Source organism: Ruegeria sp. HKCCA4008 (assembly GCF_013033125.1).
Taxonomy (GTDB): Bacteria; Pseudomonadota; Alphaproteobacteria; order Rhodobacterales; family Rhodobacteraceae; genus Ruegeria.
In genome coordinates, this window is record NZ_WQDM01000003.1 from 336253 (window position 1) to 391179 (window position 54927).

The following is a 54927-nucleotide window of genomic DNA, read 5'->3' on the forward strand; positions in this document are numbered from 1 at the left end:
ACCGAACCCGGCTTGCACAGAACCTGGCCACGCTCAACGCCGTCACGGTCAACACCACGCAGCAGCGCGCCGATGTTGTCGCCCGCTTCACCGCGGTCCAGCAGCTTGCGGAACATTTCAACGCCGGTGCAGGTGGTCTTGGTAGTGTCGCGGATGCCGACGATTTCAATCTCGTCACCAACGTTGATCACGCCACGCTCGACACGACCGGTCACAACGGTACCACGGCCCGAGATCGAGAACACGTCTTCGATCGGCATCAGGAACGGCTGGTCAACGGCACGCTCGGGGGTGTCGATATACTCATCAACAGCCGCCATCAACTCGCGGATCTTGTTCTCGCCGATTTCCGGGTTGTTGCCTTCCATCGCCGCCAGAGCCGAACCTGCGATGATCGGGATATCGTCGCCGGGGTAGTCGTAGCTGGACAGCAGTTCGCGAACTTCCATCTCAACCAGTTCCAGCAGCTCTTCGTCGTCAACCTGGTCAACTTTGTTCAGGAACACGACCATCTTCGGGATGCCAACCTGGCGGCCCAGCAGGATGTGCTCGCGCGTCTGCGGCATCGGGCCGTCAGCGGCGTTCACAACCAGGATCGCGCCGTCCATCTGCGCCGCACCGGTGATCATGTTCTTGACGTAGTCGGCGTGGCCGGGGCAGTCAACGTGCGCATAGTGGCGGTTGTCGGTCTCGTATTCCACGTGGGCGGTCGAGATGGTGATGCCGCGCGCTTTTTCTTCCGGCGCACCGTCAATCTGGTCATACGCTTTGAAGTCACCGAAATACTTGGTGATTGCTGCGGTCAGCGTGGTCTTGCCGTGGTCAACGTGGCCAATCGTGCCGATGTTGACGTGCGGTTTTGTACGCTCAAACTTTTCCTTTGCCATTCCTCAGGCGCCCTTTTGCGATTTGGGGGACCCTTGGTCCCGTGGTTACATCTGCGCGCGCGAGATATTTGGTTCAAAGGGGAAAATCAAGCACATCCTGAGGGAAATGCGCCGATCACGTTGGATTTTGCGTGACCTCGACGGATTCCAGAGGCTGGATCAGGTCCGGCCGCCGGTCGAACCAGCCATTTTCCTTGTGCTCTTCAGCCAGCCATTCCTCGACACGGTCGGCTATTTTGAGGGCCAGACCGCTCATCTGTTCTTCTTTTGTGCGCTCATGCCCCGATCCTTTGAGGGCACTTCCGCCGGTGGTGTCTTCCAGCACCTGGAATTGCTTACCCTTGGCCAGAAACTCTTTTTTCTTCACGTCATAGACGTTGACCAACACAATCGCAGTGCTTTTGGGGTTGTAGATCACAGGGATCCCCGGCGGGGCCAGCATGTAACCCTCAAGGCTGATGCCAAGGTCATATTCCTGTTTGCCTTCGTAACGCCCCAGACGAATATCAACCGCGTTCTGGATCGCCTTCGTCCATTCGTCAGGTGTGGCGTCCCGCGATACAGGTCCCTGAACGGCCTTGTCCGCAAAGGCATAATTCACACGAAGCTTGAATTCTCCTAGGGATTCAGGCGGCTCATACACCTGTGTCTGTGTGCAAGCGGCCATCAGGGCCAGTCCGGTGATCAGCGTCAGAATGCGCAACATGTCTCGTCTCGATAGGCCTGTTTTTTGTTGATCTAGCGCACCGATACGGGTTGTGCAAAGCCGTATCGGCGGAAATTCACCCGCGCAGCAGCGCGATCACGAAAACTTATAGTCGCGCGGGAAGCCATAGGGCGGTTTTTTCCCGACACTGGCCCGTTTTGCCAGCCATTGCGTCATATCCGCCTCATGTCGGGTCTTGTCGCCGCCCATGGACCATTTCAGGCCCTCTTCCCAGTTGAAGGTCGTTACATCCGACAATCCGCCATCCAGCTCGAGCGTTCCCTGCCGGCCGCGTGCCATATTGTACTTTTGCAAACGCACGCCTTTTCCGCGCGTCATCTCGGGCAGTTCCTGGGTTGGGAAAACCAGGAACTTGCCGTTTTGCGACACCACGGCGACGTGGTCTCCGTCAACCGGCTTGCAGATCATCGCGGTCTCGTCACCCTTGACGTTCAGCACCTGTTTGCCGTTGCGCGTCTGCGCCAGCACGTCATCCTCGGGCACGATGAACCCGTTGCCCGCGTCCGAGGCCACCAGCAGCTTGCGCCCTGGCTTGTGGATCAGAATATCGACGATCTGCGCCTCGTTGGGCAGATCCACCATCAGGCGCAAGGGCTCGCCCATGCCGCGCCCGCCGGGCAGGTTCGCTGCGCTGACGGTATAGAATCGGCCATTCGAGGCAAAGACCAGCAGACGATCCGTTGTTTCCGCGTGAAAGATGAAACGCGGGCCGTCGCCGTCCTTGAACTTCAACTCGCGCTTCAGGTCGATATGGCCGGTCATGGCGCGAATCCAGCCCATCTGCGAGCAGACGACCGTGATCGGTTCCTTGTCGATCATCGCCTCAAGCGGCACTTCCTCGACCTGCCCCGCCTCGGCAAACCGGGTGCGGCGTGCGCCGCCTTCGTAGTCTTTGCCAAAGGTCTTCTTCGTCTCTTTCAACTGCTCGGCAATCTTGGCCCATTGTAGGGCGGGATCGGCCAGCAGATCTTCGAGATTGGCGCGCTCTTCCATCAGCGCGTCACGCTCGCGAACCAGCTCCATCTCTTCCAGACGGCGCAAGGAGCGCAGGCGCATGTTGAGGATGGCGTCGACCTGAACTTCGGACAGTTCGCCCTCGCCCGGTTTGGGCGAGACATAGTCGGCCTCACTGGTCGCCCGGACATGATCGATGCCCCAGTCCTCGCGCATCAGCGCGGCCTTGGGGTCGTCGTCATAGCGGATGATGTCGATCACACGGTCGAGGTTCAGGAAGGCGACGATAAAGCCTTCGAGCACTTCCAACCGGTGGTCGATCTTGGCCATGCGGTGACGCGAGCGGCGCAGCAGCACCTCTTGCCGGTGGTCAAGGAAGGCGCGCAGCACTTCCTTCATTGAACAGACCTTGGGTGTCACCCCGTCGATCAGCACGTTCATGTTCAGGCTGAACCGCACCTCGAGGTCCGAGTTGCGGTATAACATGCCCATCAGCACCTCGGGGTCCACGTTTTTCGAACGCGGTTCGAGGATCAGACGGATATCGTCGGCGGATTCGTCGCGCACATCTGCGAGGATCGGGACTTTCTTGGCCTGGATCAGTTCCGCGATCTTTTCGATCAGTTTGGATTTCTGAACCTGATAGGGAATCTCGGTGACCACGATCTGCCACTGGCCGCGCCCCAGATCCTCGACCTCGAACTTGCAGCGCAGCCGGAATGAGCCGCGCCCGGTGCGATAAGCCTGGGCGATGTTCTCGGGTGGTTCGACGATCACGCCACCGGTCGGAAAATCCGGGCCGGGGACATAGTTCAGCAACGTATCATCCCGCGCGTCCGGCGTTTTGATCAGATGCAGGCAGGCGTCGCAAAGCTCCGAGATGTTGTGCGGCGGGATGTTGGTGGCCATGCCGACTGCGATACCGCTGGCGCCGTTGGCCAAAAGATTCGGAAACTGCGCAGGCAGCACCACAGGTTCAGTCAGCGTGCCATCATAGTTGTCGCGGAAATCCACAGCGTCTTCGTTCAGACCTTCCAGCAGCGCCTCGGCCACGATGGTCATCCGCGCCTCGGTATATCGCGAGGCCGCCGGGTTGTCGCCGTCGATATTCCCGAAATTCCCTTGCCCGTCGACCAGCGGGTAACGCACGTTGAAGTCCTGCGCCAGGCGCGCCATTGCGTCGTAAATCGCGGCGTCGCCATGCGGGTGGTAATTGCCCATCACGTCGCCGGAAATCTTGGCGGACTTGCGAAAGCCTCCGGTTGCACTGAGTCGCAGCTCTCTCATCGCATAGAGGATTCGCCTGTGCACCGGCTTCAATCCGTCCCGCGCGTCCGGCAGGGCGCGATGCATGATTGTGGACAGCGCATAGGTCAGGTAACGCTCGCCTATCGCGCGGCGCAGCGGTTCTGCAACCTCACCCCCGTGGTCGGGGGCCTCCATGTTGGGGTCGTCGATCGTATCGTTCATATATGATGTGATACGACGCAAGAACGCCTTGGTAAAGCAAGCAACGCGTATTTTACTGGGGACAAGTCGGGCTTTTTGCAACAGGGGGAGGCAAGTCGGTGTTTTCCCCGAATTTTCGACTCTGCCCTTCTATTATGCTACCATTCCAACAATTGAATGATTGCTGCCTATTTTGTTGTTACGATTGAATTGGGGGATGCGCCATGACGCGCCTTGTACTTGTTACTTTCGCCGCACTCGGCTGGACTTTTTACGTGATGAGCGGAGGTCCTGACTTTGAGCCGCGCGGGGTCCGCACAGCGGAGCCCGAGCGTGTTGCCATTGCCCCGAGGCCTTCGAAACCAGCTATCGAATCCGCGCCCGCCGAAACTTTGGTCGCGCGTGCTGTGGTAAAGCCCTCGGCGCCGGTCGCACCGGTCACTGAACCCGTGGCCGAGCTGGACGAGGCAGAAACCAAAGCATTGTTGTCGCAAGTCGCAGCTGGTCTGAAGGCAAACCCATCACTGTTCGCTGATGAAAACGTCACTCTGACCCTTGCGTCGCTGGAACAGGGTCTGGCTTCCCTCGAACAAGTCACCACCGACGCCGAGCTGCCAACGGTTGAACTGCCCGCCCCTGTCGAGGCCGCCAAGGATATCCGTGAAATTTCCGGAACCCGCGTGAACCTGCGTGATGGGCCGGGGACGATCTATCCGATCATCGGCAAAGCCAGGATCGGCCAGCAGGTTGAGGTATTCGGGGATTCAGGTACCGGCTGGTTGCGCCTGCGCGTGTTGCCGGGGCAACAGGTTGGGTGGATTTCGGCATCACTCGTCCGGAAAACAACGAACTGACATCGAAGTGTCATTGCCCTGCCGCAAACCCCGCCATAGCTATGGGCGGGGATCAGGCTCGGAAGGCATATGCAGAAATCGATTCTTATCACGGGATGCTCGTCAGGCATCGGTCTGGACGCGGCACACGGTATGCGTGCAAAAGGCTGGCGCGTTTTTGCATCCTGCCGCCAGCAACGCGACTGTGATCGCCTACGCGCACAAGGCTTTGAAAGCCCCAGAATCGACTACACTGATGCAGACAGCATTACATCAGGTTTGTCCCACGTTCTCGAGGCTACAGGCGGCTCGCTGGATGCCCTTTTCAACAATGGCGCACATGGCTTGCCCGGCGCGGTCGAGGATGTTCCGACGGATGGCCTGCGCCATATATTTGAGACCAATGTCTTTGGCTGGCACGAGCTGACCCGACAGGTCATTCCCGTCATGCGGGAACAGGGTCATGGCCGGATTGTGCAGTGTTCCTCGGTTCTGGGGCTTGTCGCCTTCCCGTGGCGCGGCGCATATGTCGCCACAAAATACGCGATCGAAGGGCTTACCGACACGCTGCGGCTGGAACTTCGGGATACCGACATTCACGTCGTCTTGATCGAGCCCGGCCCCATCACCTCAAAACTCCGGGAAAAGGCGATCCCATTGTTCGAGAAATACATCGACTGGGAAAACTCGGCCATTCGGGAGAAGTACGAAGGCTCGTTACTGAAGCGCCTTTATGAAAGCAGTGGGCCAGACCGATTTGAATTGCCCGCCTCTGCCGTCACGGACAAGCTAGCCCATGCGGTCGAGGCCCGACGCCCCAAACCACGTTACTATGTGACCACTCCGACATATATCGCCGGGATACTGCGCCGCATTCTGCCTACAAACGCCTCTGATCGAATCCTTTCGGATATCTGAGACGATATTTCCCGTTCGCTTTTCGACGCCCTGACGCTAGATGGGTGGTAATCGAAAAAAACCGGACGGTGACTTCAAATGGACCTTGTGATGGTCATTCTGCTTCTGGCTATGGCGGCAGTTGTCGTAGTGCTGGCCTTAGGCATCGCGAATTTCGGCAAAGGCGGCATGGAAGCGGCCAAGAAAAGCAACAAGATGATGCGCCTGCGCATTCTCTTTCAGTTCATCGCCGTGTTGCTGATCGTGCTTTTCGTATATCTGCGCGGACAGGGAGTTCAATAAATGGTCGTACTCAACAAAATCTATACACGCACTGGCGATGACGGGAAAACCGCTCTGGGCAACGGAGAGCGCGTGGCAAAATATTCGGGCCGCGTCGCAGCCTATGGCACCGTGGACGAACTGAACGCTTTTGTCGGCGTGGCACGGACCGAGGCCGAAGGTGATGTCGAAACCGCGCTGTCGCGCATTCAAAATGACCTGTTCGATCTGGGTGCCGACTTCTGTCGCCCCGACATGGAAAAAGACGCCGAGGCCGATTATCCCCCCCTGCGTATCGTGCCTGCCCAGATCGACCGGCTGGAAGCCGAGATCGACGCAATGAACGTGACGCTGGAACCTCTGCGCAGCTTCATCCTGCCCGGTGGCTCGCGTCTGGCAGCACATCTGCACGTTTGCCGGACCGTTTCGCGTCGGGCGGAACGGCTTGCGGTCGAGCTGACGAATATGGAGCCCGTCAACGACGTGGCGGTCAAATACCTCAACCGTCTCAGCGATTGGTTCTTTGTTGCAGCACGCTGCGCAAACGCAAACGGCAAAGACGACGTGTTGTGGGTTCCGGGCGCGAACCGCTGATCGCGAAATACAGAGTCGCGGGTAATATTCTTTCGCCTCTTGGCAAAAAAATTGCAAAACGCGACGTCCCGACGCCATGACGTGACGATTTTGCTCTGTTGTGCCACTGCGGCAGGCGCTATCTAGTCGGTCGAGAGCATTGGTGGAGTCGCCTGCGCGGCTTACCGTTTTTTGAGGAGAAAGCGCTACAATGAAGGTACTGGTGCCTGTCAAACGCGTGATTGACTACAATGTGAAGGTCCGCGTGAAAGCGGACGGTAGCGGTGTTGATCTCGCCAATGTCAAAATGTCGATGAACCCGTTCGACGAAATTGCAGTAGAGGAAGCGATCCGCCTGAAAGAAGCCGGCAAGGCCGACGAAGTCGTTGCTGTTTCGATCGGCGTAAAGCAGGCGCAGGAAACCTTGCGCACCGCGCTGGCCATGGGTGCCGACCGCGCAATCCTGGTTGTGGCGGCTGACGATGTACACACCGATATCGAGCCTCTGGCCGTTGCCAAGATCCTGGCCAAAGTGGTCGAGGAAGAGCAGCCAGGCATTGTTCTGGCAGGCAAGCAGGCGATCGACAACGACATGAACGCCACCGGCCAGATGCTGTCGGCCCTGCTGGGTTGGTCCCAGGGCACCTTTGCGTCCGAGCTGGACATCGAAGGTGACACCGCCAAGGTCACCCGCGAGGTCGATGGCGGGTTGCAGACCATCAGCGTCAAGATGCCGGCCATCATTACCGTGGACCTGCGCCTGAACGAGCCGCGCTATGCCTCGCTGCCCAACATCATGAAGGCGAAGAAGAAGCCGCTGGATGAAAAAACCGCCGCCGATTACGGCGTCGACGTCACCCCGCGTCTGGAAATCGTCAAGACCGAAGAGCCGCCGGCACGCGCGGCGGGTATCATCGTGGGCTCGGTTGACGAGCTGGTCGAGAAACTCAAAGAAGCGGGGGCTGTGTAATGGCTGTACTTCTGCTTGCCGAAGTGAACAACGGCGAACTGGCGATGGATGCGACCGCAAAGGCCGTGACCGCCGCGAAAGTGCTGGGTGACGTAACCGTTCTGGCCGCAGGCGGGTCTGCCGCTGCTGCCGGTGAGGCCGCAGCCAAGATCGACGGTGTCTCCAAGGTGCTGGTCGCCGAAGACCCGTCGCTGGGCCACCGCCTGGCGGAATCGACCGCAGCCCTGATCGTGGGCCTGGCCGATGGCTACGAGCACATCGTGGCGCCTGCCACCACCGACGCCAAGAACGTGATGCCCCGCGTTGCAGCCCTGCTGGACGTGATGGTGATCTCGGATGCCTCCGGCGTGGTTGACGGCTCGACCTTCGAGCGCCCGATCTACGCGGGCAACGCGATCCAGACCGTCAAGTCCAACGACGCCAAGAAAGTCGTCACCATCCGGACCGCCAGCTTTGACGCGGCGGGCGAAGGCGGCTCGGCCGCGGTCGAGACCGTGTCGGTCGGCGAAAACCCCGGCCTGTCGGAATGGGTCGAGGACAAGGTGGCGGAAAGCGACCGTCCAGAGCTGACCTCGGCTGGCGTCGTTGTTTCGGGCGGCCGTGGTGTCGGCTCGGAAGAAGACTTCAAACTGATCGAAACGCTGGCCGACAAGCTGGGTGCCGCGGTTGGTGCGTCGCGTGCGGCCGTTGACTCGGGCTATGCACCGAACGACTGGCAGGTGGGTCAGACCGGCAAGGTTGTTGCCCCGGATCTGTATGTCGCCGTCGGTATTTCGGGCGCGATCCAGCACCTGGCCGGCATGAAGGACTCGAAGGTCATCGTGGCGATCAACAAGGACGAAGAGGCGCCGATCTTCCAGGTCGCCGATTTCGGCCTGGTCGCGGACCTGTTTCAGGCCGTGCCGGAACTGACCGAAAAGCTCGGCTGAACCGGATATCCGGAGTGATCCGCAAAGGCCCGCCAACAGGCGGGCCTTTTTCAGTTCAGGTTCCGCAAGGCGATCAGCAGGTGTTCTGCAATTTCTCGGTGCGCGGACGGGCCGATCATATGTTCCGCAATTGGCTGCTGAAGCGTCCCGAACATTACGTCTTCGAGAGCATCCGATCGAGCGGATACAGCGACCGAAACCTCGACGACATCAGCGCAGAGCGGGCGGAGCTGTTCGATCATGGCGGCGTCAGGCACGACATGGTCGACATGCGATCCGGTTTGCCGCTGCACATGCAGCCAAAGCAGAACCACGCCGGGTTCGATCCGTTCTATCAAGTCCCCGGTGGCGCGTATCCAGACCTCTCGCAATTCCTGCGCTACGACTTCGAATCGAGCGTCTTCTGTTGCGCTCAGCTGCTCCAACAAATGGCGCACAAAATGGATTTCCGTGAAGTCAACATCCGGGTACAGCCCCAGCAAGTCTGCGGTGGGTTCGAGAAACCGATCGTTGCGACGCGGGTGTACGCGGTAAAACCGGTTCGATTGGCGCAGAAGATCGGGCACTTGCAACACGCATAGGTCTGACTGATTGGCCAGATTCAGCACCCCGGGATCAGTGGACAACGCTTCGATTCCGCAAAACAGGCTGCCGAAGTTGGCGCATGGCTTTCTCAATCGCTTCTCGAGCACGGCAGGAAACGGGCAATCGACGAATCTGCCGAAAGTTTCCTCTCCTCCCAGACAGGCCACATAGGGCTGATCCAACGTGCCGGGTGGACCCCGGAACCAAAGTTTCGAATTGGCATATTGGCAGGCGGACTCCCTACCGCTGTTTGTCTGATGAAAGCTCATATCAAGCCCCCGTTTTCTCACCCGGCGCCATCTTGTGGTCATAGATATTGAGATTTTCCTAATGCGCGCATTTGAAGCGAAATTGACCGCCTTGATCCTCTTGCCGCCTGCCCCGGTCTGCCGATACTGTCGCGGTATCCTACAGGGCAAAGGCAGCTGAACATGGAAGTTAAATCGGTCGGGGTGATTGGTGCGGGGCAAATGGGCAACGGCATTGCCCATGTTATGGCGTTGGCGGGATACGACGTCTTGCTGAACGATGTCAGCCAGGATGCTCTGGAAAACGCCATTGCCACGATCGAAGGTAACCTGGCGCGGCAGGCGTCGCGTGGCAAAATCACCGACGAGGCGATGAAGGCCGCGCTGAAACGGATTACGACCACTCTTGATCTGCCGAAACTGGGTCAAACCGATCTGGTTATCGAGGCAGCAACCGAGCGGGAAACGATTAAGCAGGCGATTTTCGAGGACCTCCAACCGCACCTGCTGCCGCATACGATTCTGACGTCAAATACATCCTCGATTTCCATCACCCGTCTGGCAAGCCGCACGGATCGGCCCGAACGATTCATGGGTTTTCATTTCATGAACCCTGTCCCTGTTATGCAATTGGTGGAATTGATCCGCGGCATCGCCACGGACGAAGAAACCTTCAACGCCTGCAAAGCGGTGGTGGATCGGTTGGGCAAAACGGCGGCCAGCGCCGAGGACTTCCCGGCCTTTATCGTGAACCGGATCCTGATGCCCATGATCAACGAGGCGGTCTACACACTCTATGAAGGTGTGGGGAACGTTCAATCCATCGACCAGTCCATGAAACTTGGGGCGAATCATCCCATGGGCCCGTTGGAATTGGCGGATTTCATCGGGTTGGATACCTGTCTGGCGATCATGAACGTGCTGCATGACGGGTTGGCTGATACCAAATATCGTCCCTGCCCTCTCCTGACGAAATATGTCGAGGCCGGGTGGCTGGGGCGCAAGACCGAGCGCGGTTTTTATGATTACCGAGGCGAAGTTCCGGTACCTACACGCTGAAGGGGGCCAGCCCCCCTCGCCCGGACTTTGTCCGGGCTCACCCCCGGGATATTTTTGGCCAGATGAAGACGCGGATCAGGTCTGTTCCGACTTGCCCAAAGACATGGTGTGGTTTCTAAGCCAGGCCATGAAACCGCGCGGGTCGCGCTCCAGCAGCTCCATATCGTGGTCCGAAATCGGTTCGCCGATCACCGGCGACTGGGGTTTGTTGCAGGATCGGACGATCTCATGCAGCAACAGTCCCTGCCGTAGAATTGCAGAGACACGGTTGGCGATCTGATACCAGCGTGAATTGCAGCCCGGAAAGAAGATCGGGATCACACGCGCGCCGGAACGGCGGATCATCTTGGCAGTGAACACGTTCCATTCCCGCTCGATCGCAGGCCCGAACCAATCATCCGAGGACATCACAACACCGGATGGGAACAGCGCCACAACGCCGCCGTTTTTGAGATGCTCCATAGCTTTGCCGCGCATTTCCAGCATCTTGGCCTGCGCCTCGGGGTCGTGGGGAAACGGAACCGGAATCATGAATGACGTGGCCGCTTCGTCCAGACCCGTCAGAACTGAACGGGTCAGGATGCGGTAATCGCTGCGTACCCGGCCGATCAGTTCCGCCAGAATCATGCCATCGACCATACCGTGCGGGTGGTTGGCGACGACGACAACCGGGCCGGTCTTGGGAATGCGGTCAATCTGTTCCTGCGGTGTGGTCAGGTCGATTCCCATAGTCTTGAGGGCACCGCCCCAGAACCGCTGGCCGCGATAGTATTCGTTCTTTTTTTCGAACTTGTTGACCATGCGCAAAATGGTCAGCTTGCCTGTGCACCACTCGATGGCCCGAATGGCGGTCGCTGTCCAGGCATCGTCGAATGAATTCGCATAGGTCAGCGTTCTACGGTCGTAGATCTCACCCTGATCTGTGGTCCCATCCACCACCGGGTTTGTCTTGGTCTCGTGCGTCGTTTCCGCCAATTCCTGGTCTTCCCGTTCTTCCTGTCCCGGCGGGGTGGCTTAGAACCCCTCTCCGAACTTGTCGTTCACAAGCGTTTCCAGAGCTTCTGCCAATGCCTCAGCATCCGGCCCGGACGTCTCGACGTCAATAGTTGTTCCGCGCGATGCTGCCAACATCAAAAGGCCCATGATGCTGTCGCCTGATGCAGAAAGTCCGTCTTTTGACACCTCAGCATGTGCATCAAACCCCTCTACAACCTCAACCAGCTTTGCCGAGGCGCGTGCATGCAGGCCCTTTTCATTGATAATTTTCAGGCTTCGGCTCGTCATATTCAATAATCCGTTTTTAATCCAATGTCACATTCTGCGCATTGATGTACTTCCGTCCAGCCTCCATTGCCTGACGGACGGCATCACCAATGGGCAAGTGGCGACTTTTGGCCAATTTGATCAGCATCGGCAGGTTTGCCCCATACAGAATACGCCGGTCCTGAGGCGCGCAGGCACGCAGGCTGAGATTCGAGGGGCTTCCGCCAAAGAGGTCGGTGACAACAACGACACCATCGCCAGTGTCCACTTCGTCAGCGGCACGGCAGATTTCGGCCTGTTTTTCGTCCCGGTCATGGTCAGCCTCGATCGCGACCGCCACGAGGCTGGCCTGTGGTCCGACCACGTGTTGTGTGGCGGCCAGGTATTCCTGAGCCAACCCACCATGTGCAACGATCACAATTCCGATCAATCCGACCTCACATTCAACGACCGACGTTCCATCTCGCGATGCCTAATTGCCACCTGCTGCCCATCTTCCGCAAGGGCCTTTGCAACGGCCTCTGCCAGGGCAACTGATCTGTGCTGGCCCCCTGTGCACCCAAACGCCACGGAAAGATGCGCTTTGCCCTCGGCCCGAAAGGCCGGCAGCAACAGGGTCAGCAAGTCCAGCACACGTTCAAAAAACGGTAAGTAGTTAGCGTCTGATTGCACATAGTGCGCAACGTCAGGGTTTCGACCATCCGCTGCGCGAAATTCCGGGCGCCAGTATGGATTCGCTAGAAATCTGCAATCGAACACCATGTCCAATCCACGCGGAAGGCCACGTTTGTAAGAAAAGGATTCGATGGAAACCGCCAGATGCCGCCCGCCTTGCGGGGCGAACCAGTGCTCGACCTCTTCCCGCAGCTGATGCACGTTCAGAAGGCTGGTGTCGATCAGCGTATCCGCAATCTCTCGTATCGGCGCCAGCAGCTCTTTTTCGCGCTGAACGCCGGTTTCCGGGCTGGCATTCTTGGCGACGGGATGCCGCCTTCGGGTTTCTGAAAACCTGCGCACCAGAACATCATCACTGCAATCCAGGTACAGAACCGTCAGATCGACCTGCGCCAAGCGGCCCAGCTTTTCAGCCAATTCTATGAAACCGATCGTCGAGAAATCCCGGTTGCGGGCATCTATACCCAAAGCCATGGGACGGTCGCTGTCAGCACTGTCGAGCAAGCGCGACAAAAGACCCATCGGCAGATTGTCGATGGCTTCAAAGCCCAGATCTTCCAGCACATGAATGGCCGTGGATCTTCCTGCCCCGGAGGGCCCCGTGACAAGTACGATCCGCCTTTGCGATGTCATGAATTCGGCCATTCCGGGTTTACGCGCCCATTTCCTAGAAGCTGCATCATCGCTACAGCCAAGTTGGGCACGCCCGCGCCCCGAAGCAAGGGAACAGTTTGCCTCAGCACGGAAACCGTCAAAGGTTCGGGCAGACGCTCGGGCTCTGGCTGATCCAGATCCACAACGTAATCCAGCGGAACCGGACCACTGGGTTCGGCTTTGATCAGGCCAATTTGGCGCGCCTCGATCAAGCCGCGGATCTGCGATACGGCCGAAGCGATCACCCGATTCTGCCGCATCTCCAAATTGACGCGGTCATCGGCGACCAGTTTCGCGCCGAAGGCCATCATTTGCAACGCCAGCCCGGACTTCCCTGTGCCGGAAGCACCGATGATCAAAAGCCCGCGTCCGGCAATCGAAACGCAGGAGGCATGAATACAGGCGCTGCCCTGATCTTTCGCGAGTGACAACGAATCAATATGCATGGATTTAGACGGGCAACCCCACGACAAAGCGGGCACCCAGCGGATCCGATGTGATATCTGCCTCTGTCGGGCGGATGTTCTCAGCCCAGATCACCCCGCCATGGGCTTCGACAATCTGCTTGGAGATCGCCAAGCCGAGGCCAGAATTATTGCCGAAATGTTCCGCCGGACGCTGCGAGTAGAATCGCTTGAACACTTTGGTAAGCGCCTGTTCGGGAATCCCCGGGCCGGTGTCTTCGACAACCACCAGCACGCGGTTGTCCCGCTGCCGGACCCAGACGCGAATTGCGTCATTTTCTTCGCAGAACGAAATCGCGTTGGTGATCAGATTGACAAAGACCTGCGCAAGACGCGCTTCCAGCCCGTTGATCACAATTGGCTCAGAGGGCAGATCCGTAATGTAATCGATGCCCTTGGAGCGCGCATCCTCACCCAGATACTGGCCGAGATTGCCCAGCAGCTTGAGCAGGTCAAAGGGCTGCTCTTCTTCCTTGACCAGTTCCGCATCCAGACGCGACGCATTTGATATGTCGCTGACCAGCCGGTCCAGACGCCGTACGTCATGCTCGATCACGTCCAGCAGCTTGTCGCGCTGATCCTCGCGCTTGACCATCCGCAGCGTTCCCACGGCGGATTGCAGGCTGGCCAGCGGGTTTTTGATTTCATGGGCGACATCGGCGGCAAACTGTTCGTTTGCGTCGATCCGGTTGTAGAGCGCGGTCACCATACCCCGCAATGCGCGGCTGAGGCGTCCAATTTCATCAGGACGGGCGCTGAGGTCGGGAATGCGGATACGCCCGGGATTGACACCCGTGCCCCGGTCTTTGCCCATCTCTGCCGCGGATGCCAGATCGGCCAGCGGGTTGGCAATGGTCGAGGCCAGGACAAGGCTGAGGCCCACGGAAACCAGCAGCGCCACGACAAACATCTGAAGAATGCGCTCCTGCTCGCGGCGGGCAAGCGCGTCGATTTCACCAGCCGGGCCGGTAATCGCCACCGCGCCGGCGGGTACATCCTGATAAAGAATTGGTGCCGCAGCCACGATGACCGTCTCACCCGCGCCATCCTGTACCGCCTGCACCTGACTTTGACCGGCAATCGCTTGTGGAATAATGGTCTGAACACGCTGCGCCAACGTCGGTGCCTCGGTTTCAGTCGACCAGTTGAGCAGGTTTGACAAACCCGTCCAAACGGCATTCAGCGTGTCGCTGATCACCGTACTGCCGGTCTGCATCTCGGCCTCGGATTGCAGAAGAACCGGCATGTCAGAGGCTTGCGGGGCACCACGTGTCCAGCCGATCAGCGTGCCACTGGCGTCATAAACAAAAACCTCGCCCCCTTCGGGCAAGGTGAGGCCAGACAGGGTATCCTTGACGTCCAGGTTCCCGGCATTCTGCCCGGATTGCTGTGCGCCCTGACGCAACTGGGTTTCAAAAACGTTGCTGACAAGTTGCGCATCGCCCAGCAGATTGCGGGCGGTCTGCTGAACCTTCTCTTTTCGCGAGTCGTCCAGATACAACAACCCGGTGACCAGGATCACCAGAGCGATCAGGTTGAACGTGATGATTTTGCGCGCCAGGGGCGAACCACGCAGCGAAAACAGGTTTCTCCGCGATCGCTTTTCCCTCAGCTCCGCTGACTCGGGGTCCTGGGGAATGACCCAGTCATCCCCAAGAACGACGTCACCGTCGCGCAATTCGCTGGCTTGTTCGGTGTCGCGCACGAGACCCCATTACCTCTTGCAGGCGGCCGCGCCTATTCTTCGTTGTACCGGTAACCGATACCATACAAGGTCTCAATCGCCGAGAACTCGGGATCAGCCGCGCGCATCTTTTTCCGCAGACGCTTTATGTGGCTGTCGATCGTCCGGTCATCCACATAGACCTGATCATCATAGGCGACATCCATCAACTGGTCGCGGCTTTTGACGAATCCCGGACGTTGGGCCAGGGCCTGAAGCAGCAGGAACTCGGTCACGGTCAGGGACACATCATTGCCTTTCCAGCTGACCGCATGGCGCAGCGGATCCATCCTCAGGTCGCCGCGTTCCATGACTTTGGTGTCATTGCTGTTGGATGCGACCGCATCGCCGCTTGTCGCCTCTTGGCGGCGCAGCAAGGCCCGAATGCGTTCGACCAGTAAACGCTGCGAAAAAGGCTTCTTTACATAGTCATCCGCGCCCATGCGCAGGCCCAGTACCTCGTCGATCTCATCGTCTTTCGAGGTCAGGAAGATCACCGGCATCTGCGTCTTCTGACGCAGCCGTTGCAACAGATCCATGCCGTCCATCCGCGGCATCTTAATATCCAGAACGGCCATGTCCGGCAGTTTCTTGTTGAACGCATCCAACGCGGCCTGGCCATCATTATATGTTTCAACCTCGAAACCTTCGGCTTCGAGGGTCATGGATACGGACGTCAGAATGTTTCTATCGTCATCCACAAGTGCAATCTTTGACATCGGGCTCACCCCTATTCCTGCTCACTCGCGCAATAATTCGCTTATTTGTAAGGCATTGTTGGCGGTTTTAAGACGCCGAATCAATCCGTAACTGCGAATCATGCCTTTGTTGCGGCAGGTCTGCGGCAAATTTGCCTTGATGCCCGCAAAAATCTGCCCGCTTTTCCGACATTGAATTTCTGATGGCGCTAAACCCGGACTTGGTTGCGCTAACTGCGTCAAACCCGCCTGTTCATGCCATGAACGACCGTGATAAGACGCGCTCAGCCGCCGGTTTTCCCGGCTCACTGCCCCAAAGGCGCAACGGCCAACGACCTTCGCGCCGCCACAGGAGAAGACACACATGACATCTGGACGGGTTAACCCGCAATTCCGCCTCGAAGATCAGGGCATCGAGGGTCTGGGCAATGTCTATTACAACTTCATGGAACCGGCGCTGATCGAAGAGGCGCTGAAGCGCGGCGAAGGCACACTTGGCAATGGTGGAGCGTTCCTGGTTACCACAGGAAAGTTCACCGGCCGGTCGCCCAAGGACAAACACGTGGTCAAGACCGACAGCGTTGCCGACACCATTTGGTGGGAAAACAATGCCGAAATGAGCCCCGAGGGCTTTGACGCACTGTACGAAGACATGCTGGCCCACATGAAGGGCCGCGATTATTTTGTGCAGGACCTCGTCGGAGGCGCGGACCCGGCTTACGCAATCAATGTTCGAATGATTACCGAACTGGCGTGGCACAACCTGTTCATCCGCCACCTGCTGCGTCGCCCGGACCGTGAAGACCTGGATGAGTTCACGGCCGATTTCACCGTCATAAACTGCCCCAGCTTTCAGGCCGACCCGGCAAAGCACGGTTGCCGCAGCGAGACCGTGATTGCAATGAACTTCGACCGCAAACTGATCCTGATCGGCGGCACTGAATATGCCGGTGAAAACAAGAAGTCCGTTTTCACCCTGTTGAACTACATGCTTCCTGAAAAAGGCGTGATGCCGATGCATTGTTCGGCCAACCATGCTGTTGGCAACCCGGTCGATACGGCCGTGTTCTTTGGCCTGTCCGGCACCGGAAAGACCACCTTGTCCGCCGATCCTTCGCGCATTCTGATCGGGGATGACGAGCACGGCTGGTCCGATCGCGGTACCTTCAACTTCGAAGGCGGTTGCTATGCCAAGACCATCAACCTGAATGCCGAGGCAGAGCCGGAAATCTACGCCACCACTTCGAAGTTCGGAACCGTGATCGAAAACATGGTCTTCGACCCCGAAACCAAGGAACTGGATTTCGACGATGACTCGCTGACCGCCAACATGCGCTGCGCCTATCCGCTCGAGTATATCTCGAACGCATCCAAAAGCGCACTGGGTGGTCACCCGAAGAACATCATCATGCTGACCTGCGACGCCTTCGGCGTGCTGCCTCCGATCGCGCGGCTGACGCCGGCCCAGGCCATGTATCACTTCCTGTCAGGGTTCACGTCAAAAGTGGCCGGGACCGAACGTGGCATCACCGAGCCGCAGCCAACATTCTCGACCTGTTTCGGCGCGCCGTTCATGCCGCGTCGTCCTGAGGAATACGGCAACCTGCTGCGCGACAAGATCGCCCAGCACGGCGCGACCTGCTGGCTTGTGAATACCGGCTGGACCGGCGGCGCCTATGGCGTGGGCAGCCGGATGCCGATCCGCGCGACACGCGCCTTGCTGACCGCCGCTCTGGAAGGGTCTCTGCGCGACGCCGAATTCCGCAAGGATGCCAATTTCGGCTTTGACGTTCCGGTCTCGGTGCCGGGAGTTGCCGAAGTTCTGCTGGACCCGCGCCGTACCTGGGACGATCAGGCCGCCTTCGACAAACAGGCCGAAAAACTGGTGCAGATGTTTGCCGAAAACTTTGAACAGTATCTGCCCTTCATCGACGACGACATCAAAGCCGTTGCAATTGGATAAGACAGGAAGAGGGGCCACAGCGCCCCTTTTTTATTTCGCCCACTGTACTTCTCGCTAAGGTTGTTTGTCGCAAAAAGCACATACAATTGCGTTGTTTCAAAATGCAATTTGCGCTAGCCCTGATAATCGCTAAGACGAAAAAACCCGGCACTTTTGCGCCGGGCACTGACTGAAATTAGATTGGGGGTCGCTCATGTGCGCACACTCACAGCGCTGGATTGAGCAACCTAATCAGTCACCTAGTCTAAGCGAGAGGGGATGAGTGTCAATACGAGACTTGCTGACTTGCGCGTCATTCAGCATGGCTCAAACAGTCGCAATTAGGCGGCAAATGGCACGGCAACGATAGGTAACATTATGACTGAGATCTCGAAACTCACCGAACTGCGCAAGCTGATGCAAAGCATGGAGCGTACATTAGGCTTGGAGAAACTATCTCCGGTTGAACGCGACATCTACTATGCCGCCGAAGAGCTTTCCAAATCCGATCAGGAGGTGCGCACATTCGGTTTGATCGAGCACACGTTGGTTCAAAGTGTTTCGCGCCCAACATTCTTTCGCGCGCTGAAATCGCTGGTCGAAAAAGGCTATCTTTCTCAAAGCGGCAGCGCCAACCGGGGACGGTACATCGTTCATGCACCCAAATGATGCGATCCACCCGCGCAAGAAGCCGTGATAACTTTGCGCGGGTGGGCTACTGAAACGCTTTTGGCCTCTTTGGCCTATGTGCTGGCGTCGTTCCTTACATTCGCCGTCCTGATGCCGTTGCAGAACGTGTTTTTCCCGGAATACCCAAGCCGCGCGAGCCTGTTGTTTCTGCCGCATGGCGTGCGGGTTCTGACAGCCTGGCTGTTGGGGTGGCGCGCCGTTTTCGCATTATTGCCCGGCGTGTTCATCGTTTTTGCCTATTTGGGTGGAACGGATGTGTTCCTGCCCAGCCGCCTGATGGCCATGGCGATTGCGGTTCTGACGGTCCCGACCGTTTTCTATCTTCTCAAAGCAATCGGGTGGGATCTGTTTCCCCGTCCTGATCGCAAACCCTGTTGGATATGTGTGATGGGCGTCGGAATCGTGACATCCTTCCTTGTCTCCGGATTGACCAATCTGGCTTTTGGCAGCGCGACGGTGGAATATATCGCATTCCTGATCGGCGATATCTCGGGTCTGTTCTTCCTGATGCTGGGCCTGTATTTTGCTTTTCGGCTCGCCGACAAGCGGCCGAGTTGACGTGTTACCCCACCAATCCGCGTCGCAGCAGATTCAGGCCCGCAATCAGCAATACCAACAAGGTCGCTTTGCGAAAGCTTGCCTGATCAATACGGTCCTGCAATTTCATGCCGATCCACATCCCGGCCACGGCCGGAACGATCAGAACTGTGGAAAACTGAAGTGTTTCTGCATGCAGGATGCCTGAGCCAAGATGTGCGGCCAGCAGCAAAACCGCCCCCAAACCATAGATAACGCCCTGAATTCGGATCTGTTCGGTCTTGGGGGTGTTCAGCGCCGTCAGATAGGCGACTGTCGGAGGCCCCCAAACTCCTGACATGCCGCCGACAAACCCCGCCACGCCACCTACCACGGCCTCGACTGCGGTCGACGGTTGGCTCAGCGTCATCCTGAACCCAAGAACCTGCAACAGCGCAAAAACCGACACGAAACCGCCCATCAGAACCAGAAAGACAGACCCCGGGATCAAAGCGACCAACTGCGCGCTCAGCAGCAGAAGAAGACCGCCGACAACAAGGAAAACCCGAAACCGCCGAATCGAGGCGACCGCGGCGACACGGCCACCGCGAAGGGCCTGCTGCCCATTGGTCACCAGCGTGGGCAGGATAAGTCCCGCCAAGGCCAGATCCGGCGGCAGGAATGAATTCAACCCCGATACCAAAATCATGGGCATTGCGAAACCAACCATGCCTTTGACCCATCCAGAGGCAAACGCGATTGCCATGGCCATCAGCAGTTCCTGCGGGGAAAGAATGGAAAACAGGGTCATGTCCCCTAGATATCATCTGGATTTTCTTCTGCATTGCAAAAATGTTGGAGTAATATTTGAACTTTTTCGCAGCGTAATAAGTATTTTTGTTGCGCTGCACGTGCAGCATGATATGACCAGACGACCGAGGAAAGGACGCGATTTATGGCCCACGACGGACAGGATATGACCGAGATGACAACTGCTGCAGTTTTGCCCGATCTTCTGAACTTGACCCGGGCTGCCGTACCCGCGGTAGCAGCCGTTTTTGAAAAAGCCCGCGAATCCGTGCGCAGCATGGTCTCGGCGGATGGCCGTATCTCTGGTGCTTTGATCGAGGCAAACCAGACCGCCGCGCATGGACTGGCATGGCTGGCCACGTATAATCAGTCGCTGCGACAGATGCAGCGCTGGGCCGAAGCACTTCAGGCCGAAGGCAAGTTCGGCGAACTCGAGCAGTTGCTTCACCAGATCGCCTTTGGCGAGTACCTGCATCAGGTCGCTGGTGGCATCCCGATGAACCAGGGCGAGGTCGTGCGCCTTCAGGATATGGGTCTCGGCTGGGATGCGCTGTCGGGCTTTCAGTCGTCCGAAGTACAGACCTTGATGGCGCAGGCGAATTCACAAGCCGCACGCAGCCGTTTGGTCGAGCTGATGCAGGATCAGGCCGGCGCCACAATGTTCGGCGCGTCGGGCCTGGACGAAGAACTTGAAATGATCCGCGACCAGTTCCGCCGCTATGCGCAGGAAAAGGTCGAACCGTACGCCCATGAATGGCACCTCAAGGATGAGCTGATCCCGCTGGAAATCATCGAAGAACTGGCGGAAATGGGCGTTTTCGGGCTGACCATCCCGGAAGAGTTTGGCGGTTTCGGACTGTCCAAAGCATCCATGTGCGTCGTTTCCGAAGAACTGTCGCGTGGCTATATTGGCGTCGGCTCGCTTGGCACCCGTTCGGAAATCGCGGCCGAGTTGATCATCGCCGGCGGCACGGACGAGCAAAAGGCCAACTGGCTGCCAAAACTGGCCAGCGCCGAAATTCTGCCGACGGCTGTCTTCACTGAACCCAACACCGGCTCGGATCTTGGCAGCCTGCGCACCCGTGCCGTAAAGGACGAGAACGGTGATTACCAGATCACCGGCAACAAAACCTGGATCACCCACGCCGCGCGGACCCATGTCATGACCTTGCTGGCGCGGACCGATCCCGACAGCACCGATCACCGCGGCCTGTCCATGTTCCTGGCGGAAAAGACACCGGGCACGGACGACAATCCCTTCCCCACCCCCGGCATGACCGGTGGTGAGATCGAGGTTCTGGGATACCGCGGCATGAAGGAATACGAGCTGGGCTTTGATGGCTTCCACGTCAAGGGTGAAAACCTGCTGGGCGGTGAAGAAGGCAAGGGTTTCAAACAGCTGATGGAAACCTTTGAAAGTGCCCGCATCCAGACCGCCGCGCGCGCCATCGGCGTGGCGCAAAGCGCGCTGGATATCGCCATGCAATATGCCATCGACCGCAAGCAATTCGGCAAATCGCTGATCAACTTCCCGCGTGTCTCGGGCAAGTTGGCAATGATGGCGGTCGAGATCATGATCGCGCGCCAGCTGACCTATTTCAGCGCGTGGGAAAAAGACCACGGCCAACGCTGTGATCTTGAGGCGGGCATGGCCAAGCTGCTGGGTGCCCGTGTGGCCTGGGCAGCCGCCGATAACGGGTTGCAAATCCACGGCGGGAACGGCTTTGCACTGGAATACAAGATCAGCCGCGTTCTGTGCGACGCGCGCATTCTCAACATTTTCGAAGGGGCGGCCGAGATTCAGGCACAGGTCATCGCACGACGTCTGCTCGGGTGACCGGAACCGGCGCCCGTTTCCCCAACTGACCCGGCCATTGCGCCGGGTCTTTTTCTTGATTTTATGTGGTTTTGTACGCCTTCTACCCGCAGACCTTCCGTTTTGTACTCACCATTTCTGCATCTCTGACCGGCAGGGCAACGGCGAACCGTGTCCGCAGCAATCCAAACTTCCCCTTTGATCCCGGCCCATTCGCCGTTAGAGCGTCAGATTGACCCGACCGAAACCCGATCAGCACCTGGTACATCGCATGACCCGATCCTTCTTTGCACTTTGCGCCACTCTGGCTGTGCTCGTTCTTGCGGGCTGCACCACCCCTGCGCCAACAGCCGATCAGAGCGATGTCGAAGCGCTTGCCCGGTCGATCCGAATGCTCGGGCCGGATGTCGATCCGGCTGAGGCTCAGAGGGCGGCCACCATCGCCTATTCCTACTCGCAGCAGTTGGCGCGGGATTGGAATGTCACCGACCCCGCCATCATCCACAACGCCAAGGTCATCAACGGGTTCCGCGAAAAGGGGCTGTGCAACGATTGGGCAGAAGCCATGACCAAGCGGCTGCGGCAGGAAAACTTCCGAACATTGGATCTGCACTGGGCCACGTCGCCGCCGACGTCTTTTCGCATCATCCACCATTCGGCATTGATCAGCGCCAAGGGGGATTCGATGTATGACGGCATCATCCTTGATCCCTGGCGCAACAGTGGCGCGTTGTTCTGGGCGCCGGTGCGTGAAGATACGCGCTATAACTGGAAACCCCGGCAGGAAGTGCGTGCGCAACTGCTGAACGGGTCTCCTACCTACTGATCCGGTTCCAACGACATCCTCTATGCGCTAAGACCCAGCCATGACTCGCCTGATCCTGACCCTGCCCTTGTTGGCACTGTTCCAATGCAACAAGGACGAAACCGTCGCCGCCTATGGTGCGGCGGACCAGACTTGGGTGCTGAGGGAGATCGATGGTCAGCCCTATGAGGAGAGCGCTCTGCTGCGGTTTCCCGAAGAAGGCAGGATTGCCGGGAACGCTCCGTGCAACAGCTATGACGGAACACTCAACGCGCCCTACCCGTGGTTCGAGGTTCAGAACCTCAACGCGACGCGCGCCGCCTGCGCGGGGCTCGAAGCGGAAGGGTTCTACTTTGCCGCCCTCATGGCCATGACCCAATCCGAGGTGTCAGGCAATGTGCTGATCCTGCGCAATGAGGACGGGCACGAGATGGTGTTCACAGCCGCCGAGTGACCTGATCCACGAACCGGGCCCGCGCTTCGGGCAGCGAATTATGCCCCAAAGACGGAGCAACGCGGTGCTCCAGAAAATATCCGGTCGTGCGCAGGGCCTCTGCGACCTCGGCATCGGGCGCAGTGCCTTCACCTCGCAGACAAGGCGGCAGCGGCAACAGCTTGTCCGCCCATTCCCCGGCGCCATTGGCGCTGACGGACCGGCCTGTTTTGGGGGATACATAGATCAATCCTTCGGTCACACCGGTCACGGCGCAGGCTGTCAGATCAAGGCCAAAGCCAAGCTCGTCAAGCAACGCGAGCTCCCATCGCAGATAGGCCAGAGGCCAGACTTCATCTTGCCCCAACAGATCCATCAACTGTTCCGTCCGGGAATAAAGCGCGGGGTGTGGTTCCCGTTCGGGCAGACAAAAGGACAACAGCGAAACGACCGCGTTCAGCCCGGACAGTGCTAGCCGCCCTGAAAACGCGGCTGCCGCGCGGGACCGCAGGGGTTCGACCTGAAAGGTGCCGATATGTTCTTCCAGCCGCGCGCGCCACAGCACGTCCAGTTGCGCCCCAGGTTGCAGGATCGGCGCGATCTTGCGGCTGGTCCCGCCACGCACCACACCGGCGTGACGCCCGTGGCCTTCGGTAAAGACCTCGATGATCGCCGCTGTTTCACCATGGCGGCGTAATGTCAGGAGTATTCCATGATCGCGCCAGTCCAAAACCTGACCCTGTTGCTGCTTTGGTTGGTTCGCAGAAAATCCCAAGCGACGTTTGCACGCAAGAGCGGAAGTGCTTCAACCCCTTTTCAGCGCGCGTTCATTTCCGAAGCCGCCATAGTTTTGTGACTTCGCGCCACCCGGCTTGTACGCGTTTTTTCGACCCCCAACTGCGCATCAACAGAAGGGGCCGTACCATGATCGATGACGAACCGAAACCCGCCACATATTACGACGAACGCGAAATCTGGACACCGGACCCAACGGCGGCCGACATGCAGGTCTATGAGACATTTGCGTCGACCGTCGTCGAACTTGTGCAGGTGCTGGATGACAACAAGCCGATGTTGTCGAGGGATGTCTACGCACGCTTTTCTGCGTCTCTGCTGCACCTGTCCAGGGTGTTGGGCGAGTACGAAGACGGGTGGAACGGCGGACATGGCGCGTGATCCCAAGACATGCATAGACTGAAGTGCAGAGTATCGGCATTTCATTGCAACGGTCCGGCACGATATAGCGACCAGACCTGACCACGGTGGATTCCGTTGTGCCTCAACATGAACCCGCCGCCAGTCTTCAGACCACCTATGCGCCCCGGCAGAACGCGCCTGCTGCCCCTTGGCCCGATGGAACCCCCGTCTGCCGTCCGGGGCACCGCCAGATGCGTGCAAAAGAAAGCGTTGCTTAAATCCCGTTCAGGCCATAATGTTCTACTTATGTTCTAAAATGGGATTCCCAAAATGTCTCTTAATTACGTCATGATCGGTTCCAACGACGTTGCCAAGGCACGCAGCTATTACGACGCGGTTTTGCCCCGGATCGGCGGAAAGGTCGTCGCCGAGTATATGCCGCATGCTGTATGCTATGAGCTGCGCGGCGGCGGATGCATATGGGTCGCGACACCGTTCGACAAAAAAGACGCGACGATCGGCAACGGAAACATGGTTGGCCTGTTGTGCCAAAGCACAGAGGAAGTGCGTGATGCGCACGCGACCGCGCTTGCAAATGGCGGAACAAACGAAGGTGATCCGGGGGACCGCCCCCAATATGGCCCGAACTTTTTTGGTGCCTACGCACGCGACCCTGACGGGAACAAGATGAGCTTTGTCTATTTTGGCGACGCGGATTGATGGACCCGAGCATCGTCTGCGACCGCGAACAAGAAAGACCCAAGCCAGCGTGAAGTTCAGAACGTCACACCCGCATGAACCAGAATTCCTATGACCATCAGCAGGTTCAGCACCATCGAGATACCGTTGCCCACATAGATGGGCAACTTGCCCACCACCAGACCATATGCAAACCACAGGAAGGACAGCCCGGCATAAAGCGACCAGGACAGAAGCGACTGACCAGTAGCGTGTTCTGAATGGGTAAAGTAGAGCTTGACCAGTTGCGGAAGCGTGGCAAAAGGACCGACAACCCCGACAAAGACCATGAAGCTTTCGAACCGCTGCATCCAGTGGCCGAGTTCCGATTTTTCCAGTTTCTCAGCAAGCGTTTCAGCCACGAAAGCACCTCTTGGTTGCGCCTGTCCACAGGGCAAGCCAGCCCTGCCAGTATAATTGCCGGGGTAAAATAGTCATTTTGGTCTCTGCGTCAAAGACCCTTCAGTACTGGTCACTCCAGCCCTTCTTCGCCCAGCAGGTGCCGCCCCTGCCGGTCTTCGACCTCGATCACCCAGAGGTCGGGGTCAAAGCTGCGTTGGCGCTGAATGGCCTGGTCCACGTCACCTTCAAGGCCGGACGAGAGTTCGACCCATTTCCGTTCGCCACTCACCAGATCAAAGCTGCGTTGAAAGGCAACGGCCCGCCCGTCCAGTGTGTTCAGCTTGACCAGAACTGCGCCTGCGGTGTCATCGCCATGGGCCACCACATAGGCCGGGATATCCTGAAATCGCAGCCGCGCCAGATAGGCGTGAACCCAGAATTCCGCCGTCAGCCGCGTCATGCGTTTCCGTCTTTGAAATCCAGCCCCATTTCCGAATACCGCTCGGATTCTTCCAGCCAATTGGGCCGGACCTTCACTTGCAGGAACAGGTGGATCCTGCGGTCGAGGAACTCTTCCAGCTCGGCGCGCGCGGCCTGGCTGACGGCTTTGATCGTCTCACCCTTTTTGCCCAGCACGATGCCTTTGTGGCCGTCGCGCATGACATAGATGACCTGATCGATCTTGGCAGAGCCGTCTGTGCGCTCTTCCCAGTTTTCGGTCTCGACGGTCAGTTGATAGGGCAATTCCTGATGCAGGCGCAGGGTCAGCTTCTCGCGCGTCATTTCCGCGGCGATCATGCGCAGGGGCAGATCGGCGATCTGGTCTTCGGGATACAACCACGGGCCTTCGGGCAGTTCCGAGGCCAGCCATTTGCGCAGGTCCTCGACGCCGTGTCCCTTTTCAGCAGAGATCATGAAGGTTTCGGCAAACGGGTAACGCGCGTTCAGGTCACTGGTCAGCGCCAGCAGCTTCTCGGACGGCACCTTGTCGATCTTGTTGATCGCCAACGCGATCGTGCGGCCTTGCCCGATCTCTTCCAGACCTTCGAGGATGCGCTCGACACCTTCAGTGATGCCACGATGCGCCTCGACCATAAGCACAACGATGTCGGCATCCGCAGCCCCGCCCCATGCGGCGGCGACCATGGCGCGATCCAGGCGGCGGCGGGGTTTGAACAGGCCGGGCGTGTCGACGAAAACCAGCTGCGCGTCGCCCTCCATCGCCACGCCGCGGATACGCGCGCGGGTGGTCTGCACCTTATGCGTCACGATCGACACCTTGGCCCCGACCATGCGGTTCAGCAGGGTGGACTTGCCCGCATTGGGCTCTCCGATCAGGGCGATAAATCCGGCGCGTGTGGTCATGAGTCTGGCGATCCTGTTTGCAGGTGCGCACCCCTATAGCAGAAAGGTCCGGCGGACCAGAGGGATTTGTCGCATTGCGGCCTTGCGTTTGAGGTGTCAGATGGACGCGGACGCCCAGCCAATCCCAGCCCGGCATCAGATCCGTTCAGTGAGGTTTTCATGAAACGTCGCGAGTTTCTTCTTGGAAGCAGCGCCGCTGCCGGTGCTTTGGGTTTGGGAGGGTTGTCTCTGGCGGCCAGCGATCCCGTTCAGGAACTGGTGGTACAACCTGCCAGCTATCGGTTGCGCGGTCAGCGGACCACGGGGATGGTCAGCCTGTCACCGGATGCGCCGCCGCCGGTTCTTTACGGGCGCCAGGGCGAAACACTGCGTTTGACGGTGCGCAATACCCTGCCCGATTATACTGCGATGCATTGGCACGGGCTGCGCATCCGCAACGAAATGGACGGTGTGCCCTATCTGACCCAGATGCCCATCGGCGAAAACGACAGCTTTACCTATGAACTCACGCCGCCGGATGCGGGCACGTATTGGTATCATCCCCATTGCATGACGATGGACCAGATGGCCCGTGGGCTGACCGGTGTGATGGTGATTGCCGAACCGGAAGACCCGGGATTCGACAGCGAACAGGTGATCAATCTGCGGGATTTCCGGCTGGACGAAGACGATGCGTTTCTGCCGGCCTATACCGCCCGCGGCGCGGCGCGGGCCGGCACGTTCGGCAACGTGCAGACCGCCAATTGGCAGAGCGAGGCAGTATATGACCACGCCGCAGGCAGCCTGGTGCGCGTACGGGTGGTCAACACGGACACGACCCGTATCTACAACTTGCATCCCGAAGGGGCCGAGACCCGTATCATCGCATGGGACGGACATCCGGTCGAGATCGATCTGCCGGTGCCAACGGCGGACGAACCGCTCTTGCTGGCCCCGGGTCAACGGGTGGATTTGGCCGTTCGGATGCCGGACGACGAAGGGCAATCAGCCCTGCTGTTGGCAAAGTTTCCCGGGCAGAAACACCGCGCCATGGTCCGGTTGCGAGCCACGGGACACTCCATCGCGCGAGACCTGCGAGAGCTGCGCCCGTTGCGGGCAAACCCTGTCCCGCGCCCCGATCTTGATCAGGCCGAGTTGCATAAGTTCGTGTTCGGCTGGACTCCGGAAGGCGGCGCCCCGAATGACGGGTTCTGCGGGTCTTTGGGCTATAGTTTCTGGTCGATCAACCGCACGCCCTGGCCGGGCGATGCGGCGCAGGGAACCGGGCCGCTGGCCGTTCTGCAACGGGGCAAGAGCTATGTTCTGCGACTGCGCAATGAATCGCCCAATCTGCACCCGATCCACCTGCACGGGCTGGCCTTCGTTCCGCTAACGTCGAACCTGCGCAAACTGCCACCGTTGCTGTCTGATACCATGCTTTTGCTGAAAGACGAGACCGTCGACATCGCGCTGGTCGCGGACAATCCCGGCGACTGGGCGTTTCATTGCCACGTGATCGAACACCAGAAAACCGGGCTGACCGGGTTCATCCGGGTGATTTGACGCTAGCCCAGTGGTGGCAGGTTCAACGCTAGAACGTGGTTCGGATAGACTTGGTTCGCGATACGGAAATCCGTGACGCCGACCTGACGGAAACCTTTGGACAGGTAGAAATCGATGGCCGGAGCGTTTTCGGAATTGGTCGTCAGCCAAATTTCGGTGCGGCCTTTGTTGCGGCAATGGTCGATGGCCACCTGCAACAAAGCTGACCCGATGCCCTTTCCGTGGTGACGCGGCTGCACGTAAAAGGTCACGATCTCAAGATCGGACAGCCCGTCGATCGGGGCGGGACGGCCCTCTGCCAACCGAATGTACCCATCTATGCCATCGCGGTTTTCCGAAACAATCAGAAGGTCCTTGCCTTCTTCAAGCAGCGCTTCGAACCGTGCAGCGGTGAACTCGGACAGTGCGAACTCGGCGAAGAAGGCGCTCACGCCATGGCGCAGATAGGTGCTGATCCAGACTTCGATCGACAGCGCCGCCAGGCTGGCGGCGTCCGATTTCCGGGCTGGTCTGAGCCGCATGTACCTAGGAAGACCCGGCCGGGCTGAGCTGTTCCAGCAGAGCTTTCGCCGCCGCCTGTTCGGCCTGACGTTTGGATCCCGCGGTGGCCTGCGCCTCGGTGCCGTCCTGAAGACGGGCCGCAATGGTGAAGATCGGGGCGTGGTCCGGGCCACTGCGTTTAACCTCGACGTATGAGGGAGGCTTTTGCCCACGCGCCTGCGCCCATTCCTGCAAAGAGGTCTTGGCGTCACGCGCATCTGCCTCGACCTTGTGGATGCGGTCCCCCCAAAGCGCCAGGATGACATCGCGGGCAGCCTCGAACCCGGCATCGCGATAGATGGCGGCGATCACGGCCTCCATCGCGTCGCCCAGCAGCGCTTGCTTGCGACGGCCACCGGACAGCATTTCGGACCGGCCGAGCTTCAGCACCGCGCCCAGATCAATCTGGCGGGCTACATCGGCGCAGGCCTCTTTGCGGACCAGTGCATTGAACCGTGGGGCCAACTGACCTTCGGACGCCTTTTTGTCGGCCTCAAGCAGCGCAGTGGCCATGACCAGGCCCAGAACGCGGTCTCCCAAAAACTCCAGCCGCTGATTGTCAGGTCGGGTGGACGAAGACACCGAGCCATGGGTCAGCGCGCGCACCAGCAGTTCGGGGTTCTTGAACTCATACCCCAATCGCCGCTGGAACGCCTTTATTTCAGCCGAGAGCTTCAATTGACCGCCTTGAAGAACCGATCACCGCGCCATGTCCAGAAGAACAGCATCGAACGGCCCGCGGACGAGAACATGATCCGGTCGGCACGACCGATCAGGTTTTCGTAAGGCACGTATCCGACACCACCGGCAGATTGCGGCAGACGGCTGTCGCTGGAATTGTCACGGTTGTCACCCATGAAGAAATAATGGCCCTCGGGCACGGTATAGATGCCGGTATTGTCCGATGCCTGGTTGCCGATATTCAGCACGTCATAGGACACACCGTTGGGCAGGGTTTCGATCAGGCGCGACTTTTCACAGGTGCCGCCTATTCCAACAGGGCCGTTTTCACAGCGGGGGCGCAGGCGCTGCGGGCCTTGCGGTTCGGCAATTTCGGTAAACACGCCGTCGGGCTGCTGAGGAACCGGAGTGCCATTGAGGATGATCTGGCCATTGCGGACCTGGATCCGGTCGCCCGGCAACCCAATCAGGCGCTTGATATAATCACGTCCGGTGACCGGATGGCGAAAGACGATGACATCGCCACGTTCGGGATCACCGCCCCAGATACGGGTATTGTCTTCACCCTGCATCCAGCCACAGATATCTTCGGCATCCACGTTCAGGCCGACGCTTGGGATGATCAGGCTGGGGCAGGATGCGTAGGAATAGCCATAGGCCATCTTGTTGACGAAGAGGAAATCGCCGATCAGCAGCGTCTGCTTCATCGAGCCCGAGGGGATCCAGAACGGTTGAAAGAAGAGGGTGCGGAACACGCCGGCAATCAACAGCGCGTAGACGATGGTCTTGATCGTCTCCCAGACGGGATTTCCGGTTTTGGCGTCCTCGGCCATTCTGCTCGCTCCAGTTCTTTGCTTGGCTTCGCTGCTACATGCGGGGGGGATGGGGGCAAGTCAAGGCTGCGCGGCCTGATCTTGAACCGGACGCGCCTCGATCACCACAAAAGCCTGCGCCCAGGGGTGATCATCGGTCAGGGTGACATGGATGGTCGCCTCGTGCCCGTCGGGGGTCATTTCCTTGAGGCGCTCGGCGGCCCAGCCGGTCACGTGCATCACCGGTTGGCCGGTGCGCAGATTGGTGACGGCCATGTCCTTCCACGCGATGCCCATCCGCAGACCGGTGCCCAGCGCCTTGGAACAGGCCTCTTTCGCAGCCCAGCGCTTGGCATAGGTTCCGGCAGTATCGGCGCGGCGTTCGGCCTTGCGCTGTTCGGTGTCGGTGAAGACCCGGTTGCGGAAGCGGTCGCCGAACCGGTCGAGCGTGCCCTGGATGCGGTCGATGTTTGCGAGGTCTGTGCCGATGCCGAGGATCATTTTCTCAGTTTCTTTTTTCGCCAAAAAAGCGTTTGCTTTGTCTGTATAGCTTGCCCCAACACAGCACGACAAATAGCTGTGGCAACCCCTGCCCAGAAAAGTAAAAAGACGTTTTTCAGGATCAGGTCCCAGAAGTCAATTCTATGCCAATGCCTAAATCCGTAAACCAATACTGAGATTTGAGCAGCCCATAAAACCGACAATGACAGACCAACCATGTAAGTGGCGTTGTACAACAGTGTAGCGTTTGGAGTCGCTTGAGTAAGCCGCTTAGACCATAGAAGAGTTTGGACCAACGATGCCATAATAACTGGGAATACCAAGGCATCGAGCGGAAAGAAAAAAACACCTTTCAGGCCCAATTTTTCTTCGGCAAAGCCTGAGCCTCCCGACAAAACAAGAAAAATCATGAACAACGCCACGTATCCAACCCGGTTAAACAACAAGGTTTTCTGTTCGGGTGTCCAAAGTTTCATCACCCCAACCGCACCGTCAAAATCTTGTAACTCGCCACCCCGAAGAACCCGGCAAAGGCGAAGTCGAACCAGCGGCGGGCGCGACGGTAGGTTCGGACCATGCGCTCGGAGGAAAACAGAAACGCATAGCCGATGAAGATCATCAACGATCCAGCATAGAGCATGGCGAAATAGCCCAGCAGCATCGACAGGCTGGCATCATTGGGCGCGACGATGGCATAGATCGAGCCCCAGCTGAGGATCGCCTTGGGGTTCGTCAGGTGGATGGCGGCACCTTTGGCGAAGATCGTCGGCAGCGAACCTGTGGCCGGTTTGCCCAAAGCGACCTCATCCGCTGTCATCGCGCGGCGCAGGGCCTTGAGGGCCAGCCAACCCAGATAGGCCACGCCGACATATCGGATCACCTCGAATACCCAGACATTGGCCAGCATGATCGCCGACAAGCCAAGTGCTGCGGCAATGCCCCAGGCGGCGGACCCGGCACAGATGCCCAGCGCAAAGACCAGACCGGCGCGGCGGCCTTCGTTCATGGCGGTTCCGGCAATGCCCATCGTGGCAGGACCCGGAGAGCCGCCAGCCATCAGCCAGGCCAGCCAGATGGCAACAAAGCCGGGCGTGATCACGCGCGCGCCTCGTCCATCAGGCGACGCATTTCCTGAATGGCCGGGGTCAGGCCCAGAAAAATCGCCTCGCCAATCAGGAAATGACCGATATTCAGCTCTTTGACTTCTGGGAAGGCGGCAACCGGTTTTACGGTGTCATAGGTCAGGCCATGGCCCGCATGAACCTCGAGCCCCAGCGAATGGGCGAAGGTGGACATCTGGCGCAGCGACTCAAGCTCGCGTTCGGCATCTTCCATGCGACCTTCAGCATGGGCGTCGCAATAGGCGCCGGTGTGCAGCTCGATCACTTCGGCACCGATGCGATGCGCAGCTTCGATCTGACGCTGATCGGCGGCAATGAAGATCGACACGCGGCAGCCAGCCTCACGCAGAGGCGCGATGAAATGCGCCAGCTTGTTTTCCTCGCGCGCGACTTCAAGCCCGCCTTCGGTGGTGCGCTCTTCGCGCTTTTCGGGCACGATGCAGACCGCGTGAGGCTTGTGGCGCAGGGCGATTTTCTGCATCTCGGGCGTTGCGGCCATCTCAAAATTCAGCGGCACCGACAGAACCTCCATCAGCCCGTCGATATCGACGTCCGATATATGGCGCCGATCTTCGCGCAGGTGCGCGGTGATGCCATCCGCCCCCGCTTCTTCCGCCAATTTGGCAGCGCGCAGCGGATCTGGATAATCCCCACCCCGCGCATTGCGCACGGTGGCCACGTGATCGATGTTCACACCCAGACGCAGATGGTTCTCAGACATCACTCGATTCCTTTTGCATGTTCTTGCCCGAGCCTAGAGGCTCTGCCGAAGAAACGGCAGCCGAATCTTCGGCCAAACGCTTGATTTCCTCGAACTTCGCCTTGATCTTGGCGCGGCGGCGCTGCTGATACGTCAGGATCAGCGGCAGGCTGAGGTAATAGCAGATCACCCCCGCAACGACGCCCGGAATGATCCCACCGATCATGTAGGGATAGAAGACGTCATCGTAGAACTGCGACAGCCCGTGCCAGTCGGCCACGCGATCCGTAAACAACGCCAGAAAATTGTTCTTGAGATCCCCTATGGCGCTGGCGAATTTGCCCATCAGCCCTTGTGTGTCGCCTTCTTCGTATTCGGTACCCAGCAGGAAATGCCCGGTCTGAAGGCAGATCACCCCGATCGGAACATAAGTGAGCGGGTTGCCGAAAAACGTGCCGCTGAGCGCGGCCAGTATGTTTCCCTTGATCAGCCGGGCACCGATGGCGGCGACAAGAAAATGCAACCCGTAAAACGGCGTAAAGGCGGCAAACACCCCTGCCCCGATGCCGCGCGCAATCCGGTCAGGGGTATCCGGCAAGCGCCGGACGCGGTGTTTCACGTAATGGAAGGCGCGGGTCCATCCGCCACGCGGATAGACGAAATCCGATGCGATCTGGACTGGAGAGCGTCGGTCTCGGCGCTTGAATACCACCCGTGATCACCCCTTCTCAGCCAGCCGCAACCGAAGTTTTGACCTGATCCCGATAGCGTTCGACCGCAGCAACATCGCTTTCCGCCTCCAGCATCAGCATGAGTGAATGAAGCTGTTCAAGGTCGCGCAGTTCGACATTGATCAGAAGGCGGTAAAAATCCGGTTTGCGGTCAACAAACTCGAGGTTCGAGATATTGGCCTTTTTCTCGCCGATCAATGTACAAATACGCCCCAGAACCCCGGCATCGTTGCCAATGGTCAGATCCAGCGTCGCGCCATAGACGGCCGGGTGCGTGCCCGAATGCCAGTGCAGATCGACCCACCGGTCAGGTTCGCCTTCGAACTCGCTGAGCCGATCGCAATCGATGGCATGCACGACCACGCCCTTGCCCCGATAGGTGATGCCGACGATACGTTCCCCCGGCAGCGGCTGACAGCAGGGGGCCCGGTCGAACTTCTGCCCCGGCTCCAGACCGATCACCGCGCGGCGCAGCGGAATGGCGTCGCCGTCGTCCTTGGCAAGTTCCGGATAGACGGCCTGAACCACCTCATGCGCAGTCAGTTCGGCACTGCCAAGGCGGGCCAGCAGCTCGTGCCGATCTTTCAGGCGCAGGTGTTTTGCCGCGGTATCGAGTGCTTTGTCGGTCGCCTTGCGGCCCACATGCTCGAACCCGGAACGGGCCAGTTCTTTGCCCAGCTTGATGAATCGTTCCCGATCCACTTCGCGCAGGGCGCGGCGAATGGCGGTACGGGCCTTGCCGGTGACTGCAATCTCCAGCCACGTGACCTGTGGCGTCTGACCATCGGCGGTAATGATGTCCACGGACTGGCCATTTTTGAGCCGCGTCCAGAGCGGAACGCGGATACCATCAACCTTGGCCCCGACACAGGCATGACCGATCCGGGTGTGAATGGCATAGGCAAAATCGATCGGCGTCGCGCCACGCGGCAGCTTCACCACGTCGCCCTTGGGGGTGAAACAGAACACTTGGTCCGAATACATCTCGAGCTTGACGGCCTCGAGGAAGTCTTCGTGATCTTCCTCGTTGTCGAACTGCTCGGTCAGATTGGAAATCCATTTGGCCGGGTCGACGGCGAACGGGTTCTCGGTGCGCACACCGTCGCGATAGGACCAATGCGCCGCGACCCCGGTTTCGGCCACGTCGTGCATCTGGCGGGTGCGGATCTGGACCTCGACCCGTTTACCGTCCCGGCCCGACACCGTGGTGTGGATCGAGCGGTAACCGTTCGATTTGGGCTGGCTGATATAGTCCTTGAAGCGCCCCGGCACCGCGCGCCAGCGCTGGTGGATGGCCCCCAGGGTTCGATAGCAGTCTTCTTCGGTCTGCGTGATGATGCGGAACCCATAGATGTCTGACAGGCGCGAGAAGCCCTGATCCTTTTCCTGCATCTTGCGCCAGATCGAATAGGGTTTCTTGGCGCGGCCGAACACCTCGGCCTCGATCCCGGCCTTTTCCAACTCGTGCCGCATGTCGCCGGTGATGCGATGGATCACGTCGCCGGTCTCGCGTTGCAGGGTAATAAAGCGGCGGATGATCGACTGGCGGCCTTCAGGGTTGAGGACACGGAAAGCCAGGTCTTCAAGTTCCTCACGCATCCACTGCATACCCATCCGGCCCGCAAGCGGTGCGTAGATATCCATCGTCTCGCGGGCCTTGACGATCTGTTTTTCGGGACGCATCGCCTTGATCGTCCGCATGTTGTGCAAACGGTCGGCGAGCTTGACCAGAATCACGCGCAAGTCCTTGGACATGGCCATGAACAGCTTGCGGAAGTTCTCGGCCTGCTTGGTCTCGCGGCTGGACAGTTGCAGATTGGTCAGCTTGGTGACGCCGTCGACCAGTTTGGCGACTTCATCCCCAAAAAGTTCAGCCACCTTGCCATAGTTGGCCTTGGTGTCTTCGATCGTGTCGTGAAGCAGCGCCGTGATGATGGTCGCATCATCCAGACGCTGTTCGGTCAGGATGGCGGCAACGGCAACGGGATGGGTGAAATAGGGCTCGCCGGAATGGCGGAACTGCCCTTCGTGCATCTGCTGGCCAAATTCATAGGCCAGCGCAATGCGGTCAGCATTCGTCTTGGGATTGTAGTTGCGGACCAGCGCAATCAGATCGTCAGCAGAAATCATCCGGTCCGCACCTTCGTCTTCAGGGCTTACCCCTGCCCTTGAGCCTCCATCAGAGCGCGCAGGAGCTTCTCTTCCGACATGTCATCCATGGCGGGCTTGTCCGTTTCGGCACCCATCAGCAGCGCCATCTGATCTTCTTCGGGCTCGTCAACCTCGATCTGGGTCTGGTTGGCCTCGATCAGGCGCTCGCGCAGTTCGTCCGCGCTTTGGGTTTCGTCGGCGATCTCACGCAGAGACACGACAGGGTTCTTGTCGTTGTCGCGGTCAACGGTAATCGCTGCACCGGCGGAAATCTCACGCGCCCGATGGGCGGCGAGCATCACCAGCTCGAACCGGTTTGGAACCTTGTCTACGCAATCTTCAACCGTCACGCGGGCCATTGGGCGCTCTCCGTTTCTGAATCCATGTCAGGAAGGGGTCTATCTAAGCGCGAATCCGCGCCTTGACAAGCAGGAAATGCTGCATTTGCACGGATCACAGCGCCGTGACCGCCGCAACCTCTGCCGCGGAAAGGGTCTGGATCATCTCGCCGACCGTGCGACCCAGAACCGGATGACGCCAGTCGGGCACGATATCGGCCATCGGCACCAGGACAAAGGCGCGATCCTGAAGGCGCGGATGCGGCAAGATCAACTGATCCGGTGCCTCTTGCCTTTGCGCGTCGGTCGGCAGGGTCAGCCAGCGATCAAACGTGGCGCGATCCGGCAGGACCTGATCTTCGAAACAGACCAGATCCAGATCCAGCGTCCGCATCCCCCAGCGCTGCACCCGTTCGCGCCCGAATTCCTGCTCCACCTCATGCAGCACCTGCAACAGCTGCGAAGGAGACCTCTCGGTCGCAATCAGCGCCGCGGCATTCACATAGTCCGGGCCGGCCCCGGCGGGAAAGCACGGCGTGGCAAAAAAACGACTGACGGAGCGAATCACCACATTGTGACGCGATAACGCGTCAAGCGCGTTCTGAAGTGTTACAGCGGGACCGTTTCCTCTCAAATCGAGATTTGCGCCCAGCGCAACAACGGCATTTGGCATGGATTTGCTCATGTGATACCCTACATTCGACCCATTGCATACTTGCGATAATCGACAGAAGTTCTAATTATAGGCGTACCAGAGCGCGTCATTTTATCACTCACTCACTCACGTAACGCGGCACGCACTGGATTATACCGGAAGGGAACATTTATGTTTTATAAAGACGAACGGCTAGCGCTGTTCATCGACGGCTCGAATCTTTATGCCGCGGCAAAAGCACTCGGTTTCGACATTGACTACAAACTTCTGCGGCAGGAATTCATGCGCCGCGGCAAGCTTCTTCGGGCCTTCTACTATACAGCGCTGCTGGAAAACGACGAGTATTCGCCGATCCGTCCATTGGTTGACTGGCTGCATTACAACGGCTTCACCATGGTCACGAAACCGGCCAAGGAATACACCGACAGCATGGGGCGTCGGAAAGTCAAAGGAAATATGGATATCGAACTTACCGTCGATGCCATGGAACTGGCGCCGCGCGTCGATCATATCGTACTGTTCTCGGGTGATGGGGATTTCCGCCCGTTGATCGCCAGCCTGCAACGGCAGGGCGTGCGCGTATCGGTGGTTTCGACTATCCGCAGCCAACCGCCGATGATCTCGGACGAACTGCGCCGCCAGGCCGACAATTTCATCGAGCTGGAGGATCTGCGCGATGTCATCGGTCGCCCGCCGCGTGAAATGCCGACGGAGCATCGCAGCGTCGCTGTTGCCAGCAACAGCTGACAAGACGACAGGCCTGTCATGATGGGGAAAATTCGCGCGGTCAGGACATCGGTCCTGGCCGCGCTTCTTTAACAAGGTACAGGTGCTTAAACATCACCCGAGTAGCAACGATTCGTGTCAGATGAATGACAATGTCCTGTCTGGACCAAGGCCGGGAAAAGACTTACCTGTGCCTCAAGGAGACAGCCTGATGAAAAAGCCGCCACTGACACTTTACCTTGCCGCCCCGCGCGGGTTCTGCGCCGGTGTGGACCGTGCCATCAAAATCGTTGAGATGGCTTTGCAGAAATGGGGCCCACCGGTCTATGTGCGCCACGAGATCGTGCACAACAAATTCGTGGTCGACGGTCTTCGCGCCAAAGGGGCCGTTTTCGTCGAGGAATTGCAGGAATGCCCCGATGACCGCCCGGTGATCTTTTCCGCCCACGGGGTGCCGAAATCCGTTCCCGCCGAGGCTGCCCAGCGCGAGATGATCTATGTGGACGCCACCTGTCCTCTGGTTTCCAAGGTGCATGTCGAGGCGCAGCGCCACGCGGACGCGGGGTTGCAGATGATCATGATCGGCCACAAAGGCCATCCCGAAACCGTGGGCACCATGGGGCAGCTGCCCGAGGGCGATGTGCTGCTGGTCGAGACCGTGGACGACGTGGCCACGGTGCAGGTGCGTGACCCGGAAAAGCTGGCCTTTGTCACCCAAACCACCCTTTCGGTCGATGACACCAAGGATATCATCGCCGCCCTTCAGGCTCGATTCCCGGCCATTGTCGGACCGCACAAGGAAGATATCTGTTATGCCACCACCAACCGGCAGGAAGCGGTGAAAGCCGTGGCCCCCAAGGCGGATGCCTTGCTGGTTGTGGGCGCGCCGAACTCATCGAACTCGCGCCGCCTTGTCGAGGTTGCCTCGCGCGAGGGGTGCCAGTACGCGCAGCTGGTCCAGCGCGCAACCGAGATTGACTGGCGCGCGCTCGAGGGTATCTCGACCGTGGCTGTCACCGCAGGCGCGTCGGCCCCGGAGGTTCTGGTAAACGAGGTGATCGAAGCGTTCAGCGCGCATTATGATGTCACCGTCGAGCCGGTCGAAACCGCCGTTGAAAACGTCGAGTTCAAAGTCCCCCGCGTGTTGAGGCAACCGGCGTGAACGGAGTACCGAAAGCGCCTCTCTATCTGGGGCTGGCGGGACTTATCCCGTTTGTCTGGGGCGCCCTGACCTATCTGAACAGCGACCTGAATGCCTGGGGCGCGCAAACCTTTGGCCCACGTTTCGTGGGGCCTTATGTGCAGCTTTTCTATGGATCGGTCATCCTCAGCTTCATGTCCGGTGTTCTCTGGGGTTTTGCCACCAAGACATCGGGCAGCAAAGCGGCCCTGTGTTATCTGTTGTCGGTTCTGCCCGCGCTTTGGGCCTTTGCCATGACAGGCGGCGGGCCGGTCAATGCGGGCACCAATCTGATGTATGGGTTCGCTGGTTTGTTGTTGCTGGATGCCCTGTTTTCCTACTGGCGCCTGACACCGGTCTGGTGGATGCGGTTGCGCATCCTGCTGACCGCGGTCGTATTGGCCAGTCTTGCAGTCGGAGTGTACCTGTGACCGATGAACGCACGATCAACGCCTATACAAACAAGGTGGCCGAATATCTGAAAATCCCCCTGCCGCCCGAGCAGCTTGAGGCCCGTCAGGCTTTTGCCGATGCGGTCGGCGCAGGCGGCTATGTACTGGATTTGGGGTCCGGGCCGGGGTCAGACAGCGGGTTCCTGATGCGTCAAGGGCTGAAGGTTCGCGCGCTGGATGCCACGCCAGCCTTTGTCGAACATGCGCGGGAAAACGGTGTGGATGCTTATCTGGGTACGTTCGATGACGTCACCGAGACGGCCGAATATGACGGTGTTTACGCCAGCTTTTCCCTGCTGCACGCGCCGCGCGCCGATTTCCAGCGACATCTGACAGCGATCCAAAGGGCTCTGAAACCCGGTGGACAGCTGTTTCTGGGGATGAAGCTGGGCACTGGTGAACATCGGGATGATCTGGATCGTTACTATTCCTATTACACGGAGGCCGAGATCCAGGAGGCCTTGAACAAGGCCGGGTTCACGATTGACCGCGCAGTCCATGGCATGGGCAAAGGCCTGGCCGGATCGTATGACGGATATATTCTGGTGTTCGCCCATGCCTGAATTGTTTGCCTATACGGATGGTGCCTGTTCCGGAAACCCCGGCCCCGGAGGCTGGGGTGTGCTGTTGCGCGCGATGGACGGGGACAGCGTTCTGAAAGAGCGTGAGCTGAACGGGGGCGAAGCCGAGACGACCAACAACCGGATGGAGTTGCTGGCCGCCATCAGCGCCCTTGAAGCGCTGGAGCGACCGTCGAAGATAAACGTCGTCACCGACAGCGCCTATGTGAAGAACGGCGTCACCGGCTGGATTTTCGGTTGGAAACGCAACGGCTGGAAAACCTCGAACAAGAAACCGGTCAAGAATGTCGATCTTTGGCAGCGTCTGGATGAGGCGCAAGAACGGCATGATGTGACATGGGAATGGGTCAAGGGCCACGCAGGCCACCCCGAGAATGAAAAAGCTGATGAGCTGGCCCGGGCCGGAATGGCGCCGTTCAAACCGAAAAAGGCACAGGCGTGACCGCGCTGACGCTGCTGGACTATGCCTCGGTTCTGATCTTCGCGTTGACGGGGGCACTGGTGGCCAGCCGTGCCCAGCTGGATCTGGTGGGATTTGCCTTCATGGCCTGCCTGACTGCCGTCGGGGGCGGCACTGTACGAGACCTTTTGCTGGACCGTCACCCGATCTTTTGGGTCGGGCAGCCGGATTACATCCTGATCGCAGTCGCGGCGTCGGTCCTGGTGTTCTTTACCGCACATCTGGTGGAAAGCCGCTATAACTGGCTGGTCTGGCTGGACAGTTTTGCACTGTCAGTGGCTGTCGCGGCCGGAACCGGCGCGGCGTTGTCGCTGGATCAGTCTGGGGTCATTGTCGTTTTGATGGGTGTGACGACCGGATGCCTGGGCGGGTTGATGCGCGATGTGGTCTGCAACGAAGTGCCGCTGGTGCTGAAACAAGGTGAGCTCTATGTGTCCTGCGCCTTTACAGGTGCCCTGACGGCGGTTCTGGCTGCCAGATTGGGGGCAGAGCCTGCGTTTTCTCTGGCTCTCTGCGCCTTGGTGTGCTGGGCGTTGCGCGCCGGGTCGTTGATGTTTGGCTGGCAATTGCCGGTCTACAAAAGCCGTCCGCCGCGCAACTGAGCCCGACAGTGGACGCCAAAGCGGCATGCTGATACCCCTTTTGAAAGCACAGCCCGGAGGCCAACGTGACACTTAGACTTGCATCCATCACAGCCTGCCTGGCCCTGCTCGCCTCATGCGGCGCGTATTACACCCCTGTCAGTTTTGTTGCGCAGGGCGACCAGATCATCGCCTCGGGCACGATTGACGAGACAACGCTGTCTGCCTTTGAGGAAGTGACAGCCCAAAACCCCGAAGCCCGCACATTGGTTCTGCAATACATTGAAGGATCGGTTGATGATGACGCCAATGTCATCTTCGCCCGCGAAGTGCACAGGGCCGGGTTCGATACCGTCGTTCCATCGAACGGGCTGGTGGCCAGCGGGGGCACCGATCTGTTCCTGGCCGGAAACCGCCGCGTGCTGCAACCGGGGGCCTGTGTCGGTGTCCACAGCTGGGCCGGGTCGGGTCTGGTGGCGACCGACTTGCCCGAGGACGATCCCGAACATGACCGATACCTGGACTATTTCAAGGATATCGGCGTGGACGAGGAGTTTTACTGGTACACCCTGTTCGCAGCCCCGGCCGACAGTATGCACTGGATGACCACTGCCGAGGCGAACCGGTTCGATTTGACCACCAGGGGTGCTCCGGCACTTGGGTCTGCGACGGTGTGCGACGAACGGTAAGTCAGCCGTTCAGCAAGCGCGCGCCGATTTCCTTGACGAATTTCGCGGCCACCATCGCCGTCATGCCATAGGGGTCGCGATGCGGGTTGAGCTCGACGATATCCGCCCCGACCAGCTGACCTTTGAACCGGTGGATCAGGTCGATAACCTCGCGCGTGCTCAGCCCACCGGGTTCATGGTGCGAGACGCCCGGCGCAAAGGCCGGGTCCAGCGCATCCAGATCAAGGGACAGGTAGACCGGGCCATCGAATGAAATCTGCAAGTCGGGGCGCCAGTTGCGCATGTCGGTCACCTCGACGCCGAACTTGTCGGCCTGTTCGCGCTGATGGGCGTTCATGGTGCGGATGCCGACCTGCACCAGACGCTTGACCGGGCAGGTCTCCATCACCCGGGCAAAGGGGCAGCCATGGCCGAGCGGTCCGATATCCTGCGTGTCGTACAGATCCGGGTGGCTGTCGATATGCAGGATATTCAGGCCTTCGTACCGATCCGCATGGGCCTTGATCAGCGGATAGGCCACGGAATGGTCGCCGCCCAGCGACAACAGGCGCGCGCCGGTTGCGATCCGTTTCGCCGCTTCGGCCTCGATCCGGTCAATCGGTTCCTGCCCGCGCATTTCGAACACATCCAGATCGCCGGTATCCCGGAATTGGGTGCTTGCACCCAGATCGGTGCCATCCTCGGCCGTCAGGTTGGCCGCACCGGAATGCAGCGCCTCGCGGATGCGTCCGGGGGCGAAGGCCGGCCCTTGCAGGAACGAGGAATGCAGATCCAAAGGAACGCCCATCAGGGCAACATCACCCGGCTTCAAATCATACGGCATCATCATTCCCCTTTTTCGTTGAATGTGATCTGGACGGAAGAAGGACGCCGGGTCAAGGGGTTAGCGGCGCAGGTAGGTCTGCCAGATCCAAATCACCAGCAACGCACCCAGAACCGCCCCGACAAAACCAGACAGCCACCCCATAACGGTTACAAGAAACCGCAGCAGCATCCCTCCGATCAGGGCGCCTGCGATACCGATCAGCATGGTCGTCGGGATATCCGCCTCGATCCGCATCAGGCGGGTGGCCAGAAACCCTGCCGCTGCACCGATGATGATCAGGGCGACGATTGGCATGTCACTTCCTCCAGTGGGTCGGCACGATGATCAAGGCACCAACAGAGGAAATCACCGCATCCAGCCCCGGAGGACCAAAGCTGATACCGAACATGATACGGACGAAATAGAACAGGAACGCCCCGCCCACACAGATGATGATGGATTGCAAATAGCCGTTGTGGGTGAAACCGGTCTGTTCGGACAGATACCCGACGATCCCGGCAATCACGACAGTGCCCATCATCACCATGAACATATGGCTTTACTCCGAAGACATCCGGGTGCCGATCGGGATTGGCCAGCCCCGCAGGAACGTTTCCTTATCCTGCGCGCCTTTGCCCGCCCTTTGCAAGCGCAGCAGCTCTATGGCGCCCTGCCCGCAAGCCACATACAGATCGTCATTCAGAACTTCGCCCGGTGCGCCCTTCCCTTGCGCCAGACGCGAAGCGAGGAGCTTTACCCTGTTGCCTTCGATCTCGGTCCAGGCCCCAGGAAAGGGCGACAGGCCGCGGATCTGCCGATCGACCTCGACCGCGGGGCGCGACCAGTCCACGCGGGCCTCGGACTTGTCGATCTTGGCGGCATAGGTGACACCAATCTCGGGCTGCGGATCAGGGGTCAGGCCGGGCAGCTTTGCCAGCGCCTCGACAATCAAGGCCGCGCCCATCGCCGAAAGCCGGTCATGCAGTTCCGCAGTGGTTTCCTCGGGCCCGATATCGGTGGCCTGCCGCAACAGAACGGGGCCGGTATCAAGGCCCGCCTCCATTTGCATGATACAGACGCCAGTTTGCGCATCGCCCGCCATGATCGCGCGGTGGATCGGAGCCGCCCCGCGCCAGCGCGGCAACAGGCTGGCATGAATGTTCAGGCAGCCATGAGCCGGCGCATTGAGGATGGGCTGGGGCAGGATCAGCCCATAAGCCACAACCACCGCCACATCCGCGTTCAGTGCCGCAAAACTGTCCTGCTCCTCGGCCGGTTTCAGCGAGGTTGGGTGACGCACGTCCAGACCCAGCGCCTGGGCCCGCGCGTGTACCGGTGTCGGGCGATCCTTCTTGCCCCGCCCCGCCGGGCGCGGGGGCTGGCAATAGACGGCGGCGATCTCATGCCCGGCCTCGACCAGCGCATCCAGAACCGGCACCGAGAAGTCCGGGGTTCCCATGAAAACAACGCGCATCTTTACCCCTGTTTCTTGGCTTTGCGCAGCAGCATGTCGCGTTTGACCTTGCTGAGCCGGTCAAAATACATCCGGCCATTCAGATGGTCGATCTGGTGCTGGACACTGGTGGCCTCGATGCCGACAAAATCGCGACGGTCCACCACGCCCTGCTCGTTCAGGAATTTGACAGTCACCGCGCGTGGGCGTTTTACCTTGGCCGACACGCCCGGCAGGTTCGGACTGGCCTCTTCATGTTCACGCAGTTCGATCGAGCTGTGCAGGATTTCCGGGTTCGCCAGACGCACGGCCTTGCCCCGCTCGGCCGACCCATCGACCACGGCCAGACGCAACATCACTCCGATCTGCGGCGCGGCCAGACCGACACCGGGCATGGCCTCCATCGTGTCGATCATGTCCTGCCAAATCCGGCGAATGTCATCGGTGATTTCAGTCACCTCATCCGCCTTTGTGCGCAAGCGTTTGTCAGGCCAGGGCAGACAGGTGCGGACGGTCATGCGCGCGCCCGTTCGCGTTTGAGCTTTTGCATCTTGCGGGTAATCATCTGCCGTTTCAGCGGTTTGAGGTAATCGATGAACAGCTTGCCGTTCAGATGGTCGATTTCATGCTGCACGCAAGTGGCCCAAAGCCCGTCGAAAGTCTCCTGTCGCAGGTTTCCCTTCTCGTCCATCCAGGTGACATCGACCACCTTGGGGCGGGTCACTTCGGCATATTGATCCGGGATCGACAGGCATCCTTCCTCGTATACATTGGTTTCCTCGGAAGAGGCGATGACCTGAGGGTTGAACATGATCAGCGGGCGCGGGGTCTCGCCTTCTTCCTTGATGCAATCCAGCACGATCAACCGTTCCAGCACACCGATCTGCGGCGCGGCAAGGCCAATCCCGGGCGCGTCATACATGGTTTCCAGCATGTCGTCAGCCAGCGTGCGCAGCTCGTCCGTCAGGTCGGATACGGGCGCGCAGACCTTTTTCAGGCGGGGATCGGGATGGATCAGGATAGTGCGTTTCATGAGGCTGATTTAGGCCATCCCGCCCCGCGCCGCAACGCCCCCCTTGCACCTGCCCGATTTGCGGTTAGCTTTCGGTCGAGAAAATGGAGCAGACATGACTTTCAACGACCTGATCGACCGCCGGGGCACCAACAGTTCAAAATGGGACAAGATGGAGATGCTGTATGGCGTCTCGCCCGAGGACGGTCTGGCCATGTGGACGGCCGATTCCGATTACCAGACGGCGCCCTGCGTGATCGAGGCCGTGCGCAAGGCCGCAGATCACGGCGTGTTCGGCTATTCATGGATGCACCCGGACTATCTGGCCTCGGTTCAATGGTGGATGAAAACCCGCCATGATTGGGACATCGACACGGATTGGATTCTGACGACCCAGGGCTTGGGCAATGCAATCGCCCTGTCGCTGGATGTCTGGACCGATCCTGGTGATGGCATCGTGATCTTCACCCCCGTTTACCATGAGTTTGCCCACAAGGTGAACAAATCGGGCCGCCGGGTCGTGGAATGCCCTTTGGTTCGGGACGGGGAAAGTTACGGCCTGGATCTGGACGACGCCCAGTCCCGGTTGGACGGGTCCGAGAAGATGCTGCTGTGGTGTTCTCCGCAAAACCCGTCGGGTCGTGTCTGGACACCCGACGAATTGCAGGCCGTGGCCGCGTTTGCTGAACGGAACGGTTTGATCCTGGTATCGGACGAGATTCACCACGATCTGGTCTATCCCGGCGCCAAATTTGTGCCGATGGACGTGGCGGCCCCGGATGCACGCCCTTGGACCGTGACGCTGACTGCGGCGTCGAAGACCTTCAACATCGCCGGGCAGCGGACCGGCAACATGATCATTCCCGATCCCAAACTGCGCGCGGCCATGAAGCAACGGCTGCAAACATTGGACTACGATCCCGGCGCGTTGGGCGTGGCGATGATCACCGCCGCCTACAGCCCCGAAGGGGCTGAATGGGTAGATGCCCAGATCGCGCATCTGGAGGGAAACAGGCGTCTGTTCGATCAGACCATCACCGAGATTCCGGGGCTCTGGTCGATGCCCTTGCAGGCGACCTATCTCGCCTGGGTCGATTTCTCGGGCACCGGCATGGATCACGCCGAATTTGTCCGCCGGTTGCGCGAGGACGCGCGGATCGCGACATCGTCAGGCCCGGGCTTTGGCACTGGAGGAGAAACGTTTGAACGGTTCAACTTCGCCACGCAACGGGCGCGGGTCGAGGATGCTTGCCTGCGGCTGAAACAAGCCTTCGGGGATCTGCAATAAGTACGTGCCGGCCGGGGCTTGCAAACCCTGCCCTGTTTTCACAGGTGCCGGTTGCCTTGGTTGAGGCCGCTTTGGGCCGCGCGAGCCTGTCTTTAGGCTGGCACCGCTGGCCTTTGGCATCGACCAAACCCTGGGCCAAATGGGAATACCAGTTGAAATTCGCCCCTAGTCGTCACGCCCCAGCAGGGCGATCGGCGCATCGGGCGCGCGGTAAAAGTCAAGCGGCGCGCTGTCATGGGCGGCCGTGCTGCGTTTGAATTCATACCGCATCTCACCGCCTTCATCCTCATCCGCGACGATGAGGCATTGATAGAGGTGGTTGGCCCCATCAAAGATATCGACCAGCCCGCGCAGGCGCGGCGTGGTTTCCGCTTCAACCGTAAAACCGTCTTTCCACAATTTGAGTATTTTGTAGGTATTGTCGCCCATCTCCACCCGTAATCGGCTGGCTTTTTTCAATGTGGCGATTCGGGCCGCGTCTAACTCGGCACGTATTTCCTTTGAAACATAGGTACTCATTAATCCGTTCCCCCGTGAATGACTTCTATTGTGCGGGATAAGTTGTAAAAATCCAGTGAACCACGTCACAGAAACACGATCCGGCCGAGGTTTGTTGCACAGAAATCCCGAACTCGACTGTGCGCGGATGCAGAGCATTTGCGCGGGCGCTCGCATAGGAAGATGCAAGCCCTGGCCCTATGTTTTTCGAAACGCACATGCGGAGGAAAAGAGATGGGCCTGCTGGTCGACGGAAAATGGCACGATACCTGGTATGATACCAAATCCACGGGCGGTGCATTCAAGCGCAGCGCCGCGCAGTTTCGCAATTGGTTGACAGCTGACGGCGAGGCGGGACCATCAGGCAAAGGCGGGTTCAAAGCAGAACCCGGGCGCTATCACCTTTACGTCAGCTATGCCTGCCCCTGGGCCCATCGCACGCTGATTTTTCGCGAGTTGAAAGGGCTGAGCGATCTGATCTCGGTGTCGGTCGTGCATCCGGACATGCTGGATCAGGGTTGGACCTTTGAAACAGACGCCCACGGCGCGACAGGAGATGACCTTTACGGGCTGGGCTTTGCGCACCATATCTATACCAAAGCCGATCCAGCCTATTCGGGTCGCGTGACCGTGCCGATCCTGTGGGACAAGCGGCAGGAAACCATCGTGTCGAACGAAAGCTCGGAAATCATCCGCATGTTCAATTCGGCCTTCAACGGGATCACCGGCAATACCGATGATTACTGGCCCGAAGCGATGCGCGATGAAATCGAAGAGGTCAACGCGCGCATCTATTCAGACGTCAACAACGGCGTCTACAAGTCCGGCTTTGCCACCTCGCAAGCGGCCTATGACGCCGCCGTGGGCCCGCTGTTCGACACGCTGGACTGGCTGGAAGATCGTCTGGCCCGGAACCGTTACCTGATGGGGGATCGGATCACCGAGGCTGACTGGCGGCTGTTTACGACGCTGATCCGCTTTGATCCGGTCTATCATCTGCACTTCAAATGCAACAAGCGGCGCCTGATCGATTACCCGAACCTATGGGCCTATACGCGTGAACTGTACCAATGGCCCGGGGTGGCGCCCACGGTGAACATGAACCATATCGTGCGCCACTACCACTACAGCCATGACGGCATCAATCCGCACCGGATCATTCCGGTGAACCCGGTGCTGGATTACACAGAACCGCACCGCCGCGATCAGCGCCCTGCTGCGTAATGCTCGACCATCGCCGCCAGATCCTCTGGCGGTGTTTCGCTTTGCACATAAGCACAGGCGTTCGGGCTGTGGGCAAATATCGATCCATCCGAGAAGAAGGTGGTGTTGGTCACAAAGATCACCCGCGCCTGGGGGCGGCGATAGCTTGCAAAATCGGCCACGGCCAATGCACTTCCGGTTTCCAGAACCAGATCCAGCACGATGATTTCGAAATCCGTGCCGTACAGCGCCAGAATGGCGGCTTCCTGCGTCTCGACCAGCGTGACCTCGGCGCCCTGCCGTTCCAGATGCCTTTTCCAGACCCGACCAAGGTCGGGATTACTCTCAACAATCAGAACTTTCATTTGCAACAACCTCGGCACTTGGTATGGTGAGTGGTGCCGACCCCCGTGGTCCGTGATCTCGTTATTTCCTTAACAAAGTGTTAACAGCAGCCCCACAGGCCCGTGAACAGGCGGATTTGCTTGTGTAAGAGGCGAAAATCCGCTTGAAGCGGTCCAAAAGCGGTAATTTCTCGCAGAGAGAGCAGATGAACACTTTGGACGAAGATCTGGATCCACGCGCGGTTCGTGACCATGGCGGCGGGTTGGACAAGGCGATTGTCAAATATGGCGGGCAACGCACCGACTGGATCGATCTGTCCACCGGCATCAATCCTCATGCCTATCCCGTGTCCGGCCTGACGGCCGGGGATTGGGCCGAATTGCCGGATCACGGGGCGTTTGAACGGCTTAGCGATGCCGCGCGCCGGTTCTGGAACGTGCCGCAGCGTGCCGCGATCCTGCCCGCGCCCGGAGCGTCGGCGATCATCGCGCGTCTGCCGGCTCTGGCCGCGACGGGTACGGTACAGATCACGCCGCCCACCTATAACGAACACGCCGCCGCCTTTTCGGCGCAGGGGTGGAAGGTACGGCAAGACGCGCCCAGCGACACCCGCGTGATCGTACATCCGAACAACCCGGACGGGCGAATCTGGCAGGAAAGCGACGTATCGGCACCACTTACCGTGATTGACGAAAGCTTTTGCGACGTCATGCCGGACAAGTCCTTGATCCATCTGGCAGACCGCCCCGGCGTGATCGTGCTGAAGAGTTTTGGCAAATTCTGGGGGCTGGCCGGGGTAAGGCTGGGGTTTGCCATCGGACGGCCGGATATGATCAGTCGGTTGAACGATCTGACCGGCCCTTGGTCGGTATCAGGCCCGGCCTTGCGGGTCGGCACACAGGCTTTGATGGACAACCGCTGGGCGGACGCCACGCGTGCGCGTCTGGCTGACGAGGCCTCAAGGCTGGATGCGCTGGTCACGAGAAAGGGGGCCAAGGTGATCGGCGGCACCAGCCTGTTCCGACTCTATCAGGTCGACAACGCCGCCCATTGGCAAGGTCGTCTAGCACAGTCCCATATCTGGAGCCGCATCTTCCCCTATTCTGAAACCTATCTGCGCCTTGGGCTCCCGCCCGAGGATGGATGGAGCAGGTTGGAGGCCGCCCTGTGAGCCCTGGCCTGATGCTGGTCTGTGCCATGTGTCTGGACGCAGCACTGGGGGAACCCGACTGGCTCTGGTCGCGCATCAGGCATCCGGCGGTGATGATCGGCGACCTGATCGGCTGGCTGGATACACGCCTGAACCACGGGGCCCTGCGCCGTTCAAAAGGGGTGGGTGTGCTTGTCCTGCTGGTTTGCGGCGCAGGGGCGCTTGGCTGGGGTTTGTCCCTGTTGGGGCCGGTGGTTGAAATCCTGGTCTGCGCGATCCTGTTGGCGCAAAAATCGTTGGTCACCCATGTGCGCGCCGTGGGCGAAGGGCTGATGGCCTCGCTGTCAGAGGGGCGGGCACGGGTGGCCATGATCGTCTCGCGCGATACACGGGACATGACCGAGGCACAGGTGGCACGCTCGGCCATCGAAAGCGCCGCTGAGAACCTCAGCGACGGCGTCATCGCACCTGCTTTCTGGTTTCTGATTGCCGGGTTGCCGGGGCTGCTGGTCTACAAGGCGGTGAACACGGCCGACAGCATGATCGGGTATCGCAATGAAACGTACCGCGCGTTCGGCTGGGCTTCGGCACGGTTCGACGACCTGCTGAACCTGATCCCAGCCCGCCTGACCTGCGTGATGATCGTGGCGCTGTCGGGCCAGTGGTCGCGCTGGCGCGAAGTCTTGGCAGATGCGCACCGTCACATCTCGCCCAATGCGGGCTGGCCCGAGGCCGCCATGGCCCGCGCGCTGAACGTCGCCCTGGCCGGGCCGCGCAGCTATGACGGCAAGGTGCGGGATCTGGCATGGGTCAATGGCAACGCTCAGCGCGAGATCGGAGCTTTGGACATTTTCCGCGCATGTCGCATGTTGTGGCGTGTTTGGGGGCTTGCGCTTGGGCTCGTGTCGGTGTCGGTTGGGATCGACCTGATTTACTGACGGACATTTGTCATGCGTTTTCTTTCCGGCCTGATCGCCGCCACCCTGTTTGCCCAACCTGCCCTGGCCCAATGTGGTGGTGGCTTCAATTCCTTTGTCAAAGGGCTAAAGACCGAGGCCGTGCAGCAAGGCTTTGACAAATCCACCGTGAACGCGTTTTTCAAAGGCGTGCAGCAGGACAGCGCCGTGCTGAAGGCCGATCGGGCGCAGGGGGTGTTTCAGAAACCCTTTATCGAGTTTTCCCGACGGCTGATCTCGGCCAATCGGATCGAACGCGGGCAGGCGATGTCGCGCAAATATGACGCGGTGTTTGACCGGATCGAAAAGCAATACGGCATCTCACGCGGGGTGTTGCTGGCCTTCTGGGCGTTCGAGACCGATTACGGATCATTTCAGGGCGACTTCAACACCCGCAATGCACTGGTGACTTTGGCCCATGACTGCCGTCGCCCCGACCTGTTCCGCCCTCAAATCTTCGCCGCCATCGAACTTTATCAGAATGGTGATTTCGACCCGGCCCGCACAACGGGCGCATGGGCCGGCGAAATCGGTATGGTCCAGATGCTGCCGCGTGACATTCTGGAAAACGGTGTCGATGGTGACGGCGACGGGCGTGTCCGCCTGAAAACCTCGGCCCCGGATGCGCTGATGTCCGGCGCCAAGATGCTGTCGCATCTGGGCTGGCGCGCAGGCGAACCGTGGTTGCAAGAGGTCACGGTGCCCGCGCAGATGGACTGGTCTCTGTCCGGCCCCGGCAAGCCCCGGTCTGTGGCCGATTGGCAGGCCATGGGCGTTCAGGCACGCAGCGGGTCGCTCGCAAACCTGCCTGCCTCGCTGATCCTGCCCCAGGGGCACAAAGGCCCGGCCTTTCTGGCCTATCCCAACTTCGACGTCTATTTCGAATGGAACCAGAGCTTTGTCTATGTCCTGACCGCCGCCTATTTCGGAACACGTCTGGAAGGGGCGCAGATCTACGATGCCGGCAATCCCGCACAGGGTCTGAACGGTGCACAGATGAAGCAGCTGCAAAGTAAGCTTCAGGCCAAAGGGTATGACGTTGGCAATGTCGACGGGATCCTGGGCGCTGGCACGCGGGCGGCCGTGCAGGCGGAACAGAAGCGGCTTGGCCTGCCGGCCGACGCGTGGCCGACAGTGGATCTATTGAACCGGCTTTAGGCAGCAATCACGCTTACGCGACCCATTCCCGTTGCTGCGGAACACAAGGCGCAAAGGCGCGCGTCGTCACCGTGGCACCCTCGGTTTCGATTGCCGTGTTGGGCTGTATCTCGAGCCATCCCTCGTTGATGGCATCCAATGGCTCGGACGAAATGATGATACCGTCTTTGCAGGCCTTGTAGTGCAAGCTGGGCGCAAACCGATCCGAGGCATATCGGGCCGCAAAAACCCGTTTGCCGTCCGACCAGCAGGCGGCAAACCGAAGATAGGGTGATGCTCCGCGGCGCCTGGAAAGGGCTTCGACCCGACCGACCGCACGCGCCATTGAACCCACAGGATCGGTGTCCAGCCCCTCGCCATGAGCGATGAGAAAGATCGCCTCGCTCTCGGTTGCGCCCATACGATGCAGGTACAGATGCGCCGGGATCATGGCATCAAGCTCTTGCCGGATTCGTTCATGACCCCCAGCCTGACCGTTATGCATGAAACTCCACCTGCCGACGCCGAAGGGGTGACAGTTGTTGCGCGAGGTCGCCGTACCCGTCGAGGCCCGTACATGGGCCAGAAACAGCCGGGATTTCGTGTGATGCGCCAATTGCTTCAGATTGGCATCGGACCACGCCGGATGGGTGTCCTTGTAAAAACACGGCGTGTCACGATCAGAATACCATGCCAGACCGAACCCATCCGCGTTTATCGGAGTTTTTCCGATCAATGCATTTCGGCTTTGAATGACAAGCGATTGTTCTTGCTCGAGGACCAGTTCGTCCAGATATCGCTGCTGCCCAACCCAAGCCAAGAATCGGCACATGTGCCTGTCTCCGTCCGTCAGTGAAAATTTTCGGGACGATACCACCTGGGTTGTCAGTTTTTCTCCCATACACCATCCGATTTGTCGGGTTTTCCCTATCAAATGCACGGAAATTGCAAAAATTTCAGATCAATTTCACTTACTACGCACCGGATACCGATCGCCTTTTTCGTCAATCAGGATCAACCTGCCCCCGTTGCGCACATACAAATCGCATCGGCTGAACCCATTGCGGTACGCGATGCACACGCTGCCATCATCGGAAATCGCGTAAGTTCCAAAGGCAGAATCTCCGCTTGCATATGTATAGGAATAGGCACCCCCGGCCGAGAATTTGGCCTGTCCGTCGTCGTAAAAGGTCAGCGTCTGCCCCGCCAAAGCATCAAGCTCTGCGGCTGTAAGGGGCGTGTCCCCGGTTTTGACGGGCCAGTCGGCTGCAAAGACAGGGCCGGCGGCGATGAGGGCGGGGATCAAAAAGCGCGTCATGCGCTCACGTTAGCGCGATAAAGCCGCAACCGTCATAAACTTCCAGTGAGCGGTCAGGCGACCATCTGTTCGGCCTTCTTCAGATCGACCGAAACCAGCTGGCTGACGCCCTGTTCCTGCATCGTGACACCGAACAGGCGATCCATGCGCGCCATTGTCACCGCATGGTGGGTGATGATCAGGAACCGCGTGTCAGTCTGGCGGCACATCTCGTCCAGCAGATCACAGAAACGCGTCACGTTTGCATCATCCAAAGGCGCATCAACCTCGTCCAGCACGCAGATCGGAGCTGGATTGGCGAGGAAGACGCCGAAGATCAGCGCGGTCGCCGTCAGGGTCTGCTCACCGCCCGACAACAGGCTGAGAGTCGAGAGCTTCTTGCCCGGCGGCTGGCACATGATCTCCAGACCCGCGTCCAGAGGGTCGTCACTTTCGACCATCACAAGATTGGCCTCGCCGCCCCCAAAGAGATGCTTGAACAACATGGCAAAGTTCGAATTCACCTGTTCAAACGCGGTCAGCAACCGCTCGCGCCCTTCGCGGTTGAGACTGGCGATCCCGCTGCGCAGCGCCTTGATTGCCTCTTCCAGATCGGCTTTTTCGCTGCTGAGCGTATCGAATTCTTCCTGAACTTCCTTGCTGTCTTCCTCGGCCCTCAGGTTCACGGCACCCATCGCGTCGCGCTGACGTTTGTGACGGTTCACTTCGGATTCCAGAACGTCCGCAGCCGGCATCTGGTCGGGGTTCACGTCCAGCTGGTTCAGCAATTGGTTCGGGGTCAGTTGCTGATCCTCGGCAATCCGTTCGGCCGCCGCGACAACACTTTCCTTGGCCGCGTCACAGCGCGCCTCGGCCGCGGCACGGCTTTCGCGCGCTTCTGATGCCAGACGCTCGGCCTCCCGTTCGGCCAGAACGATTTCACGGTGCATAGCCTCGGCTTCGGCCAATTTGTCGGCGGCTTCGGCGCGCCGTGCTTCGGCGGCTTCGATCTGTTCGTTCAGCTCCTCACGCGCCTCGGCGATTTCGCCGGGCACGGCCATGGCCTCGGTCAGCTCTTCTTCCGAGCTTTCCTTGCGCTCGGCAAGTTCGGAAATCCGCTTTTCAGCCGTTTCCAAACGGTGGCGCCACCCGCTGAGATCTTTCGCGACCTCCTGGCTGCGACGCGTGCGGGCGTCCCCCTCACGGCGCAGCTCGTCATGGGTCGAACGGTGGGTCAGCATGGTGATCCGTGCCGCCTCGACCGTCTGCTTGATGTCTTCGACCTGTGCGCGGGCACTGTCGAGATCACCCAGACCCGCCAAAGCCCCTTCGGCCTCGCGCAGTTGCGCGCGGGCGGCCATGGCGTCGTCCTTGTGGCGGTCAACGGCGAGGGTCAGGGTTTCCAGCTTGCCTTGGGCCAGATTGCGGTCGGCTTCGGCCCGCGACAGTGCGCGCGCGGTTTCGGCCATGCGCTGATCAGCGGCACGGCGGGCCTCACGCGCGCGCCGGTCTGCCTCGGTCACGTCCGCCAATTGCTGAGACAGCGCCTCATGCGCGGCACGGGCACCGTCAGCCTGTGCTTCGGCACGGGCAAGTTCCTGTTTCAGTGCTTCCAGCCTGTTGAGCTGCTCCAACCGCAGAGCAGCAGCACTTGGCGCGTCTTCGGCCCAGGCACGGAACCCGTCCCAGCGCCAAAGGTCGCCCGAGCGGGACACCAGACGCTGGCCGGGTTTCAGCGATGCCTGCAACCGTGCGCCCTGATCCGCATCCACCAACCCGATTTGCGCAATGCGTCGGCTGAGACGATCGGGGCCCGATACATGAAGCGCCAGAGGCTCGGCCCCTTCAGGCAATGGCTGGTCGCTGTCATATCCAGCCATCTGCACCCAGCCGGATGGCCCGTCACCCTCGACCAGCGGCGCGCGAAGATCGTCGGCCAGAGCAGCGCCCAAAGCCTTTTCATAACCGGGTTCGACGCGCAGCAGGTCCAGCACCTGACCGCCTTCCGCCGTGTCGCGTTCCACCAGCTTGGCCAGCGCGGTGGTTTCGGCCCGGATCGCCCCCAGCTCGCCTTCCGCTTCGGAACGTCGCGCCCGGGCTTCGGCTTCGCGCCCTTGTGTTTCGTTGCGCAGTTCATCCGCCGCGGCAAGCGCCTCTTCGGCGGCTTCGACTGCTTCTCGGGCTTCTTCCTCGCCCATTTGGGCTTCTGCAAACGCCTCGCTGGCGCGGATCAGGGCGGTTTTCGCCTCGTCCACGGCCTGCCGGGCTTTTTCCTCTTCACCCTCGGATCGGGCCAGCGTCTTGCGACTGTCTTCGACCAGACGCTGGGCTGACTGGTGCCGGGCGACCAGGCGGGCCATATCTTCGGTTTGCTGCGACAGGTGGTCTTCGCGTTCCTGTAGGATCGAGGCTGCCTCGCGGGCGATTTCCGCCGCTTCGGCCACTTTCTCATCGTGACCTTCTGCCGCCTTGGCCAGTTCGCGCGCTTCCCATTCCAGCCGTTCAATCATTTGTCCCGCATCGCGGTTCAATCCGGCTTCGCGTTCGATATCGTTGGCCAGCTGCTGGATTCGGTTGGTCAGCGTCTCGATCGTTTGACGGGCGCGGGTTTCCTGATCGGACAATTGATCGCGCTGCACCTGCTGGCGTTGCAGCACGGCGGCGGCGATGGCCTCCTCCTCGCGCAGCGGCGGCAGGGTTTCCTCGATCTCGGCACGTTTTGCGGCAGCAGCGCGGGCTTCAGCCTCGGCACGGGAGGCTTCGGTGATCCGCTCACGCAGTTTTTCTTCGGCCTGCTGGCGGGCCATGTCGGCCTCTTTCCAGCGTCGATAAAGCAGCATCCCCTCGGCCTGACGCAGCTGTTCGCCAATTTCGCGAT

General features: G+C 59.5%; 67 protein-coding genes (2 of these 67 cut by a window edge). 28 read left to right on the plus strand and 39 right to left on the minus strand.

Annotation, left to right across the window (positions count from 1 at the left end):
• The 3 genes from tuf to GOW60_RS09735 form a co-directional block, all read right to left on the minus strand.
• Positions 1-887, minus strand: the 5' portion of a protein-coding gene (gene tuf, locus GOW60_RS09725; protein WP_152457114.1) for an elongation factor Tu. The gene continues 289 nt to the left of window position 1, outside the view; only the first 887 of its 1176 coding nucleotides appear in the window; it begins with the start codon at positions 885-887; its stop codon lies off the left edge, out of view.
• 115 nt (positions 888-1002) lie between these two features.
• Positions 1003-1593 (minus strand): hypothetical protein, encoded by a 591-nt coding sequence (locus GOW60_RS09730; protein WP_171229118.1) that lies wholly within the window; start codon positions 1591-1593, stop codon positions 1003-1005.
• 96 nt (positions 1594-1689) lie between these two features.
• A complete protein-coding gene (locus tag GOW60_RS09735; RefSeq protein WP_171229119.1) occupies positions 1690-4038 on the minus strand; it encodes a DNA topoisomerase IV subunit A in 2349 nt (782 codons plus the stop codon).
• Positions 4039-4241: 203 nt separating this feature from the next.
• Between GOW60_RS09735 and GOW60_RS09740 the strand changes: the two genes are divergently transcribed.
• The 6 genes from GOW60_RS09740 (at position 4242) to GOW60_RS09765 (ending at position 8501) form a co-directional block, all read left to right on the plus strand.
• Entirely contained in the window at positions 4242-4871 is a 630-nt protein-coding gene (locus tag GOW60_RS09740) for an SH3 domain-containing protein (protein ID WP_254443877.1), read from the plus strand.
• A 69-nt stretch (positions 4872-4940) separates the two neighbouring features.
• Entirely contained in the window at positions 4941-5768 is an 828-nt protein-coding gene (locus GOW60_RS09745) for an SDR family NAD(P)-dependent oxidoreductase (protein ID WP_171229120.1), read from the plus strand.
• 78 nt (positions 5769-5846) lie between these two features.
• Positions 5847-6050 carry a twin transmembrane helix small protein gene (locus tag GOW60_RS09750; RefSeq protein ID WP_152457110.1) on the plus strand — a complete coding sequence of 68 codons (204 nt, stop codon included), beginning with the start codon at positions 5847-5849 and terminating at the stop codon, positions 6048-6050.
• Positions 6051-6623 carry a cob(I)yrinic acid a,c-diamide adenosyltransferase gene (locus GOW60_RS09755; RefSeq protein ID WP_171120232.1) on the plus strand — a complete coding sequence of 191 codons (573 nt, stop codon included), beginning with the start codon at positions 6051-6053 and terminating at the stop codon, positions 6621-6623.
• A gap of 190 nt (positions 6624-6813) precedes the next feature.
• Positions 6814-7572 (plus strand): electron transfer flavoprotein subunit beta/FixA family protein, encoded by a 759-nt coding sequence (locus tag GOW60_RS09760; protein ID WP_152457108.1) that lies wholly within the window; start codon positions 6814-6816, stop codon positions 7570-7572.
• The gene (locus tag GOW60_RS09765; RefSeq protein ID WP_152457107.1) at positions 7572-8501 is read left to right on the plus strand and encodes an electron transfer flavoprotein subunit alpha/FixB family protein; all 930 of its coding nucleotides are present in this window, start codon (positions 7572-7574) and stop codon (positions 8499-8501) included. The genes GOW60_RS09760 and GOW60_RS09765 overlap by 1 nt, the downstream gene beginning before the upstream one ends.
• A 50-nt stretch (positions 8502-8551) precedes the next feature.
• Here GOW60_RS09765 and GOW60_RS09770 read toward each other — a convergent pair whose 3' ends face one another.
• A complete protein-coding gene (locus tag GOW60_RS09770) occupies positions 8552-9577 on the minus strand; it encodes a DUF6473 family protein (protein ID WP_371813343.1) in 1026 nt (341 codons plus the stop codon).
• On the opposite strand from GOW60_RS09770, the gene GOW60_RS09775 reads away from it, so the two are divergent.
• Positions 9518-10393, plus strand: a complete 876-nt coding sequence (locus GOW60_RS09775) for a 3-hydroxybutyryl-CoA dehydrogenase (RefSeq protein WP_152457106.1) — start codon at positions 9518-9520, stop codon at positions 10391-10393. The two genes, GOW60_RS09770 and GOW60_RS09775, sit on opposite strands and share 60 nt — an antisense overlap.
• A 75-nt stretch (positions 10394-10468) precedes the next feature.
• On the opposite strand, the gene GOW60_RS09780 is transcribed toward GOW60_RS09775, so the two are convergent.
• Genes GOW60_RS09780 through GOW60_RS09815 form a run of 8 tightly spaced genes read right to left on the minus strand, consistent with a single transcriptional unit; the run spans position 10469 to position 16236 of the window.
• On the minus strand, positions 10469-11368 hold the full coding sequence (locus GOW60_RS09780) for a lysophospholipid acyltransferase family protein (RefSeq protein ID WP_171229121.1): 900 nt from the start codon (positions 11366-11368) through the stop codon (positions 10469-10471).
• Between the two features lie 39 nt (positions 11369-11407).
• Positions 11408-11677 carry an HPr family phosphocarrier protein gene (locus GOW60_RS09785; RefSeq protein ID WP_152457104.1) on the minus strand — a complete coding sequence of 90 codons (270 nt, stop codon included), beginning with the start codon at positions 11675-11677 and terminating at the stop codon, positions 11408-11410.
• Between the two features lie 16 nt (positions 11678-11693).
• Positions 11694-12086, minus strand: coding sequence for a PTS sugar transporter subunit IIA (locus GOW60_RS09790; protein ID WP_152457103.1), 393 nt, complete (start codon positions 12084-12086; stop codon positions 11694-11696).
• Positions 12083-12964 carry an RNase adapter RapZ gene (gene rapZ / locus GOW60_RS09795; RefSeq protein WP_171120239.1) on the minus strand — a complete coding sequence of 294 codons (882 nt, stop codon included), beginning with the start codon at positions 12962-12964 and terminating at the stop codon, positions 12083-12085. Before rapZ ends, GOW60_RS09790 begins: the two co-directional genes overlap by 4 nt.
• Positions 12961-13431 carry an HPr kinase/phosphorylase gene (locus GOW60_RS09800; RefSeq protein ID WP_171229122.1) on the minus strand — a complete coding sequence of 157 codons (471 nt, stop codon included), beginning with the start codon at positions 13429-13431 and terminating at the stop codon, positions 12961-12963. The genes rapZ and GOW60_RS09800 overlap by 4 nt, the downstream gene beginning before the upstream one ends.
• Before the next feature lie 4 nt (positions 13432-13435).
• On the minus strand, positions 13436-15154 hold the full coding sequence (locus tag GOW60_RS09805) for a sensor histidine kinase (protein ID WP_152457100.1): 1719 nt from the start codon (positions 15152-15154) through the stop codon (positions 13436-13438).
• A 32-nt stretch (positions 15155-15186) separates the two neighbouring features.
• Positions 15187-15891: a response regulator transcription factor gene (locus GOW60_RS09810; protein ID WP_171169148.1), complete on the minus strand. Its 705-nt coding sequence runs from the start codon at positions 15889-15891 to the stop codon at positions 15187-15189.
• A 21-nt stretch (positions 15892-15912) separates the two neighbouring features.
• Positions 15913-16236, minus strand: a complete 324-nt coding sequence (locus GOW60_RS09815; protein ID WP_171229123.1) for a hypothetical protein — start codon at positions 16234-16236, stop codon at positions 15913-15915.
• Between GOW60_RS09815 and GOW60_RS09820 the strand changes: the two genes are divergently transcribed.
• The 3 genes from GOW60_RS09820 (at position 16235) to GOW60_RS09830 (ending at position 19060) form a co-directional block, all read left to right on the plus strand.
• Positions 16235-17833 carry a phosphoenolpyruvate carboxykinase gene (locus GOW60_RS09820; RefSeq protein ID WP_171205751.1) on the plus strand — a complete coding sequence of 533 codons (1599 nt, stop codon included), beginning with the start codon at positions 16235-16237 and terminating at the stop codon, positions 17831-17833. The two genes, GOW60_RS09815 and GOW60_RS09820, sit on opposite strands and share 2 nt — an antisense overlap.
• A gap of 357 nt (positions 17834-18190) precedes the next feature.
• Positions 18191-18481, plus strand: coding sequence for a hypothetical protein (locus GOW60_RS09825; protein WP_152457096.1), 291 nt, complete (start codon positions 18191-18193; stop codon positions 18479-18481).
• A gap of 24 nt (positions 18482-18505) precedes the next feature.
• Positions 18506-19060: a hypothetical protein gene (locus GOW60_RS09830; RefSeq protein WP_371813344.1), complete on the plus strand. Its 555-nt coding sequence runs from the start codon at positions 18506-18508 to the stop codon at positions 19058-19060.
• 4 nt (positions 19061-19064) lie between these two features.
• Here GOW60_RS09830 and GOW60_RS09835 read toward each other — a convergent pair whose 3' ends face one another.
• Positions 19065-19829 (minus strand): sulfite exporter TauE/SafE family protein, encoded by a 765-nt coding sequence (locus tag GOW60_RS09835; RefSeq protein WP_171229124.1) that lies wholly within the window; start codon positions 19827-19829, stop codon positions 19065-19067.
• Between the two features lie 144 nt (positions 19830-19973).
• Between GOW60_RS09835 and GOW60_RS09840 the strand changes: the two genes are divergently transcribed.
• From GOW60_RS09840 to GOW60_RS09850, 3 genes are all read left to right on the plus strand, one after another.
• Positions 19974-21665, plus strand: coding sequence for an acyl-CoA dehydrogenase family protein (locus GOW60_RS09840; protein ID WP_171229125.1), 1692 nt, complete (start codon positions 19974-19976; stop codon positions 21663-21665).
• A 250-nt stretch (positions 21666-21915) separates the two neighbouring features.
• Positions 21916-22470, plus strand: coding sequence for a hypothetical protein (locus tag GOW60_RS09845; protein WP_171229126.1), 555 nt, complete (start codon positions 21916-21918; stop codon positions 22468-22470).
• Between the two features lie 40 nt (positions 22471-22510).
• Entirely contained in the window at positions 22511-22903 is a 393-nt protein-coding gene (locus tag GOW60_RS09850; protein ID WP_171229127.1) for an META domain-containing protein, read from the plus strand.
• Here the strand turns inward: GOW60_RS09850 and recO are convergent.
• Complete coding sequence (gene recO / locus GOW60_RS09855; protein WP_171229128.1) at positions 22887-23612, minus strand: DNA repair protein RecO; 726 nt, start codon at positions 23610-23612, stop codon at positions 22887-22889. The genes GOW60_RS09850 and recO overlap by 17 nt on opposite strands.
• Positions 23613-23806: 194 nt before the next feature.
• On the opposite strand from recO, the gene GOW60_RS09860 reads away from it, so the two are divergent.
• Positions 23807-24058, plus strand: coding sequence for a hypothetical protein (locus tag GOW60_RS09860; protein WP_152457090.1), 252 nt, complete (start codon positions 23807-23809; stop codon positions 24056-24058).
• Between the two features lie 309 nt (positions 24059-24367).
• Entirely contained in the window at positions 24368-24739 is a 372-nt protein-coding gene (locus tag GOW60_RS09865; protein WP_254443880.1) for a VOC family protein, read from the plus strand.
• Between the two features lie 56 nt (positions 24740-24795).
• On the opposite strand, the gene GOW60_RS09870 is transcribed toward GOW60_RS09865, so the two are convergent.
• The 3 genes from GOW60_RS09870 to era form a co-directional block, all read right to left on the minus strand.
• Positions 24796-25119, minus strand: a complete 324-nt coding sequence (locus tag GOW60_RS09870; protein ID WP_152457088.1) for a SemiSWEET transporter — start codon at positions 25117-25119, stop codon at positions 24796-24798.
• Between the two features lie 110 nt (positions 25120-25229).
• Positions 25230-25559 carry a DUF1491 family protein gene (locus tag GOW60_RS09875; protein WP_171229130.1) on the minus strand — a complete coding sequence of 110 codons (330 nt, stop codon included), beginning with the start codon at positions 25557-25559 and terminating at the stop codon, positions 25230-25232.
• Complete coding sequence (gene era, locus GOW60_RS09880) at positions 25556-26464, minus strand: GTPase Era (RefSeq protein WP_171229131.1); 909 nt, start codon at positions 26462-26464, stop codon at positions 25556-25558. Before era ends, GOW60_RS09875 begins: the two co-directional genes overlap by 4 nt.
• Positions 26465-26623: 159 nt before the next feature.
• Here era and GOW60_RS09885 point away from each other — a divergent pair, with 159 nt between their 5' ends.
• Positions 26624-28006, plus strand: a complete 1383-nt coding sequence (locus GOW60_RS09885; RefSeq protein ID WP_171229132.1) for a multicopper oxidase family protein — start codon at positions 26624-26626, stop codon at positions 28004-28006.
• Positions 28007-28008: 2 nt separating this feature from the next.
• Here GOW60_RS09885 and GOW60_RS09890 read toward each other — a convergent pair whose 3' ends face one another.
• The 11 genes from GOW60_RS09890 to folK form a co-directional block, all read right to left on the minus strand.
• Positions 28009-28527, minus strand: coding sequence for a GNAT family N-acetyltransferase (locus GOW60_RS09890; protein WP_171229133.1), 519 nt, complete (start codon positions 28525-28527; stop codon positions 28009-28011).
• Positions 28528-28531: 4 nt separating this feature from the next.
• Complete coding sequence (gene rnc / locus GOW60_RS09895; protein ID WP_152457083.1) at positions 28532-29224, minus strand: ribonuclease III; 693 nt, start codon at positions 29222-29224, stop codon at positions 28532-28534.
• Entirely contained in the window at positions 29221-30060 is an 840-nt protein-coding gene (gene lepB, locus GOW60_RS09900) for a signal peptidase I (RefSeq protein ID WP_171229134.1), read from the minus strand. The genes rnc and lepB overlap by 4 nt, the downstream gene beginning before the upstream one ends.
• Positions 30061-30120: 60 nt before the next feature.
• Positions 30121-30540, minus strand: coding sequence for a holo-ACP synthase (acpS, locus tag GOW60_RS09905; protein WP_171229135.1), 420 nt, complete (start codon positions 30538-30540; stop codon positions 30121-30123).
• A complete protein-coding gene (locus GOW60_RS09910; RefSeq protein WP_171229136.1) occupies positions 30537-31016 on the minus strand; it encodes a hypothetical protein in 480 nt (159 codons plus the stop codon). Before GOW60_RS09910 ends, acpS begins: the two co-directional genes overlap by 4 nt.
• Positions 31016-31639: a LysE family translocator gene (locus GOW60_RS09915; protein WP_171229137.1), complete on the minus strand. Its 624-nt coding sequence runs from the start codon at positions 31637-31639 to the stop codon at positions 31016-31018. Before GOW60_RS09915 ends, GOW60_RS09910 begins: the two co-directional genes overlap by 1 nt.
• Positions 31636-32382: a pyridoxine 5'-phosphate synthase gene (locus GOW60_RS09920; protein WP_171120263.1), complete on the minus strand. Its 747-nt coding sequence runs from the start codon at positions 32380-32382 to the stop codon at positions 31636-31638. The genes GOW60_RS09915 and GOW60_RS09920 overlap by 4 nt, the downstream gene beginning before the upstream one ends.
• On the minus strand, positions 32375-33073 hold the full coding sequence (locus GOW60_RS09925; protein WP_171205740.1) for a DUF2062 domain-containing protein: 699 nt from the start codon (positions 33071-33073) through the stop codon (positions 32375-32377). The genes GOW60_RS09920 and GOW60_RS09925 overlap by 8 nt, the downstream gene beginning before the upstream one ends.
• A gap of 16 nt (positions 33074-33089) precedes the next feature.
• Positions 33090-35222 carry a bifunctional (p)ppGpp synthetase/guanosine-3',5'-bis(diphosphate) 3'-pyrophosphohydrolase gene (locus GOW60_RS09930; protein WP_117869872.1) on the minus strand — a complete coding sequence of 711 codons (2133 nt, stop codon included), beginning with the start codon at positions 35220-35222 and terminating at the stop codon, positions 33090-33092.
• A gap of 26 nt (positions 35223-35248) precedes the next feature.
• Positions 35249-35602 (minus strand): DNA-directed RNA polymerase subunit omega, encoded by a 354-nt coding sequence (gene rpoZ, locus GOW60_RS09935; RefSeq protein WP_117869873.1) that lies wholly within the window; start codon positions 35600-35602, stop codon positions 35249-35251.
• Positions 35603-35696: 94 nt separating this feature from the next.
• Positions 35697-36266, minus strand: a complete 570-nt coding sequence (folK, locus tag GOW60_RS09940) for a 2-amino-4-hydroxy-6-hydroxymethyldihydropteridine diphosphokinase (protein ID WP_171229138.1) — start codon at positions 36264-36266, stop codon at positions 35697-35699.
• A gap of 141 nt (positions 36267-36407) precedes the next feature.
• Between folK and GOW60_RS09945 the strand changes: the two genes are divergently transcribed.
• From GOW60_RS09945 to GOW60_RS09975, 7 genes are all read left to right on the plus strand, one after another.
• Positions 36408-36983, plus strand: a complete 576-nt coding sequence (locus GOW60_RS09945; RefSeq protein WP_117869875.1) for an NYN domain-containing protein — start codon at positions 36408-36410, stop codon at positions 36981-36983.
• 190 nt (positions 36984-37173) lie between these two features.
• Positions 37174-38124 (plus strand): 4-hydroxy-3-methylbut-2-enyl diphosphate reductase, encoded by a 951-nt coding sequence (ispH, locus tag GOW60_RS09950; RefSeq protein WP_171229139.1) that lies wholly within the window; start codon positions 37174-37176, stop codon positions 38122-38124.
• Positions 38121-38573, plus strand: coding sequence for a DUF3429 domain-containing protein (locus GOW60_RS09955; RefSeq protein ID WP_152457073.1), 453 nt, complete (start codon positions 38121-38123; stop codon positions 38571-38573). Before ispH ends, GOW60_RS09955 begins: the two co-directional genes overlap by 4 nt.
• A complete protein-coding gene (locus GOW60_RS09960; RefSeq protein WP_171229140.1) occupies positions 38570-39157 on the plus strand; it encodes a class I SAM-dependent methyltransferase in 588 nt (195 codons plus the stop codon). The genes GOW60_RS09955 and GOW60_RS09960 overlap by 4 nt, the downstream gene beginning before the upstream one ends.
• Positions 39150-39617, plus strand: a complete 468-nt coding sequence (gene rnhA, locus GOW60_RS09965; protein ID WP_171229141.1) for a ribonuclease HI — start codon at positions 39150-39152, stop codon at positions 39615-39617. Before GOW60_RS09960 ends, rnhA begins: the two co-directional genes overlap by 8 nt.
• Positions 39614-40237, plus strand: a complete 624-nt coding sequence (locus GOW60_RS09970; protein ID WP_152457070.1) for a trimeric intracellular cation channel family protein — start codon at positions 39614-39616, stop codon at positions 40235-40237. The genes rnhA and GOW60_RS09970 overlap by 4 nt, the downstream gene beginning before the upstream one ends.
• Before the next feature lie 65 nt (positions 40238-40302).
• Positions 40303-40905, plus strand: coding sequence for an alpha/beta hydrolase (locus GOW60_RS09975; protein ID WP_171229142.1), 603 nt, complete (start codon positions 40303-40305; stop codon positions 40903-40905).
• Position 40906: 1 nt separating this feature from the next.
• Here the strand turns inward: GOW60_RS09975 and speB are convergent, their stop codons facing one another.
• From speB to def (GOW60_RS10005), 6 genes are read right to left on the minus strand one after another with little or no spacing between them, the layout of a single operon-like run.
• Positions 40907-41728, minus strand: a complete 822-nt coding sequence (gene speB, locus GOW60_RS09980) for an agmatinase (protein ID WP_171229143.1) — start codon at positions 41726-41728, stop codon at positions 40907-40909.
• A 60-nt stretch (positions 41729-41788) separates the two neighbouring features.
• Positions 41789-42025 carry a GlsB/YeaQ/YmgE family stress response membrane protein gene (locus tag GOW60_RS09985; protein ID WP_171120279.1) on the minus strand — a complete coding sequence of 79 codons (237 nt, stop codon included), beginning with the start codon at positions 42023-42025 and terminating at the stop codon, positions 41789-41791.
• A gap of 1 nt (position 42026) precedes the next feature.
• The gene (locus GOW60_RS09990) at positions 42027-42263 is read right to left on the minus strand and encodes a hypothetical protein (protein WP_170344822.1); all 237 of its coding nucleotides are present in this window, start codon (positions 42261-42263) and stop codon (positions 42027-42029) included.
• 6 nt (positions 42264-42269) lie between these two features.
• A complete protein-coding gene (gene fmt, locus GOW60_RS09995) occupies positions 42270-43184 on the minus strand; it encodes a methionyl-tRNA formyltransferase (RefSeq protein WP_171229144.1) in 915 nt (304 codons plus the stop codon).
• A 2-nt stretch (positions 43185-43186) separates the two neighbouring features.
• The gene (gene def, locus GOW60_RS10000; protein WP_171120283.1) at positions 43187-43681 is read right to left on the minus strand and encodes a peptide deformylase; all 495 of its coding nucleotides are present in this window, start codon (positions 43679-43681) and stop codon (positions 43187-43189) included.
• A complete protein-coding gene (gene def, locus GOW60_RS10005) occupies positions 43678-44196 on the minus strand; it encodes a peptide deformylase (RefSeq protein ID WP_171120285.1) in 519 nt (172 codons plus the stop codon). The genes def (GOW60_RS10000) and def (GOW60_RS10005) overlap by 4 nt, the downstream gene beginning before the upstream one ends.
• 94 nt (positions 44197-44290) lie before the next feature.
• On the opposite strand from def (GOW60_RS10005), the gene GOW60_RS10010 reads away from it, so the two are divergent.
• Positions 44291-45463 carry a MalY/PatB family protein gene (locus GOW60_RS10010; protein WP_171229145.1) on the plus strand — a complete coding sequence of 391 codons (1173 nt, stop codon included), beginning with the start codon at positions 44291-44293 and terminating at the stop codon, positions 45461-45463.
• Between the two features lie 165 nt (positions 45464-45628).
• Here GOW60_RS10010 and GOW60_RS10015 read toward each other — a convergent pair whose 3' ends face one another.
• On the minus strand, positions 45629-45982 hold the full coding sequence (locus GOW60_RS10015; RefSeq protein ID WP_171169191.1) for a hypothetical protein: 354 nt from the start codon (positions 45980-45982) through the stop codon (positions 45629-45631).
• Between the two features lie 213 nt (positions 45983-46195).
• On the opposite strand from GOW60_RS10015, the gene GOW60_RS10020 reads away from it, so the two are divergent.
• A complete protein-coding gene (locus GOW60_RS10020; protein ID WP_171229146.1) occupies positions 46196-47185 on the plus strand; it encodes a glutathione S-transferase family protein in 990 nt (329 codons plus the stop codon).
• Here GOW60_RS10020 and GOW60_RS10025 read toward each other — a convergent pair.
• Entirely contained in the window at positions 47167-47529 is a 363-nt protein-coding gene (locus GOW60_RS10025) for a response regulator transcription factor (protein WP_117869888.1), read from the minus strand. The two genes, GOW60_RS10020 and GOW60_RS10025, sit on opposite strands and share 19 nt — an antisense overlap.
• Before the next feature lie 185 nt (positions 47530-47714).
• On the opposite strand from GOW60_RS10025, the gene cobD reads away from it, so the two are divergent.
• Genes cobD through GOW60_RS10040 form a run of 3 tightly spaced genes read left to right on the plus strand, consistent with a single transcriptional unit; the run spans position 47715 to position 50773 of the window.
• Positions 47715-48680, plus strand: coding sequence for a threonine-phosphate decarboxylase CobD (gene cobD, locus GOW60_RS10030; RefSeq protein WP_171229147.1), 966 nt, complete (start codon positions 47715-47717; stop codon positions 48678-48680).
• Positions 48677-49597, plus strand: a complete 921-nt coding sequence (gene cbiB, locus GOW60_RS10035) for an adenosylcobinamide-phosphate synthase CbiB (protein WP_171229148.1) — start codon at positions 48677-48679, stop codon at positions 49595-49597. Before cobD ends, cbiB begins: the two co-directional genes overlap by 4 nt.
• A 12-nt stretch (positions 49598-49609) precedes the next feature.
• Positions 49610-50773: a lytic murein transglycosylase gene (locus GOW60_RS10040; RefSeq protein ID WP_152457057.1), complete on the plus strand. Its 1164-nt coding sequence runs from the start codon at positions 49610-49612 to the stop codon at positions 50771-50773.
• 13 nt (positions 50774-50786) lie between these two features.
• Here the strand turns inward: GOW60_RS10040 and GOW60_RS10045 are convergent, their stop codons facing one another.
• From GOW60_RS10045 to GOW60_RS10055, 3 genes are all read right to left on the minus strand, one after another.
• Positions 50787-51584, minus strand: coding sequence for a class II glutamine amidotransferase (locus tag GOW60_RS10045; protein WP_171229149.1), 798 nt, complete (start codon positions 51582-51584; stop codon positions 50787-50789).
• 135 nt (positions 51585-51719) lie between these two features.
• Complete coding sequence (locus GOW60_RS10050; protein ID WP_152457055.1) at positions 51720-52070, minus strand: hypothetical protein; 351 nt, start codon at positions 52068-52070, stop codon at positions 51720-51722.
• Positions 52071-52123: 53 nt separating this feature from the next.
• Positions 52124-54927: the 3' portion of a chromosome segregation SMC family protein gene (locus tag GOW60_RS10055; protein ID WP_171229150.1), read on the minus strand. 652 nt of this gene lie beyond the right edge of the window; the window shows 2804 of its 3456 coding nt (coding positions 653-3456); its start codon lies beyond the right edge, outside the window — the gene reads right to left on this strand; it ends in the stop codon at positions 52124-52126.

Bases quoted from the DNA above. Each gene is read 5' to 3' on its own strand.
- GOW60_RS09920 (WP_171120263.1), bottom strand. From the start codon at position 32,382: ATGTCTGAGAACCATCTGCGTCTGGGTGTGAACATCGATCACGTGGCC.
- def (WP_171120283.1), bottom strand. From the start codon at position 43,681: ATGACCGTCCGCACCTGTCTGCCCTGGCCTGACAAACGCTTGCGCACA.
- GOW60_RS09985 (WP_171120279.1), bottom strand. From the start codon at position 42,025: ATGCCAATCGTCGCCCTGATCATCATCGGTGCAGCGGCAGGGTTTCTG.
- GOW60_RS10020 (WP_171229146.1), top strand. From the start codon at position 46,196: ATGGGCCTGCTGGTCGACGGAAAATGGCACGATACCTGGTATGATACC.
- GOW60_RS09825 (WP_152457096.1), top strand. From the start codon at position 18,191: ATGACTGAGATCTCGAAACTCACCGAACTGCGCAAGCTGATGCAAAGC.
- GOW60_RS10025 (WP_117869888.1), bottom strand. From the start codon at position 47,529: ATGAAAGTTCTGATTGTTGAGAGTAATCCCGACCTTGGTCGGGTCTGG.
- GOW60_RS09845 (WP_171229126.1), top strand. From the start codon at position 21,916: ATGACCCGATCCTTCTTTGCACTTTGCGCCACTCTGGCTGTGCTCGTT.
- GOW60_RS09810 (WP_171169148.1), bottom strand. From the start codon at position 15,891: ATGTCAAAGATTGCACTTGTGGATGACGATAGAAACATTCTGACGTCC.
- GOW60_RS09730 (WP_171229118.1), bottom strand. From the start codon at position 1,593: ATGTTGCGCATTCTGACGCTGATCACCGGACTGGCCCTGATGGCCGCT.
- GOW60_RS09910 (WP_171229136.1), bottom strand. From the start codon at position 31,016: ATGAAACTTTGGACACCCGAACAGAAAACCTTGTTGTTTAACCGGGTT.
- GOW60_RS09890 (WP_171229133.1), bottom strand. From the start codon at position 28,527: ATGCGGCTCAGACCAGCCCGGAAATCGGACGCCGCCAGCCTGGCGGCG.
- rpoZ (WP_117869873.1), bottom strand. From the start codon at position 35,602: ATGGCCCGCGTGACGGTTGAAGATTGCGTAGACAAGGTTCCAAACCGG.
- GOW60_RS10045 (WP_171229149.1), bottom strand. From the start codon at position 51,584: ATGTGCCGATTCTTGGCTTGGGTTGGGCAGCAGCGATATCTGGACGAA.
- fmt (WP_171229144.1), bottom strand. From the start codon at position 43,184: ATGCGCGTTGTTTTCATGGGAACCCCGGACTTCTCGGTGCCGGTTCTG.
- GOW60_RS09775 (WP_152457106.1), top strand. From the start codon at position 9,518: ATGGAAGTTAAATCGGTCGGGGTGATTGGTGCGGGGCAAATGGGCAAC.
- acpS (WP_171229135.1), bottom strand. From the start codon at position 30,540: ATGATCCTCGGCATCGGCACAGACCTCGCAAACATCGACCGCATCCAG.
- rnhA (WP_171229141.1), top strand. From the start codon at position 39,150: ATGCCTGAATTGTTTGCCTATACGGATGGTGCCTGTTCCGGAAACCCC.
- folK (WP_171229138.1), bottom strand. From the start codon at position 36,266: ATGAGCAAATCCATGCCAAATGCCGTTGTTGCGCTGGGCGCAAATCTC.
- rapZ (WP_171120239.1), bottom strand. From the start codon at position 12,964: ATGACATCGCAAAGGCGGATCGTACTTGTCACGGGGCCCTCCGGGGCA.
- lepB (WP_171229134.1), bottom strand. From the start codon at position 30,060: ATGGCCGAGGACGCCAAAACCGGAAATCCCGTCTGGGAGACGATCAAG.
- GOW60_RS10050 (WP_152457055.1), bottom strand. From the start codon at position 52,070: ATGACGCGCTTTTTGATCCCCGCCCTCATCGCCGCCGGCCCTGTCTTT.
- GOW60_RS09835 (WP_171229124.1), bottom strand. From the start codon at position 19,829: ATGACCCTGTTTTCCATTCTTTCCCCGCAGGAACTGCTGATGGCCATG.
- GOW60_RS09770 (WP_371813343.1), bottom strand. From the start codon at position 9,577: ATGGGCAATGCCGTTGCCCATTTGCCCCGCACCAATCACCCCGACCGA.
- GOW60_RS09875 (WP_171229130.1), bottom strand. From the start codon at position 25,559: ATGACGCGGCTGACGGCGGAATTCTGGGTTCACGCCTATCTGGCGCGG.
- GOW60_RS09740 (WP_254443877.1), top strand. From the start codon at position 4,242: ATGACGCGCCTTGTACTTGTTACTTTCGCCGCACTCGGCTGGACTTTT.
- GOW60_RS09860 (WP_152457090.1), top strand. From the start codon at position 23,807: ATGATCGATGACGAACCGAAACCCGCCACATATTACGACGAACGCGAA.
- ispH (WP_171229139.1), top strand. From the start codon at position 37,174: ATGAAAAAGCCGCCACTGACACTTTACCTTGCCGCCCCGCGCGGGTTC.
- GOW60_RS09885 (WP_171229132.1), top strand. From the start codon at position 26,624: ATGAAACGTCGCGAGTTTCTTCTTGGAAGCAGCGCCGCTGCCGGTGCT.
- def (WP_171120285.1), bottom strand. From the start codon at position 44,196: ATGAAACGCACTATCCTGATCCATCCCGATCCCCGCCTGAAAAAGGTC.
- GOW60_RS09745 (WP_171229120.1), top strand. From the start codon at position 4,941: ATGCAGAAATCGATTCTTATCACGGGATGCTCGTCAGGCATCGGTCTG.
- GOW60_RS09820 (WP_171205751.1), top strand. From the start codon at position 16,235: ATGACATCTGGACGGGTTAACCCGCAATTCCGCCTCGAAGATCAGGGC.
- GOW60_RS09800 (WP_171229122.1), bottom strand. From the start codon at position 13,431: ATGCATATTGATTCGTTGTCACTCGCGAAAGATCAGGGCAGCGCCTGT.
- GOW60_RS09815 (WP_171229123.1), bottom strand. From the start codon at position 16,236: ATGTGTGTCTTCTCCTGTGGCGGCGCGAAGGTCGTTGGCCGTTGCGCC.
- GOW60_RS09765 (WP_152457107.1), top strand. From the start codon at position 7,572: ATGGCTGTACTTCTGCTTGCCGAAGTGAACAACGGCGAACTGGCGATG.
- cobD (WP_171229147.1), top strand. From the start codon at position 47,715: ATGAACACTTTGGACGAAGATCTGGATCCACGCGCGGTTCGTGACCAT.
- GOW60_RS09785 (WP_152457104.1), bottom strand. From the start codon at position 11,677: ATGACGAGCCGAAGCCTGAAAATTATCAATGAAAAGGGCCTGCATGCA.
- GOW60_RS09930 (WP_117869872.1), bottom strand. From the start codon at position 35,222: ATGATTTCTGCTGACGATCTGATTGCGCTGGTCCGCAACTACAATCCC.
- GOW60_RS09945 (WP_117869875.1), top strand. From the start codon at position 36,408: ATGTTTTATAAAGACGAACGGCTAGCGCTGTTCATCGACGGCTCGAAT.
- GOW60_RS10010 (WP_171229145.1), top strand. From the start codon at position 44,291: ATGACTTTCAACGACCTGATCGACCGCCGGGGCACCAACAGTTCAAAA.
- GOW60_RS09865 (WP_254443880.1), top strand. From the start codon at position 24,368: ATGATCGGTTCCAACGACGTTGCCAAGGCACGCAGCTATTACGACGCG.
- GOW60_RS09755 (WP_171120232.1), top strand. From the start codon at position 6,051: ATGGTCGTACTCAACAAAATCTATACACGCACTGGCGATGACGGGAAA.
- GOW60_RS10040 (WP_152457057.1), top strand. From the start codon at position 49,610: ATGCGTTTTCTTTCCGGCCTGATCGCCGCCACCCTGTTTGCCCAACCT.
- GOW60_RS09750 (WP_152457110.1), top strand. From the start codon at position 5,847: ATGGACCTTGTGATGGTCATTCTGCTTCTGGCTATGGCGGCAGTTGTC.
- GOW60_RS10015 (WP_171169191.1), bottom strand. From the start codon at position 45,982: ATGAGTACCTATGTTTCAAAGGAAATACGTGCCGAGTTAGACGCGGCC.
- era (WP_171229131.1), bottom strand. From the start codon at position 26,464: ATGACCACACGCGCCGGATTTATCGCCCTGATCGGAGAGCCCAATGCG.
- speB (WP_171229143.1), bottom strand. From the start codon at position 41,728: ATGCCGTATGATTTGAAGCCGGGTGATGTTGCCCTGATGGGCGTTCCT.
- GOW60_RS09840 (WP_171229125.1), top strand. From the start codon at position 19,974: ATGGCCCACGACGGACAGGATATGACCGAGATGACAACTGCTGCAGTT.
- GOW60_RS09850 (WP_171229127.1), top strand. From the start codon at position 22,511: ATGACTCGCCTGATCCTGACCCTGCCCTTGTTGGCACTGTTCCAATGC.
- GOW60_RS09760 (WP_152457108.1), top strand. From the start codon at position 6,814: ATGAAGGTACTGGTGCCTGTCAAACGCGTGATTGACTACAATGTGAAG.
- GOW60_RS09990 (WP_170344822.1), bottom strand. From the start codon at position 42,263: ATGTTCATGGTGATGATGGGCACTGTCGTGATTGCCGGGATCGTCGGG.
- GOW60_RS09735 (WP_171229119.1), bottom strand. From the start codon at position 4,038: ATGAACGATACGATCGACGACCCCAACATGGAGGCCCCCGACCACGGG.